Below are 57671 nucleotides of genomic sequence, written 5' to 3' on the forward strand. Positions count from 1 at the left end.
ATTACCATTGACCCGGGTTATAAAAATACCGGAGCGTGTGAAAGTGCTATCACATTTTTGGATGGAGAAAAAGGAATTTTGAGATATAGGGGCTATTCTATTGAGGAATTAGCCGAAAAGGCCGATTTCTTAGAAGTAGCTTATTTGTTGATTTTTGGAGAATTGCCAACCCAAGAGCAATTGGACCAATTTCACAGCGATATAAAAAAGCACTCTGTTGTTGATGATGATATTAAAAAGATTGTGGATGCATTTCCTAGATCTGCACACCCAATGGGAGTGTTGTCCTCTTTAACCAGTGCTCTTACGGCATTTAACCCTTCTTCGGTAAATGTAGATTCTGAGGAAGAAATGTACAATGCCATTGTTCGAATTTTGGCTAAGTTCCCGGTATTGGTAGCTTGGACTATGCACAAGAAATTAGGATTGCCATTAGATTATGGAGATAAGAATTTGGGGTATGTAGAGAACATTTTGAAAATGTTGTTCAAACAACCAAACGAAGAATATGTTCAAAATCCAATTTTGATCAATGCTTTGGACAAGTTGTTAATTCTTCACGCAGATCACGAGCAAAACTGTTCTACTTCTACTGTTAGAATCGTGGGGTCATCTCATGCTGGTTTGTTTGCATCACTTTCTGCAGGTATTTCTGCGCTTTGGGGACCACTTCACGGTGGTGCTAACCAAGCTGTTTTGGAAATGTTGGAAGCTATTAAAGCAGATGGTGGCGATACCAAAAAATACATGGGGAAAGCCAAAGATAAAGACGATCCATTCCGTTTGATGGGATTCGGACACCGTGTGTACAAGAACTTCGATCCTAGAGCTAAAATCATCAAAAAAGCTGCCGATGAAGTATTGGGAGATTTAGGAATTGAAGACCCTATCTTGGATATCGCAAAAGGATTGGAAAAAGAAGCTTTGGAAGACATGTACTTTGTAGACCGTAAGCTATATCCAAACGTAGATTTCTACTCTGGAATCATTTATAGAGCTATGGGAATTCCAACAGACATGTTTACAGTAATGTTTGCTTTAGGAAGACTTCCAGGTTGGATTGCACAGTGGAGAGAAATGAGATTGCGTAAAGAACCAATTGGACGTCCACGTCAAGTGTACGTTGGAGAAACGTTAAGATCTTTCAAAGAAAGAAAAGACAGATAAAAGATTTTATAAATAGAAAAAACTGCCTTAAAATTGCATACGCTCTTTTTGGGCAGTTTTTTTTTATAATTCATACACTTTATGTTACAATTACATGTTAATGATGAGACGTCACGTCTTAGAACAGTTGTTTTAGGAACCGCAGAAAGTATCGGTCCCATTCCTACGGAAGAGGAGGCTTATGATCCTAAATCCATAGAACATATCAAAGCAGGTACATATCCCAAAGAAGAAGATATGATCAAAGAAATGGACGCTGTGGCTAAAGTGTTTGAAAAGTATGATGTCACTGTTTTTAGACCAAAAACAATAAAGGATTACAATCAAATTTTTGCTCGTGATATTGCCTTCGTAATTGAAGATAAATTGATAAAAGCCAATATCCTTCCAGATCGTGAACGTGAGGTAGAGGCCATTCAGCATGTCATTGATCAAATTCCTTCAGAAAATGTGATAACTCTACCTGAAGATTGTCACGTGGAAGGGGGAGATGTGATGTTGTATGGAGATTATATTTTTGTGGGAACTTATTCGGGCCCAGATTATTCCAATTTCATAACGGCAAGAACCAATATGGATGCTGTAATGGCGCTACAAGAGTTATTTCCGGATAAAATAGTGAAGGCCTTCGAACTTCGAAAATCCAACACCAATGCCAAGGAAAATGCCCTTCATTTGGATTGTTGCTTTCAGCCTGTGGGAGAAGATAAAGCAATCCTCCATAAAAATGGATTTTTGGTTGAAAGCGAATACAATTGGTTAGTAGATTTCTTTGGAAAGGAGAATATTTTTGAAATCACTAAAGATGAAATGTATAATATGTATAGTAATGTATTTTCTATTTCTGAAAATGTAGTGATTTCCGAGCGTAATTTTACCAGATTAAACGATTGGCTAAGGTCCAATGGATTTACCGTAGAGGAGGTGCCTTATGCCGAAATAGCGAAGCAGGAAGGCTTGTTGCGCTGTTCTACGATGCCTTTAATAAGAGATTAGGTTTATTTGCGGTAAAGAAAGTAGTTTTTTACCAAATCAATATAAATACGCTTGGCTTCTTCACGGCTTACATTTTGAACCTGGAAAAGCGCATTGGTTTTAAAAGCATTGATAATAGGCTTTCGACTACTTGGCCGACCATAATCCCCGGTAGCCTTTTTATAGTAGGCGTAAAGGCGCAATAAAAAGTCTGCAGGAAAAGGTTCCGTATAGCTGTTAACCATTTTTACGGCTTCCTTAAATTCAATATCCAATTCTTCAGGTGTCATTATATCTCAGCTATAATGCTTTCGCCTCCTTTTACAACTTGATTAAGGCTTACTTTTATATCGGCATCTAGGGGTAAAAATACGTCTACTCTAGAGCCAAATTTAATAAAGCCAGAATCGGCTCCTTGTATAGCTTTGTCATTTTCTTTGGCATAGTTTACAATACGTTTTGCCAAGGCTCCTGCAATTTGACGGTAAAGTACATTTCCAAAGGTTGGACTGTTTACCACCACTGTTGTACGTTCGTTTTCTTCACTTGCCTTTGGGTGCCATGCTACCAAATATTTTCCTGGATGGTATTTGCTGTACACTACATTTCCTCCAACAGGGTAACGGGTTACATGCACATTGATTGGCGACATGAAAACAGATACTTGTATGCGCTTTTCATTGAAGAATTCTTTTTCAAAAACTTCTTCAATAACGACCACTTTACCATCAACAGGGGAGAGGGCGTGGTGCTCGTTTGCTACCGTGTTTCTTTTTGGGTTTCTGAAAAACTGCAAAATCAAAATCAAGAAAACCAAAGCTGCCAACATTAAAACCGTTCTTAGCCATGGCAATTGAACAGTGTAATCAATGGTCATTAATAATGCAACCACAATAACCAGTGTGATGAAAATAATTTTATGCCCTTCTTTATGAAACATAGGTGATAAATCTTAAATATAAATAGATAAAAGGTGCTGCAAATATAATGCTGTCCAAACGGTCCAGTAATCCACCGTGACCAGGCATAATTACCCCGCTATCCTTTACGTTAGCTTGTCTTTTGAACTTAGATTCTATCAAATCTCCTAAAGTACCAAAAACACTTGCAATAATAGCCATAGCAAGCCAGTTGTTGAACGTTAAGGTATCTGTAAATTTAGCAATAAAATAGCTAGCTACACAGGAAAAAAACAATCCACCTAAAAATCCTTCAACGGTTTTCTTTGGAGACACTTTGGCAAATAGTTTTTGTTTTCCAAAATTCTTTCCAACCAAATAAGCAAAGGTATCATTGGTCCACAAAAGAATAAAGGTTCCCAAAAGTAGTAATGGGGTAAAAGTGTGATGTAGGTTGGCAATTAAAAATAAAAAGACAAAACCACTGGACAAATAAAATGTTGTGATGATGTATCTCTTAGAACTGAAAAGAGGAATGGTTTTTTCAGAAAACAAATCCTTAATCAAAAATAATTGCACAAAGATGGTGATGACATGAAGTATTTGAATGGAATCATTAAATCCCGATTTAGAATTCACAATGGAAACCCAATATCCAAATACAAAATATAAGATTGTAAAGATAATGTAAGGAAGAAACTTTTGTAGCCCAATCAACTTTTTAAACTCTGCCAAGCAAACTAGACCAAACAGGTAAAATAAAATTGCCAATGCCCATTTCCAACAAAGAGAAAGCATAAGCAAGCTAACGTATAAAATACCAGATAGAGTCCTAGTAACAAGTTCTTTCATGAATTTTTTTATATGCTTAGAAGAAAGGATTAAGCTGTCCGCTTATAGATCCTCTAGAAGGAGCAAATATAAGTTTTTTGAACTACTTCCGTAGGAAAGGAAATCTTTATCTTCAGTAGGGGCCTTAAAGTGCTTAATGGTAGTAATGTTGGTAGGGATTTTTTCCTTGTTTTTCCCTTTTATCCCTCTAAGACCTTCACCAATATTTTCAACAAATTGGCTTGTGGTAGCATAAATGATAAAATTTGAGGGAAGTTCAATAAGCTTTTTCTCGGCAATTTGATTGGATGAAATCAATAAGGAACCATCATCAGAAATCAAATATTCACAAGTAGATAAAAAGTAGGTAGCCTCAGAAAGGTTTTTAGTAGACTGGTATTGCATTCCTTTGAAAAGCTCTTTCAAGCGATCGTCCAAAAGTAAAACCGATTCATTCTGCCAGTCATTTTCACTTAAAATCAGTCTAAGGCTATCTCTTATTTCGTCAAGATTTTCACAATACAGGAATTTACCACCATTAGCTTTAAAATTGATAGTGAATCTTTCATCTACAGGTAGCTTGATCTCCGGCATGTACTTGCCTCTCTCTTCGTTTTTTATGTTATCCTCTTCATTATCAGACTTAAGTCCGAAGATTTTACGAAATAGACTCATGTATGAATTGCTATTAACCCGGGTTATTCGTATTGTATTAATTCAAATATAAAAAAACTTAAAGTAACACATGGTTAATTTAAGTTTTTTATAAAAACATTAGGTGTTTTTCCTAAGCTTCTTTTTCCTTTTCAAAAGGTCTTTTTCCAAATATTTTTTCAAGGTTATCTTTGAAGATGACTTCTTTGTCAAGTAGGACTTCAGCTAGTTCCGTAAGCTTGTCTTTGTTCTCTTCAAGAATCTTGATAGCACGAGCATATTGCTCTTCAATGATATCTGAAATTTCCTTATCAATCAATTCAGCAGTTTGCTCGCTATAAGGTTTGGTAAATCCATATTCTGACTGTCCTGAGGAATCGTAATAGGTTAAATTACCCACCTTATCACTAAGGCCATAAATGGTTACCATAGCTCTGGCTTGTTTGGTTACCTTTTCAAGATCGCTCAAAGCTCCAGTAGAAATTTTGTCGAAAATTACTTTCTCAGCAGCTCTACCTCCAAGGGCAGCACACATTTCATCCAACATTTGTTCTGGGCGCACAATTAAGCGCTCTTCAGGTAAATACCAAGCAGCACCAAGCGATTGTCCGCGCGGTACGATAGTTACTTTTACCAATGGTGCAGCGTGTTCCAACATCCAACTTATAGTGGCGTGACCAGCTTCGTGATAAGCTACGGCACGTTTTTCTTCAGGAGTGATGATTTTGTTCTTCTTCTCCAAACCTCCTACGATACGGTCTACAGCATCTAAAAAGTCTTGCTTGTCAACCGCTTTTTTGCCATTTCTTGCCGCGATTAAAGCCGCTTCGTTACATACGTTGGCAATATCAGCTCCAGAGAATCCGGGGGTTTGTTTGGCTAGAAAATCGATATCCAATTTTTCAGATTGCTTAATAGGTCTTAAGTGTACCTCAAAAATTTCCTTACGTTCTCTTACGTCTGGAAGATCTACAAAAATCTGGCGGTCGAAACGACCAGCACGCATAAGTGCTTTATCCAAAACATCGGCTCTGTTGGTAGCGGCCAATACAATAACGTTGGTATTGGTTCCAAAACCATCCATTTCAGTCAAAAGTTGGTTAAGCGTATTTTCACGTTCGTCATTAGACCCTGAGAAATTGCTTTTTCCACGAGCTCTACCAATGGCATCAATTTCATCTATGAATATGATAGAAGGTGATTTCTCTTTAGCTTGTTTAAACAAGTCTCTTACTCTAGAAGCACCAACTCCTACGAACATCTCCACAAAATCCGATCCAGATAATGAGAAGAATGGAACTTTAGCTTCACCTGCAACGGCTTTTGCCAATAAGGTTTTACCTGTACCTGGAGGTCCTACCAATAAGGCTCCTTTTGGGATTTTTCCTCCTAAAGAAGTGTATTTTTCCGGGTTTTTAAGGAAGTCTACAATTTCTTGTACTTCTTCTTTGGCACCTTCCAATCCGGCTACATCTTTAAAGGATGTTTTTACATCAGTTTTCTCATCAAAGAGTTTGGCTTTCGATTTTCCAATATTGAAAATCTGTCCACCAGCACCACCGCCACCACCAGAAGACATACGACGCATAATAAATACCCAAACGGCAATGATCAATACAAACGGCAATAAAGAGATAAGGAAATTGCCCCAAAGGTTTTCTTCGGTTTTATATTTTACCTCTGTAGTAAGGTTATTGTCCTTAATGGTTTCATTAATTCCTTTTTCAAAGTTTTGTAAATCTCCAAATTCAAAAGAATAGTTTGGTAAAGGTGCAACCGTAGGTAAGATACTGTTTGGAATGGTTTTTTTGTGAACCTCCTTTTTCTCGGCTTCGTCAGTAAGGTAAACCTTAGCTTCTCTTTTGTTGATGATTTCAATTTTGGAAACATCCCCATCTTTAAGGAATTCCAAAAACTGTTGGGGTGTAGTAGTGGATGTAGTTTCACTGCCAAAACCTCCAAATAATAATTGTACAGCTAAAATCCCCAATATTGCGATTCCATAGATCCAATAGAGGTTAAATTTTGGTTTTTTGTTGGTGTTCTTATTGTCGTTTGCCATTAATGCTCTTTTAGTAACTTGTTTCTATAACGGTTGTTTTTGCGTCTCCCCAAAGGCTTTCTATGTCATAGTACTCTCTAACGTGTTTTTGGAACACATGTACTACAACGTTCACATAATCGATAAGTACCCACTCGGCATTGTCGACACCTTCAACATGCCAAGGGTTATCTTTAAGCGTTTTACTAACCTTTTTTTGGATGGAATTGACTATGGCGTTCACCTGTGTATTGGAAGTTCCTTCGCAAACAATAAAATAATCACAGACAGTGTTTTCAATTTCTCTTAAATCTAGAATTGTAATCTCCTTCCCTTTAACATCTTCAATACCAGCTAATATCGTTGCTATTAGTTGATCTACATTACTGTTTTTTTTAGCCATTAAATTGATTTAGTTTTGTGCAAAGTTATTATTTTTTTAGTTCTTTTGAACCTTAAATTTTATTAAGAAAAATATAAAGTAATAAATATTTCCTTTATGCACATTATCAAACTTAGTGCCATTGACTCAACCAATTCCTATTTACGGCAGTTAAGTGCTGCTCAAGTACTTGAGGATTATACGGTTGTTATGACTGATAGACAAACAGAAGGGCGCGGGCAAATGGGGACTCAATGGGATGCTCAAGAGGGTAAAAACCTTACTGTTAGCGTGCTTAAGGACATTTCTTTTTTGAAAATTGAAGACCAATTTTTCATCAGTATGGCCGTTGCTTTGGCAATCTCTGATGTCTTGAAATATTTTGGATTAAAAAGGGTAAAGGTAAAATGGCCAAACGACATTTTGTCAGAAAACAAGAAAATTGTTGGCATTCTTATTGAAAATGTCATCAAACAAAATCAAATCCAGCATACCATTATTGGGGTAGGACTTAATGTTAATCAAACGGAATACCCCGATTTGCCCCAAGCGTCGTCCATGCGTTTAATTTCCGGAAATGTTTTTGATCTAGATGAAGTGTTGAATAAGATTATCAATAAAATGGAGCATTATTTTACGATGCTCGAAAATGGCGAGACCAAAGAACTTAAAAGGTTATATGAAAAGCGACTGTTCAGAATAAATAAGCCTTCAACATTTAAGGATGTTGAAGGCCATCTATTTGCGGGTTTTATAAAAGGTGTGACGGACTATGGGAGTCTTGAAGTTCTTTTGGAAGATGAAGTCCTTAAAACATTCGATCTTAAAGAAATTACCTTATTGTATTAAACCGTTGTTGTCATTTTGGTTACAAGCGTCTCTATGAACTTGGAGATAGGTCCTTTGACCATCATGGCCATCATAGGATTGAAATCGCCTGCAAAGGCTAGCTGAACTTCACTTTTGTTATCAGCAGTTTCAGCAATAGATCCGGTTAAAGAAAAGTCCATCTTGCCACCGGCTGCACCCAATACAATTTTATTAGGGGCAATTGTTTCTTTCTTTTTTAGTACGATTTCCGGCATACCTTTAAGTGCAAACAAAAAGGTGTCGTCCCCTAAAATTTCAAATTTGCTAATGTTTTCAGGCATTAACTTTTCAAAATTTTTCACTTCCGATAAGAAATCAAAGGTTTCTTGAGGGGTTTTATCTACAATTACTTTTGGGGATTCTAAATTCATGTCGTTTTTTTATTAAGCTATGTCAATTAGCGTTCCATTCACTTGGATTGGCATTCCATTGTGCCAAAAGTTCCTGTTGCTGTTTGGTGATATAGTTGGTTTCTAAGGCCTGATCCAACAAGCTTTCGTAGTTGCCTAAAGTTTGTAATTGAATGTCTGCTTCTTCAAAACTTTGCTTGGCAACATCAAAACCGTAAGTGAAAATGGCAATCATGCCCTTAACGTTTGCATCAGCATCTTTCAAGGCTTTTACGGCATTCAAGCTGCTTTTTCCAGTACTGATCAGGTCTTCTACAACCACTACGTTCTGTCCTTTTTCAAGGTGGCCCTCAATTTGGTTTTGACGCCCGTGCGATTTTGCCTCAGGTCTCACATAAACAAAAGGTAATCCTAAATATTCGGCAACCAAGATTCCTATACCAATAGCTCCAGTGGCAACTCCGGCAATTACATCTGGCTTGCCATATTGCTTTTCAATTTGTTTGGCCATGGTTTCGCGAATGTAATTGCGAATAGGTGGATAGGATAAAATAATTCTGTTGTCGCAGTAGATGGGAGATTTCCATCCAGAAGCCCAAGTAAATGGTTCTTGCGGACTAAGTTTTATAGCGTTGATTTGCAATAAAACTTCTGCGGTTTTTTTGGCGGTATGTTTATTAAAAATCATAGGGCAAAACTACACAATTTTGGCATAAGTAATTTTGAAAATTTTAAATAAAATTAAATTTGAAATCCTCAGTATGAATTAAAAAGTAATATTTTTACAGCTTTAAACTATCAGCAATATCAATGTACCAAGTCTTTGTCAATGACAAACCAATTATATTAACGTCGGTTGTTAGTGAGGAAACCAATTTTAAAAATTACCTTTTGGATACGGTTAATATCAGTAAGGTAATTAAGGAGCTCAACACAACCTCATTGGAAGAGGTCAGGCTTATTCATAAAAATCCCGATAAACTTTTAAAGAAATTCCTAAAGAAATTACCTAATGTGGTTGCTGGTGGGGGAAAAGTAATTAACCACAGAGAGGAAGTACTTTTTATCTACCGAAATAACAAATGGGATCTTCCGAAGGGAAAAGTTGAGGGGAAGGAGTCAATAGAAGAAACTTCTTTGAGAGAAGTGGAAGAGGAGACTGGGGTGCAAGGCCTTGAAATAACAAGGGCGTTGGATATCACCTACCATATTTTTAAGCGCAACGGAAAACATAAAATTAAGATTACCCATTGGTTTGAAATGAAAACGATGTTTGAGGGGAAGTTGGAGCCACAGGAAAACGAGGGGATTACTAAGGTGAAATGGTTGAATGAAGCTCAACAAATAAAGGCTATGAATAATTCCTACGCTAATATTAAAATTCTCATCTAGTTTTTTGATTTCGAATCTTATTGGGATGTAAAATGAAACTTCTCATTTTAGGTAATTATCTCATTCAAAAAAGCTTAATTTTGTCCGCAAATATTTAATAGCATGCCACAAACTACAAATACCATATTAATGATTCGTCCAGTAAACTTTAGGATGAACGAACAAACTGCCGTTAATAACTATTTTCAGGAAGATTTGGATTTAGTGCAAGCAGATATCAATAAGAAAGCTAAAGAGGAATTTGATGCCTTTGTTGAAAAACTGCGAGCTGTTGGAGTAAATGTAGTAGTGGTAAATGATGATCCTTCTTTGGATACGCCGGACTCCATTTTTCCTAATAACTGGGTAAGTTTTCATGAAAATGGTGATGTCGCTTTATATCCTATGTTTGCTGAAAACAGAAGGAGGGAGCGTCGTGAGGATGTGCTTGAAACCTTGGAAAAGGATGGGTTTACCATTGAAAATATCGTGGATTACACCAGTGCCGAAGAAGAAGGTGTCTTTTTGGAGGGTACCGGAAGTTTGCTGTTGGATCGTGTAAATGGTAAAGCCTACTGTGCGCTGTCACCTAGAGCAGATGAAGAGTTGTTTATAGAATTTTGCGAGGATTTTGAATATACTCCCGTGGTATTTACGGCATTTCAAACTGTAGAAGGGAAGCGTTTACCTATTTATCACACCAATGTGATGATGTGTTTGGCAGAAACTTTTGCAGTTATCTGTTTGGACAGTATCGATGATAAAAAGGAGCGCAAAAATGTGCTTACTCATATAAAGACAGATGGCAAGGAAGTGATTGCCATTACTGAAGCGCAAATGCATCAATTTGCCGGAAATATGCTACAGGTGAGAGGTGCAAATGATCAACGCTTTTTGGTGATGAGCCAATCAGCATATGATAGTTTGACCAAAGACCAAATTGCTAAAATTGAAAAGCATTGTCCTATTGTGTCGAGCTCTCTTGAAACTATTGAAACTTGTGGAGGAGGAAGTGCCCGTTGTATGATGGCTGAAGTGTTTTTGCCGCGTACAGGATTAAGATTGGTTTAAATAAACTGGGTATAGCTGTTAGCTTTGCTTACCAAAAGTCTTTTTGCTTTTGCTTCAAGAGTTACTTGTTCGGTTTCGATTTAGGTAATTCCACAAAAAACTTACTTCCTACATTAGGAGTGCTTTCTACCCAAATTTTTCCGTGGTTCAACTCAACCAATTCTTTACAGATAGTAAGCCCTAGACCAGTTCCTTTTTCGCTCTTGGTGCCAACCGTAGTAAAGGTGTTGTTTTTGAAGAGCTTTTCCATGTTTTCTGGAGAAATCCCCACTCCTGTATCCTCCACGCAAATTAAGGATCTGCCATTTCTGTCAATATTGGAAACGGTAATGATATCTCCAACTTTACTGAACTTCACGGCATTGGTCAATAGATTTTGAATAACTATCTCAACCATACTTCTATCTGCGTAGATGAAATCACGTTGGGATTCGTCAATTAAAACAATACGTTTTTGCTCCACTTTTTGTTCAATCAAGCTGATCTTGGTTTGAAATACTTCTTGGATATTGAACAGTTCAGGGTTTGGTTCCAAGTTCTGCATTTGCGATTTGGACCAGTTCAACAAATTGAACAATAATAAGGAGGCATTATTGGCATTTTCGCTAAGCTCTGGGATAAGGTCGTAGAATTCTTCTTTGGAAAGGCTGTCTTCTTTTAGGAGGTCGATAAAGCCTTTAATGGAAGAAACGGAATCCTTCAAGTCGTGAGAAACAATTGAAAATAAACGATCCTTCACCTTGTTGATTTCTTCCAAGTGAAGGGATTGCTCCAAAATGGCTTCGTTTTGCATCTGGATTTGTTTGTTCTTTTCTTCAAGTTCTTTGGTGTAGGCCAATCTGCTCTTTCTCCTTAAATAGATGAGCATTAGAAAAGTGAGTGCTATTAAAAATGCTGCAACAAGGACATAAGAAATCAGTTTCAGTTTTTTGACTTCCTGACTGTTTTTGGATGACAGGTTAGGGATAATTGTAGAAGCTTCTTCAGTGTTAGAAGTAACCAAAGGTTTTTCTTCCCTAATAATAACATCTGTGTTAACTGGTATTTTTGGTTGGTTTTGTTTTTCCAACTCTTCTTTAAGTGCGTAATATTTGCCTTGCCAGAAAAAGGCATTTTGATATTGTCCCTGCATGGAATCCAACTCTTTGTGGAGTTGGTAGTTCTTTAGCAATTCCAACTGGTCACCGCCATCCTTGGCAATGGCGTAGGCTTCATCCAATTGCCTTTCTGCCAACCTTGTTTTGTTTTGTGTAAGATTTAGTTTTCCAACCGAGTTGAGGGAGCGTAACAAGCCTTCCTTATCATTTCTTCTTCGGTTAAATTTTAAACCTTCAACCAAATAGTCTGCAGCTTTGTCGTAATCTTTAAAACGCAAATATTCTTCCCCGATTCTGGGAAGAATTTCACCCTTAAGGTCCAAATCCTTTTCTGGATTGAGCAATTTCAAGACCTTTTCATAATACTCAATGGCTTTGCGATGCTCTCTTCTTAAAGAGTAAAGGTGGGCAATGTTTTTTGTGGAGGTTTTAATGCCGGTACTGTCCTGTAATTGTTCGCGAACGCTTAAGGCTTTTAGATTGAATTCTATGGCCTTGTCTATTTGCTGGGTTTTGTAATATGCTTCGGCCAAATTGTTATAGGCCGAACTCAATTCTTCCCTGAGATTTTTGGTTTCAAAAATATTGATGGCCGAAAGCGAATTTTCCAATCCCACAATATAGTTACCACGCTTAATCTCTATAAGTCCCATGCAATTGCTCACTTTGGCAATCCCTAAGGTATCGTTAAGCTGTTGGTATAATTTTCTGGATTTGTTAAAACTGTCTATAGAATTATAGTAGTCTCCCCTTTGGGAGTAAATAAGGGCTTTGTAGTAAACAGACTCGGCAACACCTTTGGTGTAATTAAGCGATTTTGATAAGCGCTCTGTTTGGTCCACAAACATAGAAGCCTTTTGGTAATCCTTGGTTTTATAAAGGTTTTTTATAAGCAATAAGGAGGTTTCAACCTTGATAGAATCTTGTTTTTGATACGCTAATTCTAGGGTAAGGCTGTCTATCTCCCTAGTTTGAGAATAACTAAGAAGGGCAGAAAATAAAGCAGCTAAGATGATTAACTGTTTCATTTTCCAAATAATGTTTTACTTGTTGCAATACTGTTTTTAAGCCAACTTGCCTTGAGGGAGAGGTGAAGTAAGGACACAAAATACAATAATAACAATCCTACTACGGGTTGAATATTAAGTATCATCAATATTTGGGACTTTGATTAATAGCTCCCTTCAAAAATCTTTAAAAGCCAAGTAAAAATCTAATTTTTGGGTTTTACTACCAAAAAATTAGATAAAGTGAACGGTATCTCCTACTAAAAAATGAAAGTATCGACGAAATGCATAGAATTGGCAATTTTATTGAGAAGTTTCTGTTAAATTTTGAATTCTGTTGAGTGTTTTTATAATGTTCTGACTTGTAATTTGTTGGGGTTTTTTAATTCATTTTAGCGAATAACTTTGAAGAGGTAAAGTTGCTATAGAAAGATGGGTTGTATTCAAATAGCAATTCTGTAGGCATCCTCGTAGGAAAAGAGGAGTTATAGAGATGTATGTTGTGGTGTATTGTTATTGAAATACTGTTAAAAGTGCTATCTTTGCACACTTAAAAATAAGCAAAATGAATCTTCAAGACACTTTATCGAAATACGTAAAACAGGCTGTTAAAGATATTTTTAATGCTGAATTGGAAACTGTAGAATTTCAGGCAACACGCAAGGAATTTGCAGGAGATATAACAGTTGTGGTATTTCCTATGTTGCGTGTAGTAAAAGGAAATCCTGTTCAAATTGGAGAACATATTGGAGCGTATTTGGTAGAGCATGTTGAAGAGGTGAAAGGCTATAATGTTGTAAAGGGCTTTTTGAATGTTGAAATTGATGATGCATATTATTTAAACTTCTTTACCTCTATTTCAGGGAATGCCGGATACGGTTTTGTAACTCCGGAACCTAAGGACAAGGCTATTATGGTGGAGTATTCTTCGCCTAACACCAACAAGCCTCTGCATTTGGGACATATTAGAAATAATTTGTTAGGATATAGTGTTGCTGAAATATTGAAGGCTTCAGGTAAAAAGGTCTACAAAACACAAATTATCAACGATCGTGGAATCCATATTTGTAAAAGTATGTTGGCTTGGAAACGATATGGTAATGGGGAAACCCCTGAAAGCACAGGTTTGAAAGGTGATAAATTGGTAGGGAACTATTATGTAAAGTTTGATCAGGAATATAAAAATGAAATCCAAGGGTTAATAACTCGAGGTCTATCGGAAGAAGAAGCCAAAAAACAGGCGCCTATTTTATTGGAAGCTCAGGATATGTTGCGTCAATGGGAAGCAGGAGATAAAGAAGTTGTCGAACTGTGGACTAAAATGAATGGTTGGGTATATGAAGGTTTTGATATCACTTATAAAAATTTAGGTGTTGATTTTGACCACTTGTATTATGAAAGCCAAACCTACTTATTAGGGAAGGAATTTGTAACCGAAGGGTTAAAATCTGGAGTGTTTTATAAGAAGGAGGACGGTTCTGTGTGGTGTAACCTAACCGAAGATGGTTTGGATGAAAAGTTAGTGCTTAGAGCTGATGGTACTGCAGTTTACATGACTCAGGATATTGGTACTGCTATTCAGCGAATCAAGGACCATCCGGATGTTGGAGGGATGGTGTATACAGTAGGTAACGAACAGGATTATCATTTCCAAGTGTTGTTTTTGATTCTAAAAAAACTAGGATTCGACTGGGCCAAAAATTTGTACCACTTGAGTTACGGAATGGTGGATTTACCTTCTGGAAAAATGAAAAGTAGAGAAGGAACTGTAGTGGATGCCGATGATTTGGTAGATGAAATGGCCGCTACAGCCAAAGAAATTTCGGATGAATTAGGGAAATTGGATGGGTATACCGAAGAAGAAAAAATAGAGCTTTACAAAACCATTGGTTTGGGAGCTTTGAAGTATTACATCTTAAAGGTTGATCCTAAAAAACGAATTTTGTTTGATCCAAAGGAATCTATCGATTTCCAAGGGAATACTGGACCTTTCATTCAATACACCTATGCCAGAATTCAATCCATCCTAAGAAAGGCTGGGAATGCATTGGGAGGAACTTATGGAAACATCTCATTACATGACAAGGAAAAAGAGCTGTTAAAGCAATTACAGTTATTTCCTGAGGTTGTGCAAAACGCAGCTAACAATCATAGTCCTGCATTAATTGCCAATTATACGTACGATTTGGTGAAGGAGTTCAACTCATTCTACCAAAATGTATCTATCCTAGGAGCCGATAATGACAATGACAAAAACTTTAGAGTTCAGTTGTCCAAAATGGTTGGGGTAGTGGTTAAAAACGCCTTTAGTCTTTTAGGGATCAACGTACCAGAGCGCATGTAGGTTTCAACTTAAAGTTGGTTTTAAATTTTAAAAAATCACTCTAAAGCTTACATTGGGGGTAATTCCAAGGGAACTGATTTCTTCGGTAGAAACTGTGTATTCATTTAAGGTGTATTTTGAAAAAATGCATATAAAAAAATATTTAAAAGGGGTTGCTCGCCATAGTAGCCCTTTTTTCTTTTAGAATTAAGATGATTACTTCCTTAATATATTACAAATTGTTAACTTTGCACTTCTTAAAATTTCAGGAATAATATGTTTAATAATTTAAGTGAAAAGTTAGATAAAGCCTTACACGTTCTTAAGGGACATGGAAGTATTACAGAAGTCAATGTAGCGGAAACTCTTAAAGAGGTGAGAAGGGCTTTGTTGGATGCCGATGTTAACTTTAAGATAGCCAAAGAATTTACCAATCGTGTAAAAGAAAAAGCACTTGGCCAAGATGTATTAACGTCTTTACAACCAGGGCAATTAATGGTGAAATTGGTCAAGGATGAATTGACCGAGTTAATGGGAGGTGATGCCGAAGGAATCAACCTTTCTGGAAACCCAAGCGTTATTTTGATGTCCGGTTTACAGGGATCTGGTAAAACTACCTTTTCAGGAAAATTAGCAAATTACCTAAAAAACAAGAAAACTAAGCGTCCGTTATTGGTTGCCTGTGACGTTTACCGTCCAGCGGCGATTGATCAGTTGCACGTAGTAGGGGAGCAGATTAATGTTGAGGTTTATAGCGACAAGGGAAATCCTGATCCGGTTGCTATTGCTCAAGCCGGTATTGCTCATGCAAAAGCCAACGGATTTAATGTGGTAATTATCGATACCGCGGGTCGTTTGGCAGTAGATGAGGCCATGATGACCGAAATCTCAAACATCCATAATGCTATACAACCACAAGAAACATTGTTTGTGGTAGATTCCATGACTGGTCAAGATGCGGTTAACACGGCTAAAGCCTTTAACGATGTATTGAACTTTGATGGGGTTATCCTTACCAAATTAGACGGGGATACTCGTGGGGGAGCTGCCATTTCTATTAAGTCTGTAGTAAATAAACCAATCAAGTTTATTGGTACAGGTGAGAAAATGGAAGCGATAGACGTGTTCTATCCTTCACGTATGGCCGACCGTATTTTGGGGATGGGGGACGTTGTGTCCTTGGTTGAGCGTGCGCAAGAGCAGTTTGATGAGCAGGAAGCACGTAAACTTCAAAAGAAAATTGCAAAGAACCAGTTTGGGTTTGATGATTTCTTGAAGCAGATTCAACAAATCAAGAAGATGGGTAATATGAAGGACCTTATTGGGATGATTCCTGGTGCTGGTAAAATGATGAAGGATATAGATATCGATGATGATGCCTTTAAAGGAATTGAAGCGATCATTCACTCTATGACTCCAGAAGAGCGTTCTAACCCTTCAATTATCAATGCCAGTCGTAAAAAACGTATAGGTAAAGGTTCTGGAACATCGGTTCAGGAGGTTAACCAATTGCTGAAGCAGTTTAACCAAATGAGCAAAATGATGAAGATGATGCAAGGTGGCGGCGGTAAACGCATGATGCAGGCCATGAAGAATATGAGATAAAATATCAACTTATAAAGGTTGTCTCCCTGGACGCAGGCGGGTGAGATTTTAATGATAAGTTTTTGGTCTATTCTGCGAGTGACCAACCAAAACGGAAGAAATGACAATTTTAGACGGTAAGAAAATCAGCAATGATATTAAAGATGAGATAGCGGTCGATGTTCAGGGCATGATTGCGAATGGTGAGAAAGTGCCGCATTTAGCTGCGATTTTAGTAGGGACCGATGGTGCGAGTATGACTTACGTGAATGCTAAAGTTAAAGCTTGTGAGAAAATCGGGTTTAATTCAACTTTGATAGATTTGCCAGAAGAAACTACCGAGGCCGTTTTATTGGAAAAAATCCACGAATTAAACACAAATGATGATATCGACGGATTTATCGTTCAGTTGCCTTTGCCGAAGCATATCGATGAGCAAAAAGTATTGATGGCAATCGATCCTGATAAAGATGTTGATGGATTCCACCCAACAAACGTGGGTAGAATGGCTTTGGATTTGCCAACCTTTTTACCGGCGACTCCATTTGGAATTATGGAATTGTTGGAGCGTTATAATATTGAAACCTCAGGAAAAAATGTGGTGGTAATGGGACGCAGCCATATTGTTGGTCGCCCCATGAGTATCTTAATGAGCCAAAAGCGTAAGGCTGGTGATGCTACCGTTACTGTGGTACATAGTCGTACTAAAAACTTGGCAGACATTACTCGTAGTGCCGATATTATCGTAGCCGCTATTGGTATTTCAGAATACCTAACAGGTGATATGGTTAAAGATGGGGTGGTAATTATCGATGTTGGTATTACACGTGTGCCAGATGAGACTAAAAAGGCAGGTTACCGTTTAGCTGGTGATGTGGATTTTGCAAGTGTAAGTCCTAAGGCTAGTTATATTACCCCTGTTCCAGGTGGTGTAGGGCCTATGACAATTGCTATGTTGCTTAAAAATACCTTATTGGCAAGAGAAAGACATCAAGCAGCAAAATAGAAGTTTTGCTAATACATAATAAAAAAGGAGCTCATTGAGCTCCTTTTTTATTATAAATATCTAAGGGTTTTTACGTCTTGTTGGTGGTTTTGGGGTATAGCTTTTGGTTGAGCCTTGTAATAGTTTTTCAAGTCCGTTCATTTCCTCTTTGGTAAGTTCACGGTATGCTCCAAGAGGTACATCAAGATTGATATTCATGATTCTTACACGCTTTAAGGTTTGTACTTCGTAACCCAAATACTCACACATGCGACGTATTTGTCGGTTAAGCCCTTGGGTTAATACAATCTTGAATTCATACTTGCTTAACTTTTCAACTTTACATTTTCTGGTAACTTGATCTAGAATAGGAACACCCTTAGACATACGCTCGATAAACGTTTGCGAAATAGGTTTGTCAACAGTTACAATATATTCCTTTTCGTGGTTGTTGCTAGCTCTAAGAATTTTATTGACGATGTCCCCATCATCGGTCAATAGGATCAATCCTTCACTGGGTTTATCCAATCTTCCAATGGGGAAAATACGTTTAGGGTAATTTATAAAGTCAATGATATTGTCTTTTTCAACTCGGGTATCTGTAGTACAAACAATACCTACGGGTTTGTTGAAAGCAAGGTATACAAAACTTTCTTTGGTGTTGGTGACTAATTTTCCATCCACATGAACCTCGTCGCTAGGGGCTACTTTTGTGCCCATTTCAGGAACTTTTCCGTTAATGGTCACACGTCCAGCATCAATAAGTTTATCGGCTTCTCTTCTTGAGCAATAACCAACTTCACTGAGGTATTTATTTAATCGTTTCAATTGATCTTCCATGGCGCAAAGATAGTGTTTAACCCTCTAAAAAAGAATGAATATGATTGCTTACCGTAGCATTGTTGAGTGAATGACCAAAACCATTGGTGGTGATCAATTTACTGTTGTGGTAGGCATTTTTAAGTAGAAGGGCATCTTGATAAGGAATGATTTTATCCAATTCATCATGGATAATCAGTGTTTTTGGTGTGATATTAGAGATGAATTTGGAAGTTGAAAACTCTTTAGGAGTAACGCCAAATCTGTCTCGAATAATGGAATTGAGTTGATTGGACACTCTTCTGTTGTATCCTAACATTTCTACATAACGATTCAATATTCCAGAAAACTCAGAAGGAGCTCCCAACAAAATCATTTTTTGGATTGAGGAGATCTGATGGGTGTGTTGAAAATAAACCGAAGCCATGCCACCAACCGAATGCCCAATAATAATGCTTGGGCTATATTTTTTAGCAACCACATTTATGAATTCAGCATAGAGAAGGGCGTTAAAGCGCTTGCTTCCTGAATTTCCATGTGCCGGAGCATCTAAAGCTACAATGTTGTAATCCTTTGTTTTTAGTTCATGGATGAGGTTTTTCCAGCGTGCCGAATTGCTTTCCCAACCATGAACCAATAAAACGGTTTCTTTCTTCCCAAGCCAACGATAGGTCATTATGGGAATGTTGTTGTATTGTAATTCTTCCTTGAAAGCCGTGTTTAAAAAATCCGATTGTTCTTCATTAGGCCTGCCCTTTAAAGGAGTTGAAAATATGCTTAAGGCCTTTTCAGCAGCAAAAGATTTCGAGATGAAACTTGAGGTGTTCACACTTAGTCCCACAAGTTTAACCAAAGTATTTTTCATTATGATTCTCTATTGACCAAGTCCATTGAAAACGCGGGTTTGCAAATAGCAAGGTATTCGCAAGGTTCTGTAAATGGATTGGAGTATTGTATTCTAGTATGCTTGTTTATTTTAATAGATTGACCTTCTTTTAGCACAATGGTTTCTCCTTCAATAATGAATTGCTTTTGACCTTTTATAATGAAAGTATATTCATCAAATTCCGGTGTTTGGAAAGGTTCGCTCCAGCCGGGAGGTGCAACCATATGGGCAATGCTTAATTGGGTGTCGCCATTGGTGGCCACTCCAAAATGTTCCTTAATTACTTTTCCATCATCGGTGGGAACAACAAAAGGATTGTCTTGGACGGTATAATTTTTCATCGACTTTATTTTAATGGTTTTCTCTTAATCATGCCTCCTTTAATGTCCTTGACAACTCCCATAATGATGAAAGCGTTTTTGTCTATCTTATCAGTTTCGGTGTGTAATTTAGCCAATTCCAACCGAGTCACCACAGTATAGATAATGTCTTTTTCGTAGCTCTTTCCGTGTTGGCCATAACCGCCTTTTCCAGCGTAAATGGTACAAGCACGACGTAGTTTTTCAATAAGCATGATTCGTATTTCTTCATGTTTTTCAGAAATAATGGTCACACCAACATATTCTTCCACACCATCAACAACAAAATCAACAGTCTTGGCAGCGGCAAGATAGGTGAGGATGGCGTAGAGTGCCGTTTCTATTGAAAGAATATAGGCGCCAAATGAAAAGATAATAATGTTAGTTACCAATAGGACGTCACCAACAGTCATGGAGAGCTTTCGGCTTAAATAGATGGCCAAAACTTCGGTGCCGTCAATAACGCTACCACCACGCATGGCCATTCCAATTCCCAACCCTAGGAAAAAGCCTCCAAAAACAGCAATGAGCAGTTTGTCATCGGTAATAGTGGGATACTCCACAAAATGTACCACAAAGGCCAAAAAGGCTATTGCGCTAATACTTTTTAAAGCAAATTTAAGGTTGAAGGTGAGCGCGGCCAAAATCAAAAAGGGGACATTGACCAAGACAAGAAGAAAGCCCAGTTCAATGTGGGTGATATTTTCCAATAACAGGGAAATTCCAGTAGCACCTCCATCGATAAAGCGATTGGGCAATAAAAACCCTTTTAATCCAAATCCAGCCGAAAACACACCAAGGACAATAAAAAAATAGGACCTGATGGCATGTGACAATTCTACCCGTAAGGATGTTACCATTGGCTCAATTTGCTTTTTGGAAACAGGTTTGTGGTCTGATTCCAAGCGTTTGCGCGCAATGTCGGCGAGTAGTTTTGAAAAAAAAGGGTTCATTGCTTTATTTCATATCTAGTTCCAGTGTACGAAAAAGTACTTCACTTTGGCACTGTCTGGAATTTGTGATTTTTCAATCTTCAAATTCATGTCAAACCTTAAGTTGGCAGGCAATTCTTTTTTGTCAATCGTAAATGAGGCGTTGATTTCATCAACAAATACTACAACAGTGTTGATAAGGTTATTGATTCTGGTAATTTTATACGAATCTTGAATTTCCTTAAATGTACTTACCGTAGAAATATTTTTTCCGGTCTTGAAACGTGGATCCATAATCTGTACACTTTCTATGGTGGCGGTAGAATCCAATGCTTGAGTTGGAGTCAATACCAATAACTTGTCTCCGGTTTTTGTGAAAATTTCTATATCGCTGCCTCCGCTCATATATTCATCACCTGTAATTGGTTGGGCAATGGAATCCTGGGCAAAAATCATTTTGAGATCTTTAACTTTTGTAGAATCGGTAAGCAATCCTACATGCTGCTTTTCAATGGCAAAAGGATCTTGTTCCTTTTTACAGCTTACCGCTAAAATTGATAGAATACTGAGGCTTAAAATAGATTTGTACATTTCTTTAAAAATGGTTTGTAATTAATATTAGGTTAAAGGTTTATTTTAAAACTTTGTTAAGTATACCAAAGACACCACGGATAAATGAGGGACTGGTCACTACTTTAATTAAGGGATCTAAAGAGTTGTCGCGCTTGGTAGAAGCTGTTTGCTTTCTTTGAGCTTTCTCTATGGTTTTTTGCTCCTGTTGGGCTTTTTCTTGAGTTTCTTTTGCTTGGGCTACTTCAATTTTCTTGTTCAGTAGTTCGTAGGCACTTTCTCTGTCAACAGTCTCATTATATTTTTTGACCAAATTAGATTTGGAAAGTAATTCACTTAATTCTGTTTCGGTTAGAATGTCCATTCGGCTCATGGGAGCACGCATCATGGTTGCTACTAAAGGCGTTGGTCTTCCTTTTTCATCCAATGCAGAAACTAAAGCTTCTCCTGTTCCCAATGAAGTCAGGACTTCCGTTGTATCGTAATAGTCTGTTTCAGGATAGTTTTCAGCGGTAAGCTTAATGGCTTTTCGGTCTTTGGCGGTAAAGGCTCTTAAGGCATGCTGGATCTTAAGTCCCAATTGTCCCAAAACAGATTCTGGCACATCGGTAGGATCTTGCGTTACAAAATAAATCCCGACACCTTTACTTCTGATAAGTTTTATGATACTCTCTATTTGGTTGAGCAAGGCTTTGGAAGCTTCATCAAAAATAAGATGGGCCTCATCGATAAATAGTACCAGCTCTGGTCTTTCGCCATCACCTTGTTCTGGAAATGTAGAATAGATTTCAGCCAAAAGACTTAGCATAAAGGTTGAAAACAGTTTAGGTCGGTCTTGAATGTCTGTAAGGCGAATGATATTAATGTACCCTCTGCCTTCTTCGTTTACACGTAACAAATCTTGCGGATCAAACGAGCGTTCACCAAAAAACAAATCGCCTCCTTGTTGTTCCAGTTCCACAATTTTTCTCAAAATGGCTCCAGTGGAAGAGGTTGAAATACGTCCGTAGGCAGCTTCAAATTCTTCTTTGCCCTCATCGGTAGCATATTGAAGAATCTTTTTGAAATCCTTCAAGTCCAAAAGCGGCAATTGGTGGTCGTCACAGTATTTAAAGATAACGGCGATTATCCCTGCTTGGGTTTCGGAAACATCCAATATTCTGGAAATTAACACAGGGCCAAATTCACTCACTGTGGCTCTTAGCCGAACGCCATCTTGTTCCGAAAGGGTGAGGACTTCAACCGGGAAGGCTTTACTTTCAAAAGGAAGGCCAATGAGTTCGTGGCGTTCTTCAATTTTTGGATGACCAGGACTTGGTTTGGCTAAACCACTAAGGTCACCTTTGATGTCCATAAGCAATACAGGAATTCCTTTTTCAGATAAATTTTCGGCCAACACCTGCAGGGTCTTGGTTTTTCCTGTTCCCGTGGCACCAGCAATAAGGCCGTGACGGTTCATGGTTTTTAAAGGTATATTTACAAAGGCTTTGGGCAATGTTTTCCCGTCCAACATAGCTGAACCTACTGTGATAAAGTCTCCTTTAAATGTGTTTCCTTCTTGAATGATATTGAGAAAGTCTTCCGTTTTGCCCATAGTCCCAAAATTTTTATAAAAGTACTAATCTTGCAGCAATACGCTGGAAAATCTTTTCAATATTTTAACAAGAAACTTCTACTAGTAACCTATCTTTGCACTCTATGAAACAAGATGTACAGACCTTGGTAGACAAGGGACTAATGTTGCCTTTGATGGAGGAATTTTACACCATTCAAGGAGAAGGATTTTATAAAGGAACAGCGGCCTACTTTATTCGTGTAGGTGGTTGTGATGTTGGATGCCATTGGTGTGATGTGAAGGAAAGTTGGAATGCCGAAATCCATCCGCCTACCGAAACCTCCAAGATTGTAGAAAACGCTGCAAAATATAGCGATACCATTGTGGTTACTGGTGGTGAGCCATTGACTTGGGATATGACGGAGTTGACACGACAGTTGAAGGAGAAGGGATTGAAAGTTCATATTGAAACGTCTGGGGCTTATGAGTTGAGCGGTACTTGGGACTGGATTTGTCTATCACCAAAAAAAATGAAGCTTCCAACACAAAAAGTGTATGAGAATGCCAATGAGCTTAAGGTGATTGTCTATAATATGGATGATTTCCGTTTTGCTGAAGAGCAGGCGGCTCAAGTGAACAAAGACTGTATTTTGTACTTACAGCCAGAATGGAGCAAACGCGAAAAGATGATTCCGGAAATTGTGGATTATGTCATGAAAAATCCAAAGTGGAAAGTGTCTTTGCAAACGCATAAGTACCTAAATATACCCTAATAAAAAAGGCCTTGAATTTTCAAGGCCTTTTTGTTGTGCTATGTAAAAGAATTTATTTCACTTCAATTGGGATGGCTACTCTAAGGGTATCCCATCCTAAATACATGGTGGCATCTTTATCAAAAGTAATTGAAAATGCTTCCAAAGCTTTTTTGTCTTCACTTACCGGAACGGTAACTCTCGCGACATCTTGTGCTTCGTCATAGGAATAAGCTCCCCAAACATTGGTAGCGGAATTCAAAATAATTGTCCATTGCTTTTCACCTGGAATTGTAAAAAATGAATACGTTCCTGCTTTTACAGGTTTTCCAGCAAAAACAACGTCTTTAGAGAACGTGATTTCAGTAGCTTCATTGGCTCCTGTACGCCAAACTTTGCCTTCTGGAGTCAATTTGCTTAGTGGGCGTCCCTTCAATTGAGGGCGGCTGTATATTACTTTAATGCTCTTGTTGCTTTCTTTGTGGCTAGTAGGATATGCAGCTGCATCCATTGGACTTTTGTCTAAATCGCTGAATTCTTGGGCATTTATACCTTGCGACAAAAACATGGTGAATGCCAGTAAAAGTGTTGTGATGATTCTATTTTTCATAAAAATGTTTTTTTTGACTGTTTAAAGATAGAAGAATTTGTAAAAATAGTTTCCGAAAAATCATACATTTTAAATTGACAATTGAAATGTGAATGGCTTAAAACCTTTGTTTTTAAATAACGAATTTTATTTAAAAATATTTTAAAAGTTACAAATTGAAAGCATAATGTGTTATTATGTTTTTATTATGATATGTAAAATACATCTTTGACATGTAATTAAAACTTGATTAATATGTGTGGAATTGTATGTGCATTCGATTTAAAACAGAAAGCAGAAGATTTAAGGCCCCAAGTATTGGAGATGTCTAAAAAGATCCGTCATCGCGGACCGGATTGGAATGGGATCTTTAATAATGAAAAGGCAATTTTGGCGCATGAACGTTTGGCTATTGTAGATCCCACCTCAGGGAAACAGCCGCTGTTGAGTGATGACGGTAAGTTGGTGTTGGCGGCCAACGGCGAAATTTATAACCATAGAACTTTACGTAAGGAGTTCACAGGGACTTATGAGTTTAAAACAGAAAGTGATTGCGAAGTTATCTTGGCGCTTTATAAAGAGCGGGGAGTTGATTTTGTAGATGAGCTCAACGGTATTTTTGCCTTTGCTATTTATGATGTAGATAAGGATGAATATTTTGTGGCTCGTGACCATATGGGAATCATTCCTTTATATATAGGATGGGATGCCAATGGAACTTTTTATGTGGCTTCCGAATTGAAAGCGCTGGAAGGTATTTGTACTAAAATTGAATTGTTTCCTCCGGGGCATTATTTATATAGTAAGGATGGCGAATTTGTGCAGTGGTACAAAAGAGATTGGACCGATTATGAAGCTGTAAAGGATAATGAAACGAGTATTGAAAAAATCAAGGAAGCTTTGGAAGCAGCCGTACACAGACAATTGATGAGCGATGTGCCTTACGGGGTACTGTTGTCTGGGGGCTTGGATTCTTCGGTAACATCGGCCATTGCTAAAAAATATGCTCAAAAACGTATTGAAAGCGATGATGTGTCCGATGCTTGGTGGCCGCAATTACACTCCTTTTCTGTAGGATTGGAAGGCTCACCGGATTTGGCTGCGGCTAGAAAGGTAGCAGATCACATAGGTACGGTGCACCACGAAATAAAGTTCACCATTCAGGAAGGCTTGGATGCTATTAGAGATGTTATCTACAACTTGGAAACTTATGATATCACTACCATTAGGGCAAGTACGCCAATGTATCTAATGGCTAGAGTGATCAAGTCTATGGGAATTAAAATGGTATTGTCAGGAGAAGGTGCCGATGAGCTTTTTGGAGGTTATTTGTACTTCCATAAAGCGCCAAATGCGCAAGAATTCCATGAAGAAACTGTGAGAAAGTTGAGCAAACTTCATATGTATGATTGCTTAAGAGCTAACAAAAGTTTGGCTGCTTGGGGAATTGAAGGGCGAGTACCGTTTTTGGACAAGGAATTTATGGATGTGGCCATGAGCATCAATCCGCAGGATAAAATGATCAACGGAGAGCGTATGGAGAAATGGGTCGTGCGTAAGGCTTTTGAAAGTTATTTGCCAGAAAGCGTTGCTTGGAGACAGAAAGAGCAATTTAGTGACGGTGTAGGGTATAGTTGGATTGATACCTTGAAGGAATTGGTAAGCGAAGCCGTTACCGATGAGCAACTGGCTAATGCTAAGTATAAGTTCCCTATACAAACCCCTACCAATAAAGAAGAGTTTTATTACCGTTCCATATTTGCAGAGCATTTCCCTAGTGATGCGGCAGCTTTATCAGTGCCACAAGAAGCTAGTGTGGCCTGTAGTACCAAAGTTGCTTTGGAGTGGGATGAAGCCTTTAAAAACATGAACGATCCATCGGGTAGGGCTGTTGCAAATGTACATGCCGAGGCCTATTAAGGTCTAAATTAGATTTCGTAGTTTTGTTTGTGAAACCTAAAATGTCGCCTCTGCGGGATTTTAGGTTTTTTTGCTTTTTGCCGATAAACTAAAAATGACAAAAATCTATTTTAAGGCCTTTTTTAGCCTTTTTAAGACGGTTTTGAGTAATTAACAATTGTTGATAATTTTGAGTCAAACTCTCTAAAAAGCTTTTTAATGGTGTCTTAAATTCTTATCTTTGTGAGTACACTAAAAGATGCCGTACAGGGCATTTTTTTATGGGTTATTGTAAAAATACTTGCTGATTTTTTATGTGAATGATTAATGTAGTTTTTAATTATTTGAAAATCAGTTTATTGTAAAATTTTAAAAGAAAAAATAACATATTAATATATGAAGGAAGAATTCAACAAGCACAATTATTCGGCGGATAGTATCCAGGCGCTTGAAGGGATGGAGCACGTACGTATGCGTCCATCCATGTATATTGGTGATGTAGGAGTACGAGGGTTACACCACTTGGTTTATGAGGTGGTTGATAACTCAATCGACGAGGCTCTTGCAGGTCACTGTAACAACATTACGGTTATTATCAATGAAGATAATTCCATTACTTGTGAGGACGACGGACGTGGTATTCCGGTAGACCTTCACAAGAAAGAAGGAATTTCTGCTTTAGAAGTTGTAATGACCAAAATTGGTGCTGGGGGTAAATTCGATAAAGATTCCTATAAAGTATCAGGAGGTTTGCACGGGGTAGGTGTGAGTTGTGTGAATGCGTTGTCTGAGCATTTAAAAGCCACCGTTTACAGAGACGGTAAAATCTGGGAGCAGGAGTATGAAAGAGGAAAATCTCTGTATCCTGTAAAGACTGTTGGTGAAACTGAGCGCAGAGGTACTACGGTAACTTTTAAGCCAGATCCAACAATTTTCCAACAAACCTTAGAGTATAGCTATGATACCTTGGCAAGTAGAATGCGTGAGTTGGCTTACTTGAATAAGGGAATTACCATTCACTTGTTGGATAAGAGAAACAAAGACGAAAAAGGTGAATATATAGGTGAAACTTTCTATTCTGAAAATGGATTGAAGGAATTCATTACCTATTTGGATGGAAACCGTGAACCATTAATGAAGGATGCCATTGCCTTTGAAGGTGAGAAAAATGGTGTGCCAGTTGAGGTAGCCATGATTTATAACACCTCATATGCAGAAAACCTACATTCATATGTAAACAATATCAACACCCACGAAGGGGGAACGCACTTATCTGGTTTTAGAAGAGGATTGACCCATACCTTGAAAAAGTATGCCGATGAATCTGGAATGCTGGACAAGTTGAAATTTGATATTGCTGGAGATGACTTCCGTGAAGGTTTAACGGCAATTATTTCGGTGAAGGTAGCGGAGCCTCAATTTGAGGGACAAACCAAGACCAAATTAGGAAACCGAGAAGTGTCTGCTAGTGTGAGCCAGGCGGTTTCAGAGATGTTGACTGACTATTTGGAAGAGCACCCAGAAGATGCCAAATTAATTGTTGAAAAAGTAATCCTTGCAGCCCAAGCACGTCATGCCGCTCAAAAAGCGCGTGAAATGGTGCAACGTAAAACGGTTATGAGCATTGGAGGGCTTCCTGGGAAACTGAGTGACTGTTCAGAGCAGGATCCAACAAAATGTGAGGTATTCCTTGTTGAGGGGGATTCGGCAGGTGGAACTGCCAAACAAGGTCGTGATAGAGCGTTTCAAGCTATTTTGCCTTTGAGAGGTAAAATCTTGAACGTGGAAAAGGCAATGACCCACAAGGTATTTGAAAACGAAGAAATCAAGAATATCTTTACCGCTCTTGGGGTGACTATTGGAACCGAGGAAGACAGTAAAGCCTTGAACCTTTCAAAGTTGAGATATCATAAAATTGTGATCATGTGTGATGCCGATATTGATGGTAGCCACATTGCAACCTTGATTTTGACCTTCTTCTTCAGATATATGAAAGAGTTGATTGAAAACGGACATATTTATATCGCAACGCCGCCACTTTACTTGGTGAAAAAAGGAAACAAAAAGCAGTATGCGTGGAACGATAAGGAGCGTGATGCTATTGCCGAAGAGTATGGTGGAAGTGTAAACGTACAACGTTACAAAGGTCTTGGAGAGATGAACGCCGATCAGCTTTGGGAAACAACCATGAATCCTGAGTTTAGAACTTTGCGTCAAGTGAATATTGACAACGGAAGTGAGGCAGACCGTATTTTCTCAATGTTGATGGGAGATGAGGTGCCGCCACGTAGAGAGTTCATTGAAAAGAACGCTATTTACGCAAATATTGACGCGTAATTGCAAATAGAAATAGATTAAAAAAGAGTGCTGAAAAGCACTCTTTTTTTGTTTATAAAAACTCTTCCCTAATAGGAGAAAAACTATCTATTAATCTCACATGTTCTGTGAGCGTCTGTATAGAGTGTTTCAGGTTGGAAGCTACTTTAAAACTGTCGCCAGCATGCAAGGTGTGTTGTCGGTCTTCAATAAAAAACAGTAAAGAGCCAGTTACTACATAAGTGATTTGTTCGTGTGGGTGATGGTGAAAAGGATCTGGCACTTCCATAGGGCCATTATGAAAATCGATGATGGTTACCATCAGGTCGTTTAGGTGGATCACTTTTCGTTGGATATCGGGATTGGAATTCACGGGTTGAAACCCATCGTCTGCTTTGATAACTTCCATTTTGTATTGTGATTTCTTATTGAGAATGAACCAATAAAAGTACGGGATTTTTTTGTGTTTTCTAGTTGAATTTCTTGAAAGTTGAGGTTGGTAGACAAGGTTTTTTACGTTTTGAAAACGGGCTTAAAATTGTTGCAAATATCCTTGTTATTTTATCTCTTTAGGCTTCATTAACCGTATAAAAATTCGTATTTTTGGCAGACTTAAAATCAACAAATACTAAAAATTTTTTTATATGAAAGTAACAGTAGTTGGAGCTGGTGCGGTTGGTGCCAGTTGCGCGGAATATATTGCAATTAAGGATTTTGCAAGTGAGGTGGTTTTGTTGGATATCAAAGAAGGTTTTGCCGAAGGTAAAGCTATGGATTTGATGCAAACAGCTTCTTTAAACGGATTTGATACCAAAATCACAGGGGTAACCAACGATTACACCAAAACTGCAGGTAGTGATATCTGTGTAATCACTTCAGGAATTCCTCGTAAGCCTGGAATGACTCGTGAGGAATTGATTGGAATCAATGCTGGAATTGTGAAAACAGTGTCTGAAAACTTGATTGCAAATTCTCCAAACACAATCATCATTGTGGTGAGTAACCCAATGGATACTATGACCTACTTGGTACACAAAACATCTGGACTTCCTAAAAACCGTATCATAGGTATGGGAGGAGCTTTGGATTCAGCACGTTTCAAGTACAGATTGGCAGAGGCTTTAGAAGCGCCTATCAGTGATGTAGACGGAATGGTTATTGGTGGACACAGCGATACAGGTATGGTGCCGTTAACTGCCCATGCAACCAGAAACAGTATTAAAGTAACTGAGTTCTTATCTGAGGAAAGATTGGAGCAAGTTAAGGAAGATACTAAAGTTGGTGGAGCTACTTTAACTAAATTGTTAGGTACTTCAGCTTGGTATGCACCAGGAGCAGCAGTAAGCGCTTTGGTACAGGCTATTGCTTGTGACCAAAAGAAAATGTTCCCATGTTCTGCATTGTTGGAAGGTGAGTTCGGTTTATCTGACTTGTGTATCGGGGTACCAGTAATTTTAGGTAGAAACGGTATTGAAAGCATCGTAGAAATTGAATTGAGTGATGCTGAAAAAGCACATATGGCTGCTAGTGCAGAAGGTGTTACAAAGACCAACGGTTTGTTGGACGTATAATCACCAAACATTAAAAGATTGAAAAGGTTGCCTAATGGCAACCTTTTTTTGTAAGAAGCTATTTATAAGTAGGTTTTAAATCTGATATAGTACCTTAATTTATGCGGGATTCGGCGAGTTCAATCTTGAAATTTTTATATATTTGGCGCATGAATTCAAGATGGTACATTAGTACTTTAATAATTATCCTTTCACTCTTAGGGGGAATTGCAACAAAACAGCACAATCCTGTTCCAAATCAGGAAATCGTGTTGCAGTTTTCTAATGGGGATGTATCATCAGTTGAAGCCAAAAAGGCCATTGTCGAGCTAACCGAACAACTGCAACAAGTAGGGGTTGAACATATCAAGGTTAGTGAACTTCAAGACGGACAGTTAAAAATTACCTATTACAGCGATACAGATGTTGCCAGTATCAAAAAATTATTGGCAGACGATGATTTGTTGGAGTTAGGGTATACTGGAGTTGAGCATAAAGGGCAATTTCCAAAAGTTCCTGTTAAAGATCCTTCGGTTAAGTATGATCTAGATGTTTACGAAATCCACAAGGGAGATCATTCCGCTTTTGATTTAGGCGGAAAGATGGCTGTGGAATTGAAAGCAGACCACGATCGTTCTTTCATGGCCCACGAATCCTTATCTGTGGAGGTGTTCAGTATTGAAACGGTTTCAACAGACATTAAGGTAGCTTATAAATTCTACAAAAATATTGCACTTGCAATAGACAATATCTCCAAAAAAATCCCAGAAGTAAGGGCAGGCCCCTGCTTCAACGGGAGGTTAGGATAAATTCTTCCCACAAATTATCACAAAAGAAGCTTTCAATGACAATAAAAGGTACAATGGAAGCCTCAAAAACACAGTTCGCTTTATGGTGTAATTCCATAAACGGCTAACCACTTACAAAATCATTTAGAATAATTGTCAAATCAAGGGTAAATTCTATATTTGCCCGATTAAAAAATTGACCAATAAATAATTAAAAATGCAAAACAAAGGATTAGTAAAATTGTTTGCACTATTGTTTGGACTGGTAAGTATCTATCAATTATCATTTACCTTTAAATCCAATCAAATAGACGCAGCTGCAGAAGAAGCAGCATTTAGTAAATACGATACTCCCGAAGAAATCAATGCTGAGGAGATTCGTTATTTGGATTCACTTCAAACCTATAAAGTTGAGGTGGACGGAAAAAGACAAGGTATCAAAGTATTTGACATAGGTATTGCAGATTATACCTATAATGAGGTAAAAGACAAGGCTATGAACCTTGGTTTGGACCTTAAAGGAGGTATCAACGTAATCTTGGAGATTTCGGTTAAAGATATCTTGGAAGGATTGGCTAACCACACTACAGATCCAGTATTCAACAAAGCATTATCTGATGCTGAGGAAATCCAAAAAGATGCTCAAGAGCCATATTTGGAGTCTTTCTTTACAGCGTTTGACGCTATTAAAGGAGATACAAAATTGGCGTCTCCAGACATTTTCGCCAACCGTACCTTAAGTGAAGAAATCACTATTGACATGTCTGACGACCAAGTTAAGGATGTTATCAAGAAAAAGGTAGATGAGTCTATCGTATCTGCTTTTGAGGTATTGCGTAAGCGTATCGATAAGTTTGGGGTAACACAACCAAACATCCAACGTTTAGGAAATTCAGGACGTATCCTTGTAGAGCTTCCAGGGGCTAAGGATGTAGAGCGTGTTAAAAAATTATTACAAAGTACAGCTCAGTTAGAGTTTTGGGATGCTTACAGAGGTGACCAATTCTTACCTTTCTTGGCACAAGCCAACGAGGTGTTGAAGCCAATTGTAAATGCTGAGAAGAAAACCGAAACAGAAGTAGCTGAGGTTGCTGAAACTGCAACAGATTCTACAACTACAGAAGAAGGAAACGCTGATTTATTGGATAAATTGGTAGGTGAAACTTCTGCTGATTCTACAGATGTGGAAGCAAATCCAATTTTGGATTTATTGAGAGGTTACGGAGCAGGAGGTGCTTCTGTAGCAACTTTTGAAGCTAAGGACAAAGACTTGATCACGTCTTACTTGAACAATCCAAAAGTAAGAGCTTTATTGCCAGCTGAGCAACGTTATGTGAAATTTGCATGGGGTATCCAACCTAAGGATAGCGACTATGTAGATTTATATGCATTGGTTGGAAACAGAGAAAATGAGCCAGAATTGAGTGGAGCTGTAATTACAGATGCGCGTCAATCTTACAACCAATTAGGGAAGCCTTCCGTAAGCATGCAAATGAACAGTAAAGGTGCTAAGATTTGGGAAGAAATGACTGGTAGAGCTTACCAACAACAAAGCCAAATTGCCATTGTATTGGATGACATCGTATACTCTGCACCTGGTGTAAGTACAGGGCCTATCTCTGGAGGTAACTCTGAAATTTCTGGTGCTTTCACACTAAATGAGGCAGTGGATTTAGCAAACGTATTGAGAGCTGGTAAATTACCTGCGTCTGCCGATATCGTTCAAGCTGATGAGGTTGGACCATCTTTAGGAAAAGAAGCTATCGACTCTGGAATCAAATCATTTATGATTGCCTTGGCTTTAGTATTGGTATGGATGATTCTTTACTATGGTGTTGCGGGTAGCTTTGCGGATATCGCATTGTTGTTCAATATCTTGTTGATTTTTGGGGTGCTTTCAGGATTGGGAGCAGTATTGACACTTCCTGGTTTAGCGGGTATCGTATTGACCATTGGTATGTCGGTGGATGCTAACGTACTTATCTTTGAGCGTGTCAGGGAAGAAATTGCGGCAGGTAAGACACAGCAAGAAGCTATTAAAGACGGTTTCTCAAATGCATTGTCTTCAATTTTAGATGCTAACATTACAACTGGTCTTACGGCAATCATCTTATTTGTATTCGGTACAGGGCCAATCAAAGGATTCGCAACTACCTTATTAATTGGTATCGTAACATCCTTGTTCACTGCAATTTTCATTACAAGAATTTTAGTAGATTGGTATGTAAACAAAGGGAAGTCTTTAGAATTCTCAACTGGATTAACAAAAGGTTTGTTCAAAAACACGAACATCAACTTTATTACCAAAAGAAAAGTTGCTTACATCATTTCAGGAGCCTTATTGGTATTGAGCATCGGGTCCTTAGCTACTAAAGGTTTGGATCAAGGTATCGACTTCGTTGGAGGTAGAACTTACCAAGTGCGTTTTACTGAAGACGTGAAGCCAGAAGAAGTTAAAGCTAACTTGATGGATAAGTTTGGTAGTGCGGAAGTAAAAACTATCGGAAACTCACACCAGTTGAAAATTTCTACTAAATATAAAGTAGACGAAAACTCAGCAGAAGCTGATGAGGAAGTACAAACAATGTTATTTGACGCCTTGAAGCCTTACTTGCCTTCAGGAATGTCTTACCAAGATTTTGCCGATGGTAAAAACGGTATTGGTAAAGTATTGTCAAGTAAAGTAAGTCCAACCATTGCCGATGATATCAAGAAAGAATCTTTCTGGGCAGTATTAGGATCTTTGGTTGTAGTATTCCTATACATCTTGTTGCGTTTCAAGAAATGGCAATTCTCATTGGGTGCTGTTGCGGCGGTATTCCACGATATTATCATTGTATTGGGTGTGTTCTCTATCACGCATTCTTTCATGCCATTCAGCATGGAAATCGATCAAGCTTTCATCGCGGCCATCTTGACGGTAATTGGTTACTCGCTAAACGATACCGTGGTTGTATTTGACCGTATTAGAGAGGTGCTTGCAGAGAAATTAGGATTCAAAGGAGGCGCTAATATCAACTCTGCAATCAACAGTACATTGAGTAGAACCTTGAATACTTCCCTTACTACTTTGGTAGTATTGTTGGCCATGTTTACCTTTGGAGCAGATTCATTAAGAGGTCTATTATTTGCCTTGATCGTTGGGGTAGTTGTAGGTACTTACTCTTCTGTATTCATTGCAACACCTATCATGTATGATTCTTTAAAGGATAAAGGTGAAGCGCCAAAAGAAGACTAATAATTTCTTTATATAATTTGAAAAAGGCTACCGTTTTGGTAGCCTTTTTTATTGGCTAATTATTAACTAAAAATTACGCTGCCTTCTAATTTTTGAATTGATTATTTGACTAATTTTGAATCGAAAAATTAGACGTTACGTTTATGATTATTTTTGACTTTTTGGAGTGTGAGAGCACAACCTACACCTCCTAGAAAACTCCTCTTTGTTTCTCGATGGGGAGAAATATTGGATATTGCCTATGCAGCTTCACTAGAAGGCAATCAAGTAAAAATGTGTATTGAAGATAAGGACTCCCGAGAAATTGGCTTCGGGTTCCTTAAGAAGGTTAGGGATTGGAAAGCTCATATCGATTGGGCCGATCTTATAATTTTTGACTATACCGGCTATGGAAAGGAATGTGAAGACTTGCGAGCCCAAGGTAAATTGGTGTTTGGTGGCACTGAATATACCGATAGGTTGGAACTCGATAGGGATTTTGGCCAAAGCGAATTGAAACGCCACAAGATAAAAACCTTGCCTTATAAGGAATTCTTTAGTTTTCAAGAGGCTATTCAATACATTCAACAGCATCCCAATGCCTATGTAATTAAACCTTGTGGCGAAACTCAGGACATTAAACAATTATTGTTTGTAGGGAGTGATGATGAAGGTTTGGATGTCATTAGGGTTTTGAAAGCCTACGAAAAATCTTGGGGAGATGAATTTGGAACATTTCAATTACAGAAAAAAGTAAAGGGTGTAGAGATTGGGGTTTCTGCCTTTTTCAATGGTACCGATTTTCTAGCGCCAATCAACATTACGTTTGAGCATAAGAAGCTATTTCCAAGGGAGCTTGGTGTGTCAACTGGTGAAATGGGGACAAGCATGTTTTGGGCCGACAAATCTCCAATTTTTGAAGCTACTTTAAGGCATTTTAAAACCAGCCTGGCAAAGCACAAGTTTGTGGGGCATATCGACCTGAATTGTATCGTTAATGGTAAAGGAATCTATCCATTGGAATTCACCTCGCGTTTTGGCTATCCGCAAATCTTGATTCAACGGTCTTCTATTGTTGAGCCTATCGGCGAAATGTTGTATAAAATTGCTTCGGGACAACAGTTTAGGATTTCCGTGAAAAAGGGCTTTCACGTAGGCGCGTTTATCGTAGTGCCTCCATTTCCTTATAATGATAAAAAATCCTTCGAGCTCTTTTCAAAGGACGCTGTGGTGGTGGTTAAAAGGAATGCTAAAGAAGGGGTGCATCCAATGCATTTGAAGAATGTTAATAATGAATGGCTGATTACCGGAAATACGGGGATTGCCGTTTTGGTAACTGGATCTGGACTTACCATGAAAGATGCCCAACGATTAATGTATAACAGGATTCAAAACGTCATCATTAACAATGGATATTACAGAACCGATATTGGTGATCGTTGGTTTGAGGATTCCGATAAATTATGGTCTTGGGGACTGCTATAAGTAATGGAACTATTAGACTACACGGATAAAGCTAATCTTTTTTTTGAAAAACTTCCAGAGGATTGGCAAGAGGCTATTGTGCCGTTTTGGGAAGCTATTAAAGAAACCACAACAATTTATGTGATTAAAAATAACCATCAAATTATGGTGGGAGGGCTTGTGTTCAAGCAATGCCCACCAGATTTGTTGTATTATAAAGAAGACGCTGAAAATTGGTTTTCAAAAGGATATCTATATCTAGGTTTTATTTACACCATAGAAGCCTTTAGGGGGCAGAAATTGGGTTCGGAATGGTTGAGATTGGTAAGGGGAAACTATCCTCAAAATGGCTTTTGGTTAGCTATAGAAGATGAAACTTTGCATAGTTTTTATAGGAAGAATGGCTTTGAAAAAAGTGAATGCATTACAACGCCATATGGTGATACAGAAATCATTTATAGTTGTTCGCCGTTGCTTTTAGAGTCTAGTAAAATCGATTCGATCTCCGGCACTTAAATTCCATTCATCAGAAAGCCCTCCGTTAATTTCCAATACATATTGGGCTGGGGCAGTGGAAGGCAAGGAAGTTTCATCAAAAGGCTTGGCATTTTTTTGGATATTGATAATGGTTTTATCCTTGTCAATAAAGATAATGTCCAAAGGAATCCGCGTGTTTTTCATATAAAAACTATGGAATTCTTCCCTTGGAAATATAAAAAGCATGCCTTGATTGTTTTCCATGCTGTTGCGATACATCAAGCCAGTTTGGGTTTGGTAGTCGTCATCGGCAATTTCAATAGAAATGGTTTTTACAAGGGAGTCGGAAGCTGCTTTGTAAAGACTGAGCGTGCCTTCTTTCTTAAATTCAACAATAATCTCTTTGACAACCTTGGGTTCATTCTTACAGGATATAGCCATTAGGGCCATAAACATGGAAAGGAGAAGAAGGCCGCCAATAGATATTTTGCGCATTTTAGCTCAATTCAGTTTTCGGTTTGTATACAAACATGAAGTAAAGGCCAATAAGAATAAATGGAATACTTAACCATTGTCCTGTGTTCAACGCCCAATCGGCACGTTCGGCATTTTGGGCTTCCTTCACAAATTCTACACAGAAACGGATGGTCCACAAAAGCACTAGGAACAAACCAAACAAAAAGCCTTGTTGTTCGCTTTTGTTGGTTTTCCAATAGAAATACCATAAAATCAAAAACACCAAAATATAAGCTCCAGATTCGTAAAGTTGAGCAGGGTGTCTTGGCACTTGCATGTCCTGAGGCAGTTGCTTAAAGATCACGCCATAGTCACTTCCTGTTGGTTTTCCAATAATTTCAGAATTGATGAAATTCCCCAATCTTACAAATACAGCACCAGAAGCTACAGGAATTACCACGCGATCCAAAATCCAAAGCACCGATTTATGAAGTACTTTTTTATTGTAAAGATACATGGAAACAATCATGGCAATAGCAGCCCCGTGACTAGCCAAACCTTGAAAGCCTGTAAAGTGAATGCCGCCTTTAAAACTGAACGGTAAAAAGATACTGAAAAAGTCTTCCTTGAACAGTTCGGGTTGGTAAAAAATCACATGTCCCAATCGGGCACCCAACATAATCCCTACTACTGAATAGATAAAAAGTGAATCCAAAGAGGCATCGCTTTGGTTCTCGTGCTTGTAGATGCGTTTCATAATGGCAAGTCCAAGGACAAATGCCACAATCCACATCATGCTATAATAGTGTAAGGTAAAAAAGCCTAAATCGATTCCTTTTGAAGGGTCCCAAACGAAGGATAAAAAATGCATATGATAAAAATTTTCAAGGGTAAATATAGCACTTTGAAAAAGACTACACGTTATGGTTTTGGTAAATTAATGTGTTGGGTTAGGGAACAGGGTCATAACCACTGCCTCCCCACGGATGGCAGCTCAATATCCGTTTTATGGAGAGCCAGCCGCCTTTAAAAAGGCCGTGTTTTTGAAGTGCTTCTTTGGTGTAGTGTGAGCAGGTTGGTTGGTAACGACAAGTAGACGGTGTGAACGGGGATATCATTGTTTGATATACCTTGATAAGAAATAGAAAAGGAGCAATGAGCAACTTTTTCATGAGGCTAAATTATAATTAAATAAGGGTGCAATACTATTGCACCCTTTTATATTATAGGTAGACTGCACAACCAATTAGTTGGTCGTAAAAGTGGTGCCGTCTTTACCATCTTTTAACTGAATGCCAGCTTCAGCCAATTCATCTCTAATTTTGTCAGACATGGCAAAATCCTTATTGGCTCTTGCTTCCTGTCTTAATTTGATCAACAGTTCTACTGCACCTGAAAGTTTATCTGTTCCAGAATCTTCTGCAGTTACATTTACCAAACCTAAAATATCAAACACAAAGGCATGAATGGTTTCCTTTAAAGTTTTTAAATCTTCTTCGGTAATACTCGCGCTTCCTTCTTTCAATTGATTGATGAACTTAACGGCCTCAAAAAGGTTGGCCACCAAAATAGGGGTGTTAAAGTCATCGTTCATGGCGTCGTAGCAGCTCTGTTTCCATTCCAAGACATTGAAAGTAGAATTGCCTGAGGGAGTAATACTGTCCAATAGATTGATGGCATCCATAAGTCTATAGAAACCTTTTTCACTTGCCAATAAGCCATTATTGGTAAAATCCAAGACACTTCTATAGTGCGCCTGAAGCATAAAGAAACGTGCTACACTCGGTGAATAAGCTTTTGTAATATGAGGATTGTCTCCTGAGAAAATTTCATTTGGCAAAATGTAATTTCCAGTAGATTTCGCCATTTTCTTACCGTTCATGATCAACATGTTGGCATGCATCCAATAGTTTACGGGCGCATGGTTGTTGCAAGCTTCGGCTTGAGCGATTTCACATTCATGGTGAGGGAATTTTAAATCCATTCCGCCGCCATGGATATCAAATTGTTCTCCCAAATATTTCGTGCTCATGGCAGTACATTCCAAATGCCATCCAGGGAATCCATCACTCCAAGGCGAAGGCCAGCGCATAATGTGTTGTGGTTCTGCTTTTTTCCAGAGGGCAAAATCCTGAGGGTTTTTCTTATCTGTTTGTCCATCAAGTGCGCGCGTATTGTGAATTAAATCCTCAACATTACGCTTGCTCAAGATACCGTAAGGCTTGGTTTCGTTGTATTTTAAAACATCGAAATAAACAGACCCATTTACCTCGTAAGCCAATCCGTTATCAATGATTTTTTTGATAAGTTCAATTTGCTCAATGATATGGCCTGTTGCCGTTGGCTCAATACTTGGCGGTAAAAAATTGAAAGTATTTAGGATGTTGTGGAAATCAACGGTGTAACGTTGTACAACCTCCATAGGTTCAATTTGTTCCAAACGGGCCTTTTTGGCAATGCGGTCTTCACCAACATCAGCATCATTCTCCAAGTGACCAGCATCTGTAATATTTCTAACATAACGCACTTTATAGCCAAGATGCTTTAGATATCTAAAGATAACATCAAAAGACATAAAGGTTCTTACATTTCCTAAATGGACATTGCTATAAACCGTAGGTCCACAAACGTACATGCCTACATAGCCGTCGTTGATAGGTTTGAACGCTTCTTTTTGTCCGCTAAGTGAATTGTATATAGAAATAGGTTGTTGCTCGTAAAGTTGCATGCTGATGTATTACGTTAGGGTTTTAAACTAAAATTGGGTGTCTAATTTAATATAATCCAGAAATTCTCTACGGGTTTCTTTCTCTTTAAATTTTCCGCCAAATTCCGAAGTTACTGTGCTGCAGTCCACATCTCTGATTCCTCTAGAGTTCACACATAAATGTTTAGCATCGATAACACAGGCAACATCTTCGGTATTTAAAACCTCTTGAAGTTCCTTTACTATTTGAATGGTCAAACGTTCCTGTACTTGTGGACGTTTGGCAAAATAATCAACAATACGGTTCATTTTGGAGAGCCCTACTACAGTTCCATTAGAGATGTAGGCAACATGGGCCTTTCCTACGATTGGAAGCAAGTGGTGCTCACAAGTGGAGTATACGGTGATGTTTTTTTCCACCAACATTTCTCCATATTTGTATTTGTTATCAAAAGTAGAAGCATTAGGTTTTTTGTCGGGATTAAGGCCTCCAAAAATTTCTTTTACGAACATTTTGGCAACGCGCATTGGGGTGCCTTTCAAACTGTCATCGGTTAAGTCTAACCCTAAGGTTTCCATGATATGGCGTACATCATCCTTGATGATATCGATTTTTTCATCATTGGAAAGTTTGAAGGCATCTTCTCTCATCGGTGTATTTGCCGAAGTACCAATATGATCGTTCCCTAAAGCTTCAAAATCTTCTATGTCGTTTTCTATTTTCATTTCAAAAATTCAAAATAAGCTCTTATTAAACAGATTGCAAAGATAAGCAATTAAAAAAATCAAATTGCGGGTAGGGGTTTTTTAATTTGAGCTGTTATATCATTGCACAAAGCAAGTGTTAAAATCATTAAGTAATTGCTAATATTTTATTAAAAAGCATTAAAAAAACTGTAATTCATAAGTCTATCTTTTTATAGTCAAAGAAAAAGCCCACTAAAATTTATTTTAGTGGGCTTTTCTATAGTAACCTAGATATAATGTTGTTAAATATTAAAACCTAAGGTGACAACAAAATTGCTCACTTTGGAGTCGATTAGAGCATTATCAGTAAGGCCCACATTGTAAAGTTGGTAGTTGACATCTTGTTTGGATTGGTCGAAGGCAGCATCTAATTTGAAATTTCCAAAATTATAACCAATTCCAAAGGAGTAGCCGTTTAGATCGCCATACAGGTCGTTGTTTTTATAAGGACTTTCTTCAAATCTGTAGCCAGCTCTCAAGCTTACCCGTTGTATGCGATATTCACCTCCAAATCTGTAAGAGGAAGCTGTTGAAAGGGTATTTCTGATCAATGAATTTTGACTAGAAAAATATGGGTCGGATTTAGGTTTGAATTTAGTGTTGGAATAATCTCTTATAGAATAGTCAAAACTTAATAGCCCTTTGTCTCCAAAAACATAGGCCAAACTTCCAGTGAATTTTCCAGGTGTCTGAAGTCTGTAGTCGGGGAAAACATTAATGATATTCGGATTGATAATTTGAGCAATTTCTTGGCCACCTTCGGTTCTGTAGGTTTCTAAATATTGAGTGGTTTCTTCTGCAATTGTATACCAAGTAGGGGAGGTGTACGTAGCTCCCAATCTAAGAGATTCGGTAAGTTTGCCTATTGCACCAAGTTGAAATGAAAATCCTGTTCCTATAGTATACAATCCGTTTTCAAAACCGACTTCATGAACCAAAGATCCAGAATTATTGTTGGATTCATTTAAATAGGTGAAACGTTCATAATTGATAAAATGAGTATTCAAATTTAGCCCTAAATAGAGTTTGTCTTTAAATTGGGAAGACATGTTGAACGCTAACTTTCCATTATAGCCTCTTGCCGAATAGTAATAGTTTTGTCTGTAAGATCCTGGAGCGATATTGGATACGTAAGAAGTGTTACTGGGGATATCATTAACGGGGGCGATGATATGAGATTCTTTTCCTAGAAAGGCCTGCTGATTGTAATAACCATAAGCGTAGCCTATGTATGAATAGGCCTCGGAATAGGATTCTTCAGGAAATTTAGAAATTTCATCAAGTCTTAAGCCTTGTGCAATGCTTGTAAAATAGGAAGCAATGGAGTTGTTGGTATTGGTTCCTGAAGCAGTCCAATCATTATTAAAATTAGCCACTTTGTCATAGCTAACACCAAGAACAAATTTCTTCCAAGGAGAGTTTCCATTGGTATTATTAAAAACAAAAGCGCCTCCTATTTGGTTTAAGTCAAATTTGGATTCTGAAGAGGATCTGTTGTTACCGAAATAGTTCACATCATTGTTGATAGTTTGAACAGATAAAGAAAATGTAGCGTAACTACGCGTAAAAACAGATGATCCTGCAGGGTTGATGCTGATAGCTGATAGATCTCCTCCCAAGGCTCCAAAAGCTCCAGACATTGATCTAAATCTAGCGGTTCCCTGAATATCATCAAATGAATACCTTAAAGCGTCTGAGATGTCTTGGGCCATAAGTTGGGACATAGATAATGCCCCTATAATTAGGAAACTTAACTTTTTCATACAATTTGGTTATTGGATTATAAGTTGATTGAGGTTATGGTTTTAACGTCTTCTACCTGATGAAGAACGTGAACCGCCACCGCCTCCTCGGGTGCCCATAGAGCCTCTAGAGGAACTTCCACTTCGCATACTTGGCATGCTACTTCTACTTGGTGTAGGGTAACTTCTAGTTCTAACGTTGGAAGAATTATTGGTTCTAGGCGTATAGCCAGAGTTGTTATTTCTTATTGTGTTAGATCTATTGTTTTGAAGCGTAGAGGTTCTGCTACTTGATCTACTCAACGTGCTAGTACTTCTTCTTACAGAAGACCTGTAATCACGGGTTAAAGTAGAATTTTGTCTGCTGCGATTAACCGCAACTCTTCCTCCTGGGTTGTTATAATAGGTGGAATACCCTCTTCTGCCCGCATTATAGGAAGCGTATGGTCTTCTGTAATGTGGGTATCCGTAATAGGGGTAGCCGTAGTAGCCACCGTAATAGCCTCCATAATATGGGGAGCACCATGGGTCATAATAACCCCATCCCCAGCCAACGTTCCAACCCCAGCCGTAATTCCAACCAACATTCCAATATGGGTAATAATTCCAAGCTCTCCAGGAATAAGGATTGTAGCCCCAATAGTTATATCCCCAGTAGCCATACCCAAAATTGTTGTAGTAGTTTATGGAAACTTCAGAGCTGTTGTCTCCCCATCCGGCGTAACCTTTATAGTTATCTACAATAGCTGTAGTATCTTGCTCTTCATAATAATTCCCTTCATAAGATTCAATATCGGTAAAGATGATATCTTCAGAGTGAGGAATCTCTTCATATTGCTGGGATTTTTCGGCAAAATAGGCTTTGTAGTAGCCATTGTTGCTCGCCGAAGTCTCTACTCGAGGGGCATCTTCATAAACCACACCATTTGAGTTGTATATACCATCGTTATCATAACCTGCATATTGGTAGGAACCGCAAGAAGCTAACAGGAATACAAAACCCAGTACAACAAATAATGGCAATTTTGATTTTACATAGCTGTTAAATTGCATATCTCTTTAATTTTATTGTTGAACATTACAAAAATAGTTAGTTTTGCCGAACTATTCTTGTATTTAACATTAGCGCAATTTTTGTGCCAAAACACTTACGATGAGCAAAAATCTTACGAGCAGAGCCGAAGACTATTCAAAATGGTATAATGAATTGGTTGTGAAGGCTGATATGGCTGAGAATTCAGCTGTTAGAGGGTGTATGGTAATCAAGCCATACGGATACGCAATTTGGGAAAAAATGCAGGCCGAATTGGACAGAATGTTCAAGGAAACAGGGCATCAAAATGCATATTTCCCGCTTTTTGTTCCCAAAAGTTTGTTTGAGGCCGAAGAGAAAAATGCCGAAGGCTTTGCTAAGGAATGTGCGGTAGTAACCCATTACAGGTTGCAGAACGATCCTGACAATGCCGGTAAATTAAGGGTAGACCCAGAGGCTAAGTTGGAAGAAGAATTGGTGGTAAGACCGACTAGTGAGGCTATTATTTGGAACACTTATAGAGGGTGGATTCAAAGTTATAGGGATTTACCAATTTTAATCAACCAGTGGGCCAACGTGGTGCGTTGGGAAATGCGTACCAGATTGTTTTTAAGAACTGCTGAGTTTTTGTGGCAAGAAGGGCACACTGCTCATGCTACAAAAGAAGAAGCATTGGCAGAAACAGAGCAAATGAATAAGATCTATGCCAATTTTGCAGAAAACTTTATGGCCATTCCGGTTATTGAAGGAGTGAAAACCGAAAGTGAGCGTTTTGCAGGTGCAGTTGAGACTTACTGTATAGAAGCTTTGATGCAAGATGGAAAAGCTCTTCAAGCGGGGACATCGCATTTCCTTGGTCAGAATTTTGCCAAGGCTTTTGATGTGAAGTTTACCAATGCTGAAGGAAAATTGGATTATGTTTGGGCAACTTCTTGGGGAGTTTCTACGAGGCTTATGGGAGCTTTGATCATGACCCATAGTGATGATAACGGATTGGTATTGCCTCCAAACTTAGCGCCAATACAAGTGGTTATTGTTCCTATATATAAGAGTGAAGAACAGTTAAACGCTGTTTCTGAAAAGGCACAGTCTATTATGGAGCAATTGCGTAAAATTGGTGTAAGTTGTAAATACGATGATAGAACAACGCATCGTCCAGGAGCGAAATTTGCACAATATGAGTTGCAGGGAGTTCCAGTGCGTATAGCAATTGGTCCTAAGGATCTGGAAAATGGAACGGTTGAATTGGCTAGAAGGGATACACTTTCCAAGCAATCTGTAGCCATGGATGATTTGGTAGAGGTAGTAGACGGTTTGATGACAGAGATCCAAGAATCTTTATTTAATAAAGCCCTAGACTTTAGAAATACCCATATAACAGAGGTTGATACGTTTGACGAGTTTAAGGACGTTTTGGAAAACAAAACAGGATTTATATCGGCACATTGGGATGGAACACCTGAAACAGAACAGCAAATCAAAGAATTGACCAAAGCCACCATTCGTTGTATTCCTTTGGATAGAAAAGAGGAGGAAGGTGTTTGTGTGTATTCAGGCAAGCCTTCAAAAGGTAGAGTATTGTTTGCAAAAGCCTACTAAGAAAAATTTTTTTCAAAAAAGTTGAATTAGGTATTGCAGCATTTAAAAATAGTTGTATTTTTGCAACCGCAATTGAGAAATTGCTCGTTATTTGAAGCGTATTGCAAGATTGAATAGTGAATTAATTTGCGAATTCAATAAATACAATGGCCCGTTCGTCTATCGGCTAGGACGCCAGGTTTTCATCCTTTTTCATCCTGGTAAGAGGGGTTCGATTCCCCTACGGGCTACAATTTTTTAATATAGAAAGAAAATGGCAAATCATAAGTCAGCATTAAAAAGAATAAGAAGTAACGAAGCTAAGCGTTTAACTAATAGATATCAGCACAAGACAACTCGTAATGCTATCAAAAAGTTACGTGGAATGGAAGTGGCTAAAGAGGCTCAGGAATTTTTGCCATCTGTTGTATCTATGATTGATAAGTTAGCTAAGAAGAATGTAATTCATTCTAACAAAGCTGCTAACTTGAAGTCAAGTTTAACTAAGCATGTAGCTTCTTTGTAGGAAGAAGAAAAAGATAGATTAAAAGTCTTTCCAAGCGGAAAGACTTTTTTTTGCTTCAAACTTATCTCATTCAATCTCGAAGGTATTCTTATTAGTTAAGGTAGTTCAGGAGTTGGAAATTATTAGTAAAAAGAAAACCCATGAATAAGTTCATGGGCTTTTTAATATACAATGTTTAAATACTTAATTTCTATCCATTCATGGAGATCAGGAATTCTTCGTTGTTTCTGGTTTGTTTGAATGTTTAGGTCTAAATTTAAATTTTTAAATCTCATTACGGAATTCCGTAAACTTATTTAAAAGTAAAATCCTACTATTGTATTCCCAACAGTTATTTTGAGAACAAATAACCAACCAACCTGATTTAAGACACGCCTAAACAGACGTGTCTTTTTTTATTCTTCCAAGTAAAATATAGGGTTTATCCTGCTGTTTTTATTATTATTTTAGGGGCATGAAACCAACCTTGTCTATTCTATTTATATGCCTTTTTGGGGTGGTGTTGCATATACAGTCCCAACAAAAAGTGGATAGTCTTACCTATTATTATCAAGTTGCCAGTCGCCCCGAGTCCAATGCCCAATTGGCAAAAGCTTACAATTTTTATAAGCAACATAAAGATGAGAGTCTTCAGAAGAAGGACATTGAAAAAGCTGTATTTGATTTAAGATTATTGGCAAGTATAGAAAAGAAAATGGGGTTGTTGTCTGATAGCGAAATTTCCAGTGTGGAGGCTTTGGAGTTGTTGGGACAGATGGAGGATTCTGAAAAAATAAAGGAAAATAGAATAGGCATTTATAACCATTTGGGAATGGTTTACCGAAGTTTGGACAATCCTTCAAAGGCCTTGGAGTTTTACAATAAGAGCTTGGAATTGGTTGAAGATGAGAGTAGCAGAGCAACCTTATTGAATAATATTGGGAATTTGTATATGGATGAAAGCGAATACACCAAGGCCTTGGTGTATTTTGAAGAGGCTTATACAAAATCCTCTCATTTAGGTGTTAAGATGACAGCGCGAATATTGGATAATTTGGGGTTGGCGCAATCGAAGCTGAACCAACCGGAAGCGCTTCAAAATTTGTTGGAGGCCCTATCCATAAAGGAAAACAGTAATTATGTGCCGGGAATCATCACAAGCTTTAGTCATTTGTCGGAATATTATTTGGACAGGGGAGATAGGGAAACGGCCCAGGATTATGCCAATAAGGCTTTGGCGTTGGCAAAAACACTCAATAATCCACAGTATTTAGAAAGTACGTTGTCTACATTGTTGCTTCTAAACGGTACACCGGAAGTGGTTCAATATAAAAAGCTGAAGGATAGTTTGGAGAAGGCCAGAAGACAGGCTAAGGACAATTTTGAGTATTACAGGTACCAGTTTAGTGAACAGCAGCGGTTGTATGAGGAAAGTGAATTTGAAAGACAAAGGCTCATCATGATATTGGTATTGGTGATAATGGTTTTTGCTGCTGTCTATTTCATAGGAAGAATAAAGCACAATAAAGAAAAGCTTCAAAAAGTATTTGAAACCGAAACGCGTATTTCTAAAAAAGTACACGATGAGGTGGCCAATGATGTGTACCAAATCATGACCAAATTGCAGGCTAGCAAAGAAACTGAAGAGGTTTTGGATCATTTGGAAGCAGTGTACCGAAAAACTCGGGATATTTCCAAGGAACACAGTGATATTGATGTGGAACATAATTTCGGAGAAACCTTAATGGAATTATTGAAAGGCTTCAATACCGAAGAGGTGAGGGTTATTGTGCAGAACATCTCTAAGGTGGATTGGAGGCTGCTTTCAAATTTGCAAAAGACAACCATTTACAGGGTATTGCAAGAATTGATGGTAAATATGCGTAAGCATAGTAAGGCTTCTTATGCGGTTTTAAAGTTCGAGCAAAAAGGAAAACGGATACAAATTCAATATACAGATAATGGCGTTGGCACTGAGCTCTGTAAGAAAAATGGACTTAGGAATACGGAAAACCGTATCAAATCCATTAAAGGTTCCATTACCTTTGAAACCAATAATGACGCCGGATTCAAGGCATTGATAAGAATTTGATAGCATGTTCAATAAAGTTTTAATAGTCGACGATTTAGGAAGTATCAATCAAGGTGTGGCCTCGGTATTGCAAACTTTAAAGGTTTCCAATGTGGTTCAGGCCCAATATTGTGATGAAGCTTATCTAAAACTCAAAAAGGCCAAAATGGATGGTGAGCCCTTTGAATTGTTGATTACAGATCTTTCTTTTAAGGCAGACCATAGGGAACAGGAATTTACGTCGGGAGAAAGCTTGGTAAAGGCTATTCATCAGGATTTTCCAAACCTTAAAATTATTGTCTATTCCATAGAAGATAGGTTGCAAACTGTTAGGCAGTTGTTGGAATATGGTGTTAGTGCCTATGTGTGTAAGGGACGCAGAGGTTTGTTGGAATTACAGCAGGCTTTGGATGAGGTTTTTAACGGAGGACAATTCCTTTCCAAAGAGATTTCGCATGCCTTAAACCAAAAATCAGAAATGGAGATTGAAGATTTTGATATTGAATTGATGCGGCAGTTGTCCTTGGGCTATTCGCAGGATCAAATCAGTAAATCTTTCAAGGAAGCCAAGGTGTATCCCAATAGTTTGAGTTCCATTGAAAAACGACTCAATAGACTTCGAATTCAATTTAATGCCAATAATGCCATTCATTTAGTGGCTATTGTGAAGGACTTAGGGTTGATTTAAAATGAAAATAGCGATGTTACGGATACCCGTAAAAAATATTTTATTGCATGCCCTATTTTTAACATGCTATTAGTTAATTGCATTAGGGAATTTTTTTACTGAAGGCGCATTCTTAGGGATGTGCCTTTTTCTGTTTCGTTAAAACGAAAAGGATTTAAGGGGAATTTTGAAAAGCGGCAACCTAAAACTTCACTGTCTCCATGGCGCATGCGCCCCAAGGGCCAAATGACATTTTTCCTTTTAGAAGGTCTATTTCAACCAAAAGTGTTTTGAGTTCTTTATTGGCGGTCCAATAGGTAATTTGGTAACTGTGATAGTGCTCACTACTGTCTTCCACAAGAAACTTTAAGGAATCCAACGAGCTGTAATCGTCAAGTTCATAAAGGAACGAAGTCAAAAGTTCCTTGGTGTCTAAATCCTGTACCATGGTTGGCGTTTTTTTGTAAACGTAAAATTAATCCATGATTTGTAGCTGGGCAACTTTAAGAGCTACTTTCAATGTTAAGTTTTTAGGGTGTAATTTGGCTCTGGAGCAAACAAAAGTGTGAAAAAAAAAGCACCCTCAAGGGTGCTTTTTAAATGTTATTTCATTAATTAATGCTGTACATAGAATTTTCCGGTATAATTACCTGCTTTTACAAAATAAAGCCCTTCTGGGTAATTAGTCACATCGATTGTTTTGCCCTTTCCTTTATGTACTTGATTTCCAAATTCGTTGAATATAAAAATATTCCCAGGATGATCTGTTTCCAGAGTTACGTATTCGCTGGTTGGGTTAGGGTAACATTTTACTGTATTTTGGGTGCCAAAAGCACTAGCCTGAGGAGCTACCGTGGTTGGAGCTACACAGTCAAAGCTAAATTCAAAGAATGAATCTGAACCTATATTTTGTTGCTTTTCTTGAGATGTACCAACATCATTGGTTGCTTTTACTTTGGTGTTTACAGGTAGTAGCTCCTCACCGCTAGGATTAAAAGGCATATAAGGTCCATATCCGTAACGGTATACATATGTACCGGATGTCCCACCACATAAATTTGCCATAGCTAACACTGTTTGGAAGTCAAAACTAGAATCAGCACCAGTGTTTTGCTGCATCTCTTTAGAGGTTCCTTTGTAAGAAACTTGCACTTTGGTGTTTCCTGACAATAATTCCTCTCCATCTATAGGGTTGAAAGATGTGTATGAGCCATAGCCAAATCTGTATTGCCATGTAGCATCTGCAGTTATATCATTATCAGGATTAGACTCTACAAGGCTAGCGGTTACTTTTACAGTATTGAAGTCAAAACTAGCATCTGCACCAGTGTTTTGTTGCATTTCCTTAGAAGTTCCTTTGTGAGAAACTTTTACTTTGGTATCGCCTGGTAATAACTCTTCTCCATTTACAGGATCTAAAGTTGAATAAGAATCATAACCAAATCTGTATTCAAAAGAAGCATTTTCAGTAATATCAGTGGTAAGATTAGACTCAAATAGGCTGGCATTCACTTTTACAGTGCTGAAATCAAAATGAGCAGTCGCACCAGTGTTTTGCTGTATTTCCTTAGAAGTTCCTTTATGGGAAACTTTCACTTTAGTATTTCCAGGTAGCAGTTCCTCTCCTGTCGTAGGGTCGAAAGAAGTGTATGGGCCATACCCAAATCTGTATTCCCAATTATCAGCTTCGTTAGTGATATCAAGAGGAAACGAAGTCTCAAGGTCTGCAGTCACTTTTACGGTGTTGAAAATAAACATATGGTTGCTCTGAACATTCTGTTGGATTTCTTTTGAGGAACCTTTATAGCTAACATTTACCTTGGTATAACTTGGGTTACCATCGATAAAAGTCCAAATACCGTTGCCTGTGGCATCAGTGCCTATGGTAGTGTAGCTTCCGTAACCAAAACGGTATTTAAATTCAGGATTGGCCAAGCCATTGTCTTCGCTATCCAGAAGTTGCACAAAAATAGGCGCTTGCTCTTGGGCACATCCACTAATATCTACAGACGTTTCCAAGTCAAGGTTACCATCGTTATAGAATCTGAAATCGTAAGTGCCAGGGAACATATAGGTGTTACATGGTAAGGTTAACCAATGGGTACCATAATCATTGTATTTTACCATATCGGAGTTAAAGCAAACTCGGGTTGGGTAGAATTCAACCGTAGTAGAAGTATTTACGGAAGGATCAGCCAATATAATTGATTTGGTTTCGAAAGTGTAAATATTCTTAGCTCTAAGGTCATAAGTTCCTGGGAATAATTCAATAGAAGCATTACCATCAACTCCTGTAGATTGTGGATCTAAATCGATCCAGTGAGTACCGTAGTCGTTGTATTCTACTTCAATACCTTCAATAGGCATGTTAGTGTCACAGTCTTCTAGATGAGCAACGGCCAATGCTGTTTGGAACTCTACCACATCCGTACTTCCTGATGTTGGTATGTTCAACGTGTTTTCCTGAGAAGAATAGTTCTTTTTAGCTCTGAACTTAAAGTCGCCAGGGAAAAGCTCTATACTCGCATTACCATTAGCATCGGTGTATTGAGACTCAAGGTCTATCCAATGTGTACCGTAGTCGTTGTACTCAGTTTCTATGCCATCAAAATTAGACCCATCATGTTTTTTTACATGAGTGGTAAATGTTGAAGTTTGGAACTCTACTGTTCCTATTTCTCCAGAACTAGTCAACTCCAGTGTGTTTTCCTGTACAGAGTAATTCTTTTTTGCTCTAAACTTAAAATCACCAGGGAAAAGTTCAATGCTGGCATTACCATTGGCATCAGTGTATTGAGAATCCAAGTCTATCCAGTGCGTACCATAATCATTGTATTCCGTTTCAATACCTTGAAAATCTGAGCCGTCTGTTTTATTCACATGGGCAGTATACTTTGCTGTTTGGAATAAAATATAATTAGGACCAGTAGTAATATATTGGTTAGAGTAGTCTTTACTGGCACTGAATTTCCATGATCCATCAAAGTCTGCGTTTAAAACATAAAGATTTCCATTTTCATCTGTTGTTCCAACATTAACATAATGGGTGCCGTAATCATTGCGTTTGATGGTAACGTTAGGAAGTGGACTCCCATCTGCTTTTAAGGTCTTAAACAGGTAAACATTACCTATTTCAGTATTACAATCAATTGTGACGTTTGGGATACTTATGTTGCCAAATTTAAAGATATATTCTCCTGTTAAAAGATAGCTAGGGTTGGTATAAGTGCCCCATCCATTTTGGTAAAATTGTACTTTTTCATTAAAATTGATATTTAACTCAACAGCAGTAAAATCAATATTTTGAGATAAGCCCGATATAACAATACTATGTTGGGTTTCGATACCATGGTTGAAATAAGTTTTAAAATGATAAGTTCCCGATAATAATTCTGTTGAAGTATTGGAGTCATATTTTGAAGACCAACCATTTTGATAATGTTGTACTAAACCTCCTGTTATGGCTGTATTATCATTACATGGTGTTAACGTAGGTGTTACGGTAACAGTTACAAAAGGAACTTCCTGTGCTTGACCTGAAATACCAATATTGGATTTATTTTCAATACCATTATTGTAGTAGGTTTTGAATATGTAAGTTCCTGCAAGTAATTCTGTAGAAGAATTTGAATTGTATTTTTCGGACCAACCGTTTTGGTAATGTTGCGCCAAGCCTCCTATTAATAAATTGTTTTCAGAATCTTTTAAGCTAGGAGTTACGGTTACAGTAACAAAAGGAACTTCTTGGGTTCTGTTTTCTGGCAATATTTCGACAGGCATAGTTTCAATACCATTATTGTAATAGGTTTTGAAAATGTAACTCCCAGGAAGTAAGTTTATAGATATGTTTGAGCTATTCTTTTCAGACCAACCATTTTGATAATGTTGTGTCAAACCACCTGTTAATATATTATTATCGGAATCTTTCAAGGTTGGGGCTACTGTCACCGTTCTAAAGCGAACTTCTTGTCCGTTACCTGATACTTCTGCAGTTTTTGTTTGAATACCATTATTGAAATATGTTTTGAAGGTATAAGTTCCCGGTAGCAATTCTTTTTGAGTATTAGAATTGTACTTGTCAGACCAACCATTTTGATAATATTCTACTGTACCACCCGGAATTTTATCTAAATCCTTATCCTTTAAACTGGCAGTTACAGTTACAGTTTTAAATACAACTTCTTGTGTAGTGCCAGAAACAGCAATGCTTTTTGTTTCAATACCGTTATTAAAGTACATTCTGAAACTAACATTGGAAGAAGACGTTTCATAGCTAAATACACCGGAACCGTTGTTTGTTAATGATTTCCAGCCAGAGTCATAAACACTTAATGTGGCAGAATTTGCTTCAGGAACATTGATGCCGTTGCTGTTTGTCAGCTTGATAGTAATGTTCGTTTGTGCCATTAATGTTGTAGCAGAAGTTAATAGCCAAATAAAAAGTAAGTAGGAGAGGGAACGATAAATAGGTTTTGGGGTTTTGGTTGGTGGTTGGTTAAATGCACCATTGGTAATGGATTTGTCCATGAATAAATAATTAAGGATTAATAATTAATAATTAATAAATGAATTGATAGTTATACTTATATAGTATTGCTATAACATGGAGGGATGAAAATGGCGGATTCGGGGCACGAATCGGTATTCAATGTAAAGTAGGTTGTGTAGGTGGTTTGGGATAAGTATCTCGTTTGCAGTGTTTTACCTTTTTTTTGATAAAGCCAACAATCAATATGTAAGTAAAGGAAAAATTTATAAAGATAAATCTTACTTAAGTTAAATGAAAGTTAAATCGATTATATGTAATTTAAAGAGTTGAAAATGAAGTGCTTTAACGTAAGAGAACTTGTAATTTCCTAGTCTATAAACTGAGGGAGGAGTTTTGCTCAGGGAAAAATCATAGTGTTTTTTTTAGAGGAGTAAAAATGCAAGAGACGAAATTGGAACAGTTAGTCCAAAGCATTTTTGGTGATGTATGCACGCCAACCAATAATAGCCATTTGAAGTTTGTTGGCTTTGCTAAGGTCTAATTGCTTTTTGCTGAAACTTGGCAGTAAGCGTTTGTTCAGTTTTGCGATGCTCTTAAAAAGGTGTTTTTTCATCTCGCTAAGATATTGAGAACTTAAAAATAGTAAAACTTATTCTAGAACTAAGTTTTACTTAAAAAGGTCCAAATGGTTATCTGATAGAGAATATTAAATCGATTAATATTTTAGCAAGAGTGATCATGGTGTTATGGTTTTAAGGGTTAATAAATAGATTAAATTCTTGATTGTTTTTTAAAGATATCAGGAGGAACACCTTATTTCCAAGCATTTTTAAGGAAATTAATGAAATTGACTTCTAATTTATAAGTGAAAAAATAGGAGGTATTTCAAATTGAAATGCTTAAGTCTTCAAATTTGTTTTTAAATGTAAGGCTTAAGTTTACTTCGTGTTTTAAAATGTAATAATTCTAGGGGTTTTTTGAAGGCGTTTTTGAAATCCTAGGGAAGTTGAGGAAGGAAAAGGGGCGTTTTTTAAGGAATTCATCTTTTTTGAGAATTCCAAAAGAATCAAAAGGGAGATTTTAAAAGGTTTCGTTTTTGAAAATGAAAGAAGGTCTTTTTAACAAAAAATGCCCAACTATTTAGTTGGGCATTTTTTTGCTAGTTAATTGATTTTACAAAAACATTATCATCGTATTTTCCAAAGACTATGTTTGGAATGCCATTGGGATCTTCAAAAGTGGCACTTGACTTTTTGTTGTTATTGTTATTCAGGGATATTTTCAATTTGACAATCTCTCCTGCTTTATTGCGTTTTAGTTTGGAGTATTTTACTGTCACGTTTTTTTGAGCCAAGGCTTCTTTATGCACTTCTAATGCAGAGTCTGAAGTTTCTTTTGAAATTTCAAAGGGGGCGTAGAGCTCATTATTTCTAATTTCATAAGTTTTGTTTTCTGATGTGTTCCTGATAACGATACTAGAGCCGTCATCTGTAGTCCAAGTATTATTATTGCCTTTAGTGTTTATAATAATGACCCCTTCTTTGCCATCTGCGCCATATAATTCAATAGCCTTATTGTCTTTATAAACATTTACGGAATTAATGTTGTTAGGAGAAATATTGTGGGCTTCAGAAACGGTAGTCTTTTTGCCGTCTATAATGTAAAGAACATTGTCTCCCACTTTTGCCGTCTTTACTTTGGCGTTTGAATTGTCATTTTGGTAAGCATACACATCAACGGCTTCACCATTTTTACCGGTCCTATTTGCTTTTGAAACTTCTTTAACAATATAAATGGAGTCGCTGCTTTTTGGGGAAAAGTAGACATCATTGCTGGCCGCTGCTATATGTTGCTTTTTAATGATGATTTTGGTAGGAGTTCCTTCTTTTAAGGTGTCTCTGGTAACGAAGTAAATGTTTTTGTCTTCTCCTGAAATGGTTGAGGCTTTCGCTTCTCCCATTGTAGATACTGTTCCAAAACTAAAACCCTTTTCGTTATAGTTGAACACAAAAGGTTTGATGGGTTCTGTACCATTAAGGTTGAAGTTGCTAGATCCCTTTTCAGTTTTGGCCTCGGCAGAAATGGCAATAATTTCCCCTTTGCTGTTGCGTTCAATATTGTTGAAACTAAGTGTTACGCCTTCTTTTTTTGCGGCAGCTTTAACTGCTTCAAATTCCTTTTCTGAGAAATCTTTGGTAATGATAATTTTAAGTTCTGTAGTTTCTGGAGCTCCTTTAAGAGTAGTTGCTGTTTCAGGAACATTAGGGAGCAGCTCATTGTTTGCGTTGGCTTCAACAAGCACGGTCTTTGTATGGAAGCTCATTAAAAACCAAGCTAGGACAGGCAGTATCAAACTGTACTTCCAAGCTTTTAATTTGTGTGATTTGGATTTGTGTAACATAACGATTCGTTTTTTGATTAATGATGTATAAAAATTGTTGGCCAAGGCCAATTGATGATTAGAAGTTGAGGTTTTTAGCAATAGCATTTGATAGCTCTTTTCACTATTGGCATGTTGCTGAGCGTTACCATCGGCAATAAACTCGAGGTTTTGAGAGAGGGCTTTCTTGTAGAGCCATATAAACGGATTAAACCAAAGTAAGGCCGTAGCCAATTGAATGAGCAGTACATCTATAGAGTGCAGTTGTTGTGCGTGCACTTTTTCGTGGTTGATGATATGTTGGAGTTCACTTTTGGTAAATTGGGTTGGGTTGTAAACAATATGGTTGAAAAATGAAAATGGCGTTAGATTTTTGTTAGTTTCTATAAAGGTGTATTTGCCAAAAGCTTGTTTTGGATGTTTTTTCAAAAGAAGGAAGAGGGAGGTGATTTCAAACAGGAGTTTAGTTAAAAAGAATACTACTCCAAGACCATATATCCAAGGCAACACATCTGTTAGTTCCCAGGCATCTTCCATTTCAGGTTGAGCCAACTGGTTTAAAGTGAAATTGGCCGTTATGGGTGCAGGCGTATATTCCATATAAATAGGAATAACGATTAAAGGGAAGATGGCTGCCAAAAGCAATCCTAAAATTAAGAATGCTCGGTTGGATTGAAAAAAGGTTTCCTTTTGCAGAAACAATTTATAACAAGCATAGAATAGGATGATGATAGCCGATGATTTCAATAAATATTCCATGATCATGATTTGTTTTCGATTAAGGAAATGATCTCTTTCAACTCTTCAACGCTAATCTTTTCTTCCTTGGCAAAAAACGACACCACATTTTTATAGGAATTATTGAAATAGTTTTCAATGGCTGTATTCATAAATTTCTTTTTGTAATCTTCTTTGCTTACAATGGGAAAGTATTGGTGGGTTTTGCCGTAGGCTTGATAGCTTACATATCCTTTGTCCTCTAGATTTCTTATAATGGTTGAAAGGGTGTTATAATGTGGTTTGTCTTCTTTTATTTCAGCAAGGACATCTTTTACAAAAGCTTTTTCTAGCTTCCATAAAATGTGCATGATTTCTTCTTCTTTGTTTGTTAACTTTTGCATGATAAAGGAATTATAGGTTGTTCAAACTTATAACTATTTTTATAGTTACACAACTGCTTTAATAGTTTTTTAACGTAATTTATAGTTGGTGTCGTTAAGTGGGATTCAATTGTAAAAAATACAAGGCTTATCTCTTGATTGTTGGCTATATTCGCAAAAAAATAATTTATGATGAGCATTGTTTGGGTGGTATTGGGACTATTGCTACTTGTGGTTGGTGGAGAGTTTTTAGTAAGATCGTCTGTAGCATTATCCTTTAAGTTGAAGTTGTCAAAATTGGTGATTGGTATGACGGTAGTGTCCTTTGCCACCTCGGCACCAGAACTATTGGTGAGTTTGCAGGCTGCTTTGGAAGGCTCTTCGGATATTTCCCTTGGGAATGTCATCGGGTCCAATATTGCCAATATTGGTTTGGTATTGGGAGTTACGGCTTTTATTTCGCCGTTAGTGGTTGATAGGGATTTTTATAGACTCAATTGGCCTATGATGATGATTTTGTCCATGCTTTTGTATACTTTTTTAAAGCAGGATATGTTGTTGAGTGTGTGGGAAGGTGTGTTTTTTATGCTGGCATTGTCTGTCTTTTTATTCATCATGATTAGAAATTCCAGAAAAAAGATCAAGGTGGACCTTTCGGAAGAAGTGGACGATGCGCTTCAGGAAACTTCCAATTTCAAGATTGTTGTTTGGCTTTTGATTGGCGCTGCTGCATTGTATTTTGGAAGTGAATGGTTGGTAAGAGGAGCGAAAGAACTGGCTTCAGCTGTAGGTGTGAGTGAATATGCTATTTCGGTAACTGTGATTGCCGTTGGGACTAGCGTGCCTGAATTGGCCGCTTCTGTAATTGCGGCATTAAAAAAGGAGAAGGCTATTTCTTTGGGGAATTTAATAGGGTCCAATATTTTTAATATTGCTTCGGTTTTGGGGCTTACAGCTATTATAAAACCTATTTCAGTAAATCCTGAAACACCTGAAATTCTCTCTACAAATATTTTCTGGATGATAGGTTTTGCGGCTATTTTAATTCCTATGGTATTTACTCCAAAACGATATGAAATAGGTAGGTTAAAAGGGGTGGTGTTGTTTGGTGCCTATTTGGTGTTTGTGTATTTATCTGTTCGGTCGTGAGGAATTTTTATTATGGCGTTTTCTGTACGTTCTTAGTATGTTTTCTAATTCTCTGTGTGAAACATTTAGAGAGTCAATTTCAACTTTTTCATACTCGTCATTATCATAGAAATAAATAAGATAGGATTTTGATGACTTTCCGTAACCTTCTTGAATAACTTCTTCACGTTCTATACTTGACCAATTTTTAAAATTGACATTTTTGGTCTGAATTCCCTTAGAATCAATAATTATTTGTGGTTTGTTGTTAAAAGCTTTCTTGGATTCTTTTACTGTGTTATATAGGCCGATTGCTGTCATTATTGCACCTAAGATATATGGTTTGTTTGCTCCTTTGGTGAAAAAGTAAATTCCAACACCAATTATTAAAATTGAAAAACCAAGTTCGAAGTAGGTATATGATTTTGAATAATAAATTTTCATTTTTGGAGGAAGGGAATAATCTTCTCTATATTCATCTTCTAACTCAAATTTCTTTTCAAGCTTTTTGAGTTTTCTTCTATCCTCACTGTTTCTAATTTCAGTTTTTTCAAAAATCTTTCCGTCGTTCCAAATCAATTTTTCTTGGATAGCTCTTTTTTTTAATTCGTGAACATTTCTAACGTTCTCAAAAGCCCAAATTCTCCACTTGGTAATCATAAAACTCCAAATTAACCAGGCTAAAATAAATCCAATTAAAAATGCAATTCCTGTTCCCCAATCAGGAATTAAGTTCTGTTTGGATAAGTAAAATGCTAAAGAAGGACAGCCTGAAATTGCAATAAATACAGGAGCATTTACAATAAGGTGTCCTCTTTTTATTGCTTTATCAACTGTTATTTGTTCTCTCATTTTTAATTTTATTCAAATTAAGGCCAAACATAGTCATAAAAAACAAAAGCTTACAAATGAATGTAAGCTTTTGACCATTTATGTGATTATGAACAAATTTAATCCAATACTGCAGATTTTACTGTCTTCACAATTCTACCGGCAATCTTGTATGGGTCTCCGTTAGATGCTGGACGACGATCTTCCAACCATCCTTTCCAACCTTTCTCAACGGTAATAATTGGAATTCTAATTGAAGCACCTCTATCTGAAACTCCATAGCTGAAATCGTTGATAGAAGCAGTTTCGTGTAAACCTGTTAAACGCTCGTCATTAAACTCTCCGTAAACTTCGATGTGCTCTTTTACAACTGGACGGAACGCTTCACAAATTTTCATATAAGTTTCTTTGTCTCCACAAGTTCTCAATACAGAGTTAGAGAAGTTGGCGTGCATAC

The 57671-nt window shown here is 37.6% G+C and carries 52 protein-coding genes and 1 tRNA gene (2 of these 53 only partly in view); 22 read left to right on the top strand and 31 right to left on the bottom strand.

The window, feature by feature from the left end; genetic code table 11:
- Both BKM32_RS13000 and BKM32_RS13005 read left to right on the top strand, forming a co-directional pair.
- Window positions 1–1167: the 3' portion of a citrate synthase gene (locus BKM32_RS13000; RefSeq protein WP_053975715.1), read on the top strand. Its footprint begins 120 nt before the window's first position; only the last 1167 of its 1287 coding nucleotides appear in the window; the start codon falls outside the window, past its left edge; it ends in the stop codon at window positions 1165–1167.
- Between the two features lie 81 nt (window positions 1168–1248).
- Window positions 1249–2163, top strand: a complete 915-nt coding sequence (locus BKM32_RS13005) for a dimethylarginine dimethylaminohydrolase family protein (protein ID WP_076664161.1) — start codon at window positions 1249–1251, stop codon at window positions 2161–2163.
- Window positions 2164–2165: 2 nt separating this feature from the next.
- Here BKM32_RS13005 and BKM32_RS13010 read toward each other — a convergent pair whose 3' ends face one another.
- The 6 genes from BKM32_RS13010 to rsfS all read right to left on the bottom strand — a co-directional run bounded on the left by BKM32_RS13010 (window position 2166) and on the right by rsfS (window position 6970).
- Complete coding sequence (locus BKM32_RS13010; protein ID WP_053975713.1) at window positions 2166–2432, bottom strand: acyl-CoA-binding protein; 267 nt, start codon at window positions 2430–2432, stop codon at window positions 2166–2168.
- Window positions 2432–3082: a phosphatidylserine decarboxylase family protein gene (locus BKM32_RS13015; RefSeq protein WP_076664162.1), complete on the bottom strand. Its 651-nt coding sequence runs from the start codon at window positions 3080–3082 to the stop codon at window positions 2432–2434. Before BKM32_RS13015 ends, BKM32_RS13010 begins: the two co-directional genes overlap by 1 nt.
- Window positions 3072–3893: a phosphatidate cytidylyltransferase gene (locus BKM32_RS13020; RefSeq protein ID WP_053975711.1), complete on the bottom strand. Its 822-nt coding sequence runs from the start codon at window positions 3891–3893 to the stop codon at window positions 3072–3074. Before BKM32_RS13020 ends, BKM32_RS13015 begins: the two co-directional genes overlap by 11 nt.
- 42 nt (window positions 3894–3935) lie before the next feature.
- Window positions 3936–4547 (bottom strand): LUD domain-containing protein, encoded by a 612-nt coding sequence (locus tag BKM32_RS13025; protein WP_076664163.1) that lies wholly within the window; start codon window positions 4545–4547, stop codon window positions 3936–3938.
- A gap of 112 nt (window positions 4548–4659) precedes the next feature.
- Window positions 4660–6588, bottom strand: coding sequence for an ATP-dependent zinc metalloprotease FtsH (gene ftsH / locus BKM32_RS13030; RefSeq protein WP_053975709.1), 1929 nt, complete (start codon window positions 6586–6588; stop codon window positions 4660–4662).
- A 10-nt stretch (window positions 6589–6598) separates the two neighbouring features.
- On the bottom strand, window positions 6599–6970 hold the full coding sequence (gene rsfS, locus BKM32_RS13035) for a ribosome silencing factor (RefSeq protein WP_053975708.1): 372 nt from the start codon (window positions 6968–6970) through the stop codon (window positions 6599–6601).
- Between the two features lie 96 nt (window positions 6971–7066).
- On the opposite strand from rsfS, the gene BKM32_RS13040 reads away from it, so the two are divergent.
- A complete protein-coding gene (locus BKM32_RS13040) occupies window positions 7067–7798 on the top strand; it encodes a biotin--[acetyl-CoA-carboxylase] ligase (RefSeq protein WP_076664164.1) in 732 nt (243 codons plus the stop codon).
- On the opposite strand, the gene BKM32_RS13045 is transcribed toward BKM32_RS13040, so the two are convergent.
- Window positions 7795–8190, bottom strand: coding sequence for an SRPBCC family protein (locus BKM32_RS13045; protein ID WP_053975706.1), 396 nt, complete (start codon window positions 8188–8190; stop codon window positions 7795–7797). The genes BKM32_RS13040 and BKM32_RS13045 overlap by 4 nt on opposite strands.
- A gap of 22 nt (window positions 8191–8212) precedes the next feature.
- On the bottom strand, window positions 8213–8857 hold the full coding sequence (gene pyrE / locus BKM32_RS13050; protein ID WP_053975705.1) for an orotate phosphoribosyltransferase: 645 nt from the start codon (window positions 8855–8857) through the stop codon (window positions 8213–8215).
- Window positions 8858–8979: 122 nt separating this feature from the next.
- Here pyrE and BKM32_RS13055 point away from each other — a divergent pair, with 122 nt between their 5' ends.
- Window positions 8980–9561, top strand: a complete 582-nt coding sequence (locus BKM32_RS13055) for an NUDIX hydrolase (RefSeq protein ID WP_076664165.1) — start codon at window positions 8980–8982, stop codon at window positions 9559–9561.
- A 102-nt stretch (window positions 9562–9663) separates the two neighbouring features.
- Window positions 9664–10611: a citrulline utilization hydrolase CtlX gene (ctlX, locus tag BKM32_RS13060; protein ID WP_076664166.1), complete on the top strand. Its 948-nt coding sequence runs from the start codon at window positions 9664–9666 to the stop codon at window positions 10609–10611.
- 61 nt (window positions 10612–10672) lie between these two features.
- Here ctlX and BKM32_RS13065 read toward each other — a convergent pair whose 3' ends face one another.
- Complete coding sequence (locus BKM32_RS13065; RefSeq protein ID WP_076664167.1) at window positions 10673–12736, bottom strand: tetratricopeptide repeat-containing sensor histidine kinase; 2064 nt, start codon at window positions 12734–12736, stop codon at window positions 10673–10675.
- 544 nt (window positions 12737–13280) lie between these two features.
- Between BKM32_RS13065 and argS the strand changes: the two genes are divergently transcribed.
- The 3 genes from argS to folD all read left to right on the top strand — a co-directional run bounded on the left by argS (window position 13281) and on the right by folD (window position 17628).
- Window positions 13281–15059 (top strand): arginine--tRNA ligase, encoded by a 1779-nt coding sequence (gene argS / locus BKM32_RS13070; RefSeq protein WP_076664168.1) that lies wholly within the window; start codon window positions 13281–13283, stop codon window positions 15057–15059.
- Window positions 15060–15314: 255 nt separating this feature from the next.
- Window positions 15315–16643, top strand: coding sequence for a signal recognition particle protein (ffh, locus tag BKM32_RS13075; RefSeq protein ID WP_053975700.1), 1329 nt, complete (start codon window positions 15315–15317; stop codon window positions 16641–16643).
- Window positions 16644–16743: 100 nt separating this feature from the next.
- Entirely contained in the window at window positions 16744–17628 is an 885-nt protein-coding gene (gene folD, locus BKM32_RS13080; RefSeq protein WP_076664169.1) for a bifunctional methylenetetrahydrofolate dehydrogenase/methenyltetrahydrofolate cyclohydrolase FolD, read from the top strand.
- 60 nt (window positions 17629–17688) lie between these two features.
- Here the strand turns inward: folD and rluF are convergent, their stop codons facing one another.
- The 6 genes from rluF to BKM32_RS13110 are packed head-to-tail and all read right to left on the bottom strand — an operon-like array spanning window position 17689 to window position 22767.
- On the bottom strand, window positions 17689–18447 hold the full coding sequence (rluF, locus tag BKM32_RS13085; RefSeq protein ID WP_076664170.1) for a 23S rRNA pseudouridine(2604) synthase RluF: 759 nt from the start codon (window positions 18445–18447) through the stop codon (window positions 17689–17691).
- Window positions 18448–18463: 16 nt separating this feature from the next.
- The gene (locus BKM32_RS13090) at window positions 18464–19291 is read right to left on the bottom strand and encodes an alpha/beta fold hydrolase (RefSeq protein WP_076664171.1); all 828 of its coding nucleotides are present in this window, start codon (window positions 19289–19291) and stop codon (window positions 18464–18466) included.
- Window positions 19291–19653, bottom strand: coding sequence for a cupin domain-containing protein (locus BKM32_RS13095; RefSeq protein WP_076664172.1), 363 nt, complete (start codon window positions 19651–19653; stop codon window positions 19291–19293). The genes BKM32_RS13090 and BKM32_RS13095 overlap by 1 nt, the downstream gene beginning before the upstream one ends.
- Before the next feature lie 5 nt (window positions 19654–19658).
- A complete protein-coding gene (locus BKM32_RS13100) occupies window positions 19659–20624 on the bottom strand; it encodes a YitT family protein (protein ID WP_076664173.1) in 966 nt (321 codons plus the stop codon).
- Between the two features lie 15 nt (window positions 20625–20639).
- The gene (locus tag BKM32_RS13105; RefSeq protein ID WP_053975694.1) at window positions 20640–21194 is read right to left on the bottom strand and encodes a hypothetical protein; all 555 of its coding nucleotides are present in this window, start codon (window positions 21192–21194) and stop codon (window positions 20640–20642) included.
- Between the two features lie 40 nt (window positions 21195–21234).
- On the bottom strand, window positions 21235–22767 hold the full coding sequence (locus BKM32_RS13110; RefSeq protein ID WP_076664174.1) for a helicase HerA-like domain-containing protein: 1533 nt from the start codon (window positions 22765–22767) through the stop codon (window positions 21235–21237).
- 104 nt (window positions 22768–22871) lie between these two features.
- Here BKM32_RS13110 and BKM32_RS13115 point away from each other — a divergent pair, with 104 nt between their 5' ends.
- A complete protein-coding gene (locus tag BKM32_RS13115) occupies window positions 22872–23501 on the top strand; it encodes a 7-carboxy-7-deazaguanine synthase QueE (protein WP_053975692.1) in 630 nt (209 codons plus the stop codon).
- Window positions 23502–23553: 52 nt separating this feature from the next.
- Here the strand turns inward: BKM32_RS13115 and BKM32_RS13120 are convergent, their stop codons facing one another.
- Entirely contained in the window at window positions 23554–24090 is a 537-nt protein-coding gene (locus tag BKM32_RS13120) for a DUF2911 domain-containing protein (RefSeq protein ID WP_076664175.1), read from the bottom strand.
- Window positions 24091–24324: 234 nt separating this feature from the next.
- Here BKM32_RS13120 and asnB point away from each other — a divergent pair, with 234 nt between their 5' ends.
- Both asnB and gyrB read left to right on the top strand, forming a co-directional pair.
- Window positions 24325–25989, top strand: a complete 1665-nt coding sequence (gene asnB / locus BKM32_RS13125; RefSeq protein ID WP_076664176.1) for an asparagine synthase B — start codon at window positions 24325–24327, stop codon at window positions 25987–25989.
- A 375-nt stretch (window positions 25990–26364) separates the two neighbouring features.
- Window positions 26365–28305, top strand: a complete 1941-nt coding sequence (gene gyrB, locus BKM32_RS13130; RefSeq protein WP_076664177.1) for a DNA topoisomerase (ATP-hydrolyzing) subunit B — start codon at window positions 26365–26367, stop codon at window positions 28303–28305.
- 52 nt (window positions 28306–28357) lie between these two features.
- On the opposite strand, the gene BKM32_RS13135 is transcribed toward gyrB, so the two are convergent.
- On the bottom strand, window positions 28358–28693 hold the full coding sequence (locus BKM32_RS13135; protein WP_076664178.1) for a cupin domain-containing protein: 336 nt from the start codon (window positions 28691–28693) through the stop codon (window positions 28358–28360).
- Between the two features lie 235 nt (window positions 28694–28928).
- Between BKM32_RS13135 and mdh the strand changes: the two genes are divergently transcribed.
- The 5 genes from mdh (at window position 28929) to BKM32_RS13160 (ending at window position 35819) form a co-directional block, all read left to right on the top strand.
- Window positions 28929–29855: a malate dehydrogenase gene (gene mdh / locus BKM32_RS13140; protein WP_053975687.1), complete on the top strand. Its 927-nt coding sequence runs from the start codon at window positions 28929–28931 to the stop codon at window positions 29853–29855.
- 149 nt (window positions 29856–30004) lie between these two features.
- Window positions 30005–30643 (top strand): hypothetical protein, encoded by a 639-nt coding sequence (locus tag BKM32_RS13145; RefSeq protein WP_076664179.1) that lies wholly within the window; start codon window positions 30005–30007, stop codon window positions 30641–30643.
- 196 nt (window positions 30644–30839) lie between these two features.
- Window positions 30840–33860, top strand: coding sequence for a protein translocase subunit SecDF (gene secDF, locus BKM32_RS13150; RefSeq protein ID WP_076664180.1), 3021 nt, complete (start codon window positions 30840–30842; stop codon window positions 33858–33860).
- A 168-nt stretch (window positions 33861–34028) separates the two neighbouring features.
- Window positions 34029–35324 carry a phosphoribosylamine--glycine ligase gene (locus tag BKM32_RS13155; protein WP_076664181.1) on the top strand — a complete coding sequence of 432 codons (1296 nt, stop codon included), beginning with the start codon at window positions 34029–34031 and terminating at the stop codon, window positions 35322–35324.
- Window positions 35325–35327: 3 nt separating this feature from the next.
- Window positions 35328–35819: a GNAT family N-acetyltransferase gene (locus BKM32_RS13160; protein WP_076664182.1), complete on the top strand. Its 492-nt coding sequence runs from the start codon at window positions 35328–35330 to the stop codon at window positions 35817–35819.
- Here BKM32_RS13160 and BKM32_RS13165 read toward each other — a convergent pair.
- The 7 genes from BKM32_RS13165 to BKM32_RS16650 form a co-directional block, all read right to left on the bottom strand.
- Complete coding sequence (locus tag BKM32_RS13165; protein ID WP_076664183.1) at window positions 35781–36275, bottom strand: DUF192 domain-containing protein; 495 nt, start codon at window positions 36273–36275, stop codon at window positions 35781–35783. The two genes, BKM32_RS13160 and BKM32_RS13165, sit on opposite strands and share 39 nt — an antisense overlap.
- Window position 36276: 1 nt before the next feature.
- The gene (lgt, locus tag BKM32_RS13170; RefSeq protein WP_076664185.1) at window positions 36277–37107 is read right to left on the bottom strand and encodes a prolipoprotein diacylglyceryl transferase; all 831 of its coding nucleotides are present in this window, start codon (window positions 37105–37107) and stop codon (window positions 36277–36279) included.
- Window positions 37108–37186: 79 nt separating this feature from the next.
- Window positions 37187–37408, bottom strand: a complete 222-nt coding sequence (yidD, locus tag BKM32_RS13175; protein WP_076664186.1) for a membrane protein insertion efficiency factor YidD — start codon at window positions 37406–37408, stop codon at window positions 37187–37189.
- Window positions 37409–37482: 74 nt separating this feature from the next.
- Complete coding sequence (gene cysS, locus BKM32_RS13180; protein ID WP_076664188.1) at window positions 37483–38964, bottom strand: cysteine--tRNA ligase; 1482 nt, start codon at window positions 38962–38964, stop codon at window positions 37483–37485.
- 27 nt (window positions 38965–38991) lie between these two features.
- A complete protein-coding gene (gene folE / locus BKM32_RS13185) occupies window positions 38992–39669 on the bottom strand; it encodes a GTP cyclohydrolase I FolE (RefSeq protein ID WP_076664189.1) in 678 nt (225 codons plus the stop codon).
- Window positions 39670–39932: 263 nt separating this feature from the next.
- The gene (locus tag BKM32_RS13190) at window positions 39933–41453 is read right to left on the bottom strand and encodes an OmpP1/FadL family transporter (protein WP_076664191.1); all 1521 of its coding nucleotides are present in this window, start codon (window positions 41451–41453) and stop codon (window positions 39933–39935) included.
- A 42-nt stretch (window positions 41454–41495) separates the two neighbouring features.
- Window positions 41496–42485, bottom strand: a complete 990-nt coding sequence (locus BKM32_RS16650) for a hypothetical protein (protein WP_076664192.1) — start codon at window positions 42483–42485, stop codon at window positions 41496–41498.
- A 100-nt stretch (window positions 42486–42585) separates the two neighbouring features.
- On the opposite strand from BKM32_RS16650, the gene proS reads away from it, so the two are divergent.
- The 5 genes from proS (at window position 42586) to BKM32_RS13220 (ending at window position 47307) form a co-directional block, all read left to right on the top strand.
- The gene (proS, locus tag BKM32_RS13200; protein ID WP_053975677.1) at window positions 42586–44064 is read left to right on the top strand and encodes a proline--tRNA ligase; all 1479 of its coding nucleotides are present in this window, start codon (window positions 42586–42588) and stop codon (window positions 44062–44064) included.
- A gap of 148 nt (window positions 44065–44212) precedes the next feature.
- A tRNA-OTHER gene (locus BKM32_RS13205) sits at window positions 44213–44294 on the top strand.
- A gap of 23 nt (window positions 44295–44317) precedes the next feature.
- Window positions 44318–44569, top strand: a complete 252-nt coding sequence (gene rpsT, locus BKM32_RS13210; RefSeq protein WP_053975676.1) for a 30S ribosomal protein S20 — start codon at window positions 44318–44320, stop codon at window positions 44567–44569.
- Window positions 44570–45023: 454 nt separating this feature from the next.
- A complete protein-coding gene (locus tag BKM32_RS13215; protein ID WP_076664194.1) occupies window positions 45024–46640 on the top strand; it encodes a tetratricopeptide repeat-containing sensor histidine kinase in 1617 nt (538 codons plus the stop codon).
- 4 nt (window positions 46641–46644) lie between these two features.
- Entirely contained in the window at window positions 46645–47307 is a 663-nt protein-coding gene (locus tag BKM32_RS13220) for a response regulator (RefSeq protein ID WP_076664195.1), read from the top strand.
- A gap of 181 nt (window positions 47308–47488) precedes the next feature.
- On the opposite strand, the gene BKM32_RS13225 is transcribed toward BKM32_RS13220, so the two are convergent.
- From BKM32_RS13225 to BKM32_RS13245, 5 genes are all read right to left on the bottom strand, one after another.
- Window positions 47489–47734, bottom strand: a complete 246-nt coding sequence (locus BKM32_RS13225) for a hypothetical protein (RefSeq protein ID WP_076664197.1) — start codon at window positions 47732–47734, stop codon at window positions 47489–47491.
- 167 nt (window positions 47735–47901) lie between these two features.
- The gene (locus tag BKM32_RS13230; RefSeq protein WP_076664198.1) at window positions 47902–51813 is read right to left on the bottom strand and encodes a T9SS type A sorting domain-containing protein; all 3912 of its coding nucleotides are present in this window, start codon (window positions 51811–51813) and stop codon (window positions 47902–47904) included.
- Between the two features lie 422 nt (window positions 51814–52235).
- The gene (locus BKM32_RS13235; RefSeq protein ID WP_076664200.1) at window positions 52236–52388 is read right to left on the bottom strand and encodes an SsrA-binding protein; all 153 of its coding nucleotides are present in this window, start codon (window positions 52386–52388) and stop codon (window positions 52236–52238) included.
- 546 nt (window positions 52389–52934) lie between these two features.
- Entirely contained in the window at window positions 52935–54914 is a 1980-nt protein-coding gene (locus tag BKM32_RS13240) for a M56 family metallopeptidase (protein ID WP_171971879.1), read from the bottom strand.
- Window positions 54915–54916: 2 nt separating this feature from the next.
- The gene (locus BKM32_RS13245) at window positions 54917–55276 is read right to left on the bottom strand and encodes a BlaI/MecI/CopY family transcriptional regulator (protein ID WP_076664203.1); all 360 of its coding nucleotides are present in this window, start codon (window positions 55274–55276) and stop codon (window positions 54917–54919) included.
- A 171-nt stretch (window positions 55277–55447) separates the two neighbouring features.
- Here BKM32_RS13245 and BKM32_RS13250 point away from each other — a divergent pair, with 171 nt between their 5' ends.
- Entirely contained in the window at window positions 55448–56404 is a 957-nt protein-coding gene (locus tag BKM32_RS13250) for a calcium/sodium antiporter (RefSeq protein ID WP_076664205.1), read from the top strand.
- On the opposite strand, the gene BKM32_RS13255 is transcribed toward BKM32_RS13250, so the two are convergent.
- On the bottom strand, window positions 56387–57235 hold the full coding sequence (locus tag BKM32_RS13255) for a hypothetical protein (RefSeq protein ID WP_076664206.1): 849 nt from the start codon (window positions 57233–57235) through the stop codon (window positions 56387–56389). The genes BKM32_RS13250 and BKM32_RS13255 overlap by 18 nt on opposite strands.
- Before the next feature lie 98 nt (window positions 57236–57333).
- Window positions 57334–57671, bottom strand: partial view of a glutamine synthetase beta-grasp domain-containing protein gene (locus BKM32_RS13260; RefSeq protein ID WP_053975666.1) — the end only. It continues 676 nt past the right edge of the window; only the last 338 of its 1014 coding nucleotides appear in the window; its start codon lies off the right edge, out of view — the gene reads right to left on this strand; its stop codon occupies window positions 57334–57336.

Origin of the sequence: Mangrovimonas sp. DI 80 (genome assembly GCF_001975575.1) — a bacterium.
Taxonomy (GTDB): domain Bacteria; phylum Bacteroidota; class Bacteroidia; order Flavobacteriales; family Flavobacteriaceae; genus Mangrovimonas_A; species Mangrovimonas_A xylaniphaga.

Bases quoted from the DNA above. Each gene is read 5' to 3' on its own strand.
- BKM32_RS13005 (WP_076664161.1), top strand. From the start codon at position 1,249: ATGTTACAATTACATGTTAATGATGAGACGTCACGTCTTAGAACAGTT.
- BKM32_RS13010 (WP_053975713.1), bottom strand. From the start codon at position 2,432: ATGACACCTGAAGAATTGGATATTGAATTTAAGGAAGCCGTAAAAATG.
- BKM32_RS13015 (WP_076664162.1), bottom strand. From the start codon at position 3,082: ATGTTTCATAAAGAAGGGCATAAAATTATTTTCATCACACTGGTTATT.
- BKM32_RS13020 (WP_053975711.1), bottom strand. From the start codon at position 3,893: ATGAAAGAACTTGTTACTAGGACTCTATCTGGTATTTTATACGTTAGC.
- BKM32_RS13025 (WP_076664163.1), bottom strand. From the start codon at position 4,547: ATGAGTCTATTTCGTAAAATCTTCGGACTTAAGTCTGATAATGAAGAG.
- ftsH (WP_053975709.1), bottom strand. From the start codon at position 6,588: ATGGCAAACGACAATAAGAACACCAACAAAAAACCAAAATTTAACCTC.
- rsfS (WP_053975708.1), bottom strand. From the start codon at position 6,970: ATGGCTAAAAAAAACAGTAATGTAGATCAACTAATAGCAACGATATTA.
- BKM32_RS13040 (WP_076664164.1), top strand. From the start codon at position 7,067: ATGCACATTATCAAACTTAGTGCCATTGACTCAACCAATTCCTATTTA.
- BKM32_RS13045 (WP_053975706.1), bottom strand. From the start codon at position 8,190: ATGAATTTAGAATCCCCAAAAGTAATTGTAGATAAAACCCCTCAAGAA.
- pyrE (WP_053975705.1), bottom strand. From the start codon at position 8,857: ATGATTTTTAATAAACATACCGCCAAAAAAACCGCAGAAGTTTTATTG.
- BKM32_RS13055 (WP_076664165.1), top strand. From the start codon at position 8,980: ATGTACCAAGTCTTTGTCAATGACAAACCAATTATATTAACGTCGGTT.
- ctlX (WP_076664166.1), top strand. From the start codon at position 9,664: ATGCCACAAACTACAAATACCATATTAATGATTCGTCCAGTAAACTTT.
- BKM32_RS13065 (WP_076664167.1), bottom strand. From the start codon at position 12,736: ATGAAACAGTTAATCATCTTAGCTGCTTTATTTTCTGCCCTTCTTAGT.
- argS (WP_076664168.1), top strand. From the start codon at position 13,281: ATGAATCTTCAAGACACTTTATCGAAATACGTAAAACAGGCTGTTAAA.
- ffh (WP_053975700.1), top strand. From the start codon at position 15,315: ATGTTTAATAATTTAAGTGAAAAGTTAGATAAAGCCTTACACGTTCTT.
- folD (WP_076664169.1), top strand. From the start codon at position 16,744: ATGACAATTTTAGACGGTAAGAAAATCAGCAATGATATTAAAGATGAG.
- rluF (WP_076664170.1), bottom strand. From the start codon at position 18,447: ATGGAAGATCAATTGAAACGATTAAATAAATACCTCAGTGAAGTTGGT.
- BKM32_RS13090 (WP_076664171.1), bottom strand. From the start codon at position 19,291: ATGAAAAATACTTTGGTTAAACTTGTGGGACTAAGTGTGAACACCTCA.
- BKM32_RS13095 (WP_076664172.1), bottom strand. From the start codon at position 19,653: ATGAAAAATTATACCGTCCAAGACAATCCTTTTGTTGTTCCCACCGAT.
- BKM32_RS13100 (WP_076664173.1), bottom strand. From the start codon at position 20,624: ATGAACCCTTTTTTTTCAAAACTACTCGCCGACATTGCGCGCAAACGC.
- BKM32_RS13105 (WP_053975694.1), bottom strand. From the start codon at position 21,194: ATGTACAAATCTATTTTAAGCCTCAGTATTCTATCAATTTTAGCGGTA.
- BKM32_RS13110 (WP_076664174.1), bottom strand. From the start codon at position 22,767: ATGGGCAAAACGGAAGACTTTCTCAATATCATTCAAGAAGGAAACACA.
- BKM32_RS13115 (WP_053975692.1), top strand. From the start codon at position 22,872: ATGAAACAAGATGTACAGACCTTGGTAGACAAGGGACTAATGTTGCCT.
- BKM32_RS13120 (WP_076664175.1), bottom strand. From the start codon at position 24,090: ATGAAAAATAGAATCATCACAACACTTTTACTGGCATTCACCATGTTT.
- asnB (WP_076664176.1), top strand. From the start codon at position 24,325: ATGTGTGGAATTGTATGTGCATTCGATTTAAAACAGAAAGCAGAAGAT.
- gyrB (WP_076664177.1), top strand. From the start codon at position 26,365: ATGAAGGAAGAATTCAACAAGCACAATTATTCGGCGGATAGTATCCAG.
- BKM32_RS13135 (WP_076664178.1), bottom strand. From the start codon at position 28,693: ATGGAAGTTATCAAAGCAGACGATGGGTTTCAACCCGTGAATTCCAAT.
- mdh (WP_053975687.1), top strand. From the start codon at position 28,929: ATGAAAGTAACAGTAGTTGGAGCTGGTGCGGTTGGTGCCAGTTGCGCG.
- BKM32_RS13145 (WP_076664179.1), top strand. From the start codon at position 30,005: ATGAATTCAAGATGGTACATTAGTACTTTAATAATTATCCTTTCACTC.
- secDF (WP_076664180.1), top strand. From the start codon at position 30,840: ATGCAAAACAAAGGATTAGTAAAATTGTTTGCACTATTGTTTGGACTG.
- BKM32_RS13160 (WP_076664182.1), top strand. From the start codon at position 35,328: ATGGAACTATTAGACTACACGGATAAAGCTAATCTTTTTTTTGAAAAA.
- BKM32_RS13165 (WP_076664183.1), bottom strand. From the start codon at position 36,275: ATGCGCAAAATATCTATTGGCGGCCTTCTTCTCCTTTCCATGTTTATG.
- lgt (WP_076664185.1), bottom strand. From the start codon at position 37,107: ATGCATTTTTTATCCTTCGTTTGGGACCCTTCAAAAGGAATCGATTTA.
- yidD (WP_076664186.1), bottom strand. From the start codon at position 37,408: ATGAAAAAGTTGCTCATTGCTCCTTTTCTATTTCTTATCAAGGTATAT.
- cysS (WP_076664188.1), bottom strand. From the start codon at position 38,964: ATGCAACTTTACGAGCAACAACCTATTTCTATATACAATTCACTTAGC.
- folE (WP_076664189.1), bottom strand. From the start codon at position 39,669: ATGAAAATAGAAAACGACATAGAAGATTTTGAAGCTTTAGGGAACGAT.
- BKM32_RS13190 (WP_076664191.1), bottom strand. From the start codon at position 41,453: ATGAAAAAGTTAAGTTTCCTAATTATAGGGGCATTATCTATGTCCCAA.
- BKM32_RS16650 (WP_076664192.1), bottom strand. From the start codon at position 42,485: ATGCAATTTAACAGCTATGTAAAATCAAAATTGCCATTATTTGTTGTA.
- proS (WP_053975677.1), top strand. From the start codon at position 42,586: ATGAGCAAAAATCTTACGAGCAGAGCCGAAGACTATTCAAAATGGTAT.
- rpsT (WP_053975676.1), top strand. From the start codon at position 44,318: ATGGCAAATCATAAGTCAGCATTAAAAAGAATAAGAAGTAACGAAGCT.
- BKM32_RS13215 (WP_076664194.1), top strand. From the start codon at position 45,024: ATGAAACCAACCTTGTCTATTCTATTTATATGCCTTTTTGGGGTGGTG.
- BKM32_RS13220 (WP_076664195.1), top strand. From the start codon at position 46,645: ATGTTCAATAAAGTTTTAATAGTCGACGATTTAGGAAGTATCAATCAA.
- BKM32_RS13225 (WP_076664197.1), bottom strand. From the start codon at position 47,734: ATGGTACAGGATTTAGACACCAAGGAACTTTTGACTTCGTTCCTTTAT.
- BKM32_RS13230 (WP_076664198.1), bottom strand. From the start codon at position 51,813: ATGGACAAATCCATTACCAATGGTGCATTTAACCAACCACCAACCAAA.
- BKM32_RS13235 (WP_076664200.1), bottom strand. From the start codon at position 52,388: ATGAAAAAACACCTTTTTAAGAGCATCGCAAAACTGAACAAACGCTTA.
- BKM32_RS13240 (WP_171971879.1), bottom strand. From the start codon at position 54,914: ATGGAATATTTATTGAAATCATCGGCTATCATCATCCTATTCTATGCT.
- BKM32_RS13245 (WP_076664203.1), bottom strand. From the start codon at position 55,276: ATGCAAAAGTTAACAAACAAAGAAGAAGAAATCATGCACATTTTATGG.
- BKM32_RS13250 (WP_076664205.1), top strand. From the start codon at position 55,448: ATGAGCATTGTTTGGGTGGTATTGGGACTATTGCTACTTGTGGTTGGT.
- BKM32_RS13255 (WP_076664206.1), bottom strand. From the start codon at position 57,235: ATGAGAGAACAAATAACAGTTGATAAAGCAATAAAAAGAGGACACCTT.